Annotated in this window: 56 protein-coding genes, 2 tRNA genes and 2 other annotated features (1 of these 60 running past the window's edge); of the genes, 9 read left to right on the top strand and 49 right to left on the bottom strand. The window is 43.8% G+C overall.

Annotated elements, in window-relative coordinates:
* The 43 genes from J2Z20_RS15945 to J2Z20_RS15735 all read right to left on the bottom strand — a co-directional run.
* Positions 1-340: the start of a homoserine dehydrogenase gene (locus J2Z20_RS15945; protein ID WP_209852643.1), read on the bottom strand. Its footprint begins 947 nt before the window's first position; only the first 340 of its 1,287 coding nucleotides appear in the window; the start codon lies at positions 338-340; its stop codon lies beyond the left edge, outside the window.
* Between the two features lie 36 nt (positions 341-376).
* Positions 377-814, bottom strand: a complete 438-nt coding sequence (locus tag J2Z20_RS15940) for an ACT domain-containing protein (protein WP_209852640.1) — start codon at positions 812-814, stop codon at positions 377-379.
* Positions 815-963: 149 nt separating this feature from the next.
* Positions 964-2,274, bottom strand: a complete 1,311-nt coding sequence (gene obgE / locus J2Z20_RS15935; RefSeq protein ID WP_209852638.1) for a GTPase ObgE — start codon at positions 2,272-2,274, stop codon at positions 964-966.
* Between the two features lie 14 nt (positions 2,275-2,288).
* A complete protein-coding gene (locus tag J2Z20_RS15930; protein WP_209852634.1) occupies positions 2,289-3,029 on the bottom strand; it encodes a Spo0B domain-containing protein in 741 nt (246 codons plus the stop codon).
* A 144-nt stretch (positions 3,030-3,173) separates the two neighbouring features.
* Positions 3,174-3,485 carry a 50S ribosomal protein L27 gene (rpmA, locus tag J2Z20_RS15925; protein WP_209852632.1) on the bottom strand — a complete coding sequence of 104 codons (312 nt, stop codon included), beginning with the start codon at positions 3,483-3,485 and terminating at the stop codon, positions 3,174-3,176.
* 17 nt (positions 3,486-3,502) lie between these two features.
* Positions 3,503-3,835 (bottom strand): ribosomal-processing cysteine protease Prp, encoded by a 333-nt coding sequence (locus J2Z20_RS15920; protein WP_209852629.1) that lies wholly within the window; start codon positions 3,833-3,835, stop codon positions 3,503-3,505.
* Positions 3,836-3,846: 11 nt separating this feature from the next.
* Positions 3,847-4,158: a 50S ribosomal protein L21 gene (rplU, locus tag J2Z20_RS15915; RefSeq protein WP_209852626.1), complete on the bottom strand. Its 312-nt coding sequence runs from the start codon at positions 4,156-4,158 to the stop codon at positions 3,847-3,849.
* Between the two features lie 13 nt (positions 4,159-4,171).
* Positions 4,172-4,255: a sequence feature (ribosomal protein L21 leader region), on the bottom strand.
* An 88-nt stretch (positions 4,256-4,343) separates the two neighbouring features.
* Positions 4,344-5,540, bottom strand: a complete 1,197-nt coding sequence (locus J2Z20_RS15910) for an Rne/Rng family ribonuclease (RefSeq protein WP_209852624.1) — start codon at positions 5,538-5,540, stop codon at positions 4,344-4,346.
* Between the two features lie 109 nt (positions 5,541-5,649).
* On the bottom strand, positions 5,650-6,507 hold the full coding sequence (locus J2Z20_RS15905; RefSeq protein ID WP_209852621.1) for a M50 family metallopeptidase: 858 nt from the start codon (positions 6,505-6,507) through the stop codon (positions 5,650-5,652).
* Positions 6,500-7,375 (bottom strand): M23 family metallopeptidase, encoded by an 876-nt coding sequence (locus J2Z20_RS15900; RefSeq protein ID WP_209852618.1) that lies wholly within the window; start codon positions 7,373-7,375, stop codon positions 6,500-6,502. Before J2Z20_RS15900 ends, J2Z20_RS15905 begins: the two co-directional genes overlap by 8 nt.
* A 111-nt stretch (positions 7,376-7,486) precedes the next feature.
* The gene (locus tag J2Z20_RS15895; protein ID WP_209852615.1) at positions 7,487-8,638 is read right to left on the bottom strand and encodes an FtsW/RodA/SpoVE family cell cycle protein; all 1,152 of its coding nucleotides are present in this window, start codon (positions 8,636-8,638) and stop codon (positions 7,487-7,489) included.
* A gap of 6 nt (positions 8,639-8,644) precedes the next feature.
* Entirely contained in the window at positions 8,645-9,439 is a 795-nt protein-coding gene (gene minD, locus J2Z20_RS15890; RefSeq protein ID WP_209852612.1) for a septum site-determining protein MinD, read from the bottom strand.
* A 3-nt stretch (positions 9,440-9,442) separates the two neighbouring features.
* The gene (locus J2Z20_RS15885) at positions 9,443-10,102 is read right to left on the bottom strand and encodes a septum site-determining protein MinC (protein ID WP_209852609.1); all 660 of its coding nucleotides are present in this window, start codon (positions 10,100-10,102) and stop codon (positions 9,443-9,445) included.
* An 80-nt stretch (positions 10,103-10,182) separates the two neighbouring features.
* Positions 10,183-10,719 (bottom strand): rod shape-determining protein MreD, encoded by a 537-nt coding sequence (gene mreD / locus J2Z20_RS15880; RefSeq protein WP_209852606.1) that lies wholly within the window; start codon positions 10,717-10,719, stop codon positions 10,183-10,185.
* Positions 10,719-11,594 (bottom strand): rod shape-determining protein MreC, encoded by an 876-nt coding sequence (gene mreC / locus J2Z20_RS15875; protein WP_209852603.1) that lies wholly within the window; start codon positions 11,592-11,594, stop codon positions 10,719-10,721. The genes mreD and mreC overlap by 1 nt, the downstream gene beginning before the upstream one ends.
* A gap of 34 nt (positions 11,595-11,628) precedes the next feature.
* A complete protein-coding gene (locus J2Z20_RS15870; protein ID WP_209852600.1) occupies positions 11,629-12,663 on the bottom strand; it encodes a rod shape-determining protein in 1,035 nt (344 codons plus the stop codon).
* 42 nt (positions 12,664-12,705) lie between these two features.
* A complete protein-coding gene (gene radC, locus J2Z20_RS15865; protein WP_209852597.1) occupies positions 12,706-13,395 on the bottom strand; it encodes a RadC family protein in 690 nt (229 codons plus the stop codon).
* 27 nt (positions 13,396-13,422) lie between these two features.
* A complete protein-coding gene (locus tag J2Z20_RS15860) occupies positions 13,423-14,019 on the bottom strand; it encodes a Maf family protein (RefSeq protein ID WP_209852594.1) in 597 nt (198 codons plus the stop codon).
* A 28-nt stretch (positions 14,020-14,047) separates the two neighbouring features.
* Entirely contained in the window at positions 14,048-14,290 is a 243-nt protein-coding gene (locus J2Z20_RS15855) for a DUF4321 domain-containing protein (RefSeq protein WP_209852591.1), read from the bottom strand.
* Positions 14,291-14,423: 133 nt separating this feature from the next.
* Entirely contained in the window at positions 14,424-15,614 is a 1,191-nt protein-coding gene (locus J2Z20_RS18290; protein ID WP_209852588.1) for an SPOR domain-containing protein, read from the bottom strand.
* Positions 15,615-15,766: 152 nt separating this feature from the next.
* On the bottom strand, positions 15,767-17,152 hold the full coding sequence (gene murC / locus J2Z20_RS15845; RefSeq protein ID WP_209852585.1) for a UDP-N-acetylmuramate--L-alanine ligase: 1,386 nt from the start codon (positions 17,150-17,152) through the stop codon (positions 15,767-15,769).
* A gap of 6 nt (positions 17,153-17,158) precedes the next feature.
* Entirely contained in the window at positions 17,159-18,535 is a 1,377-nt protein-coding gene (locus tag J2Z20_RS15840) for a bifunctional folylpolyglutamate synthase/dihydrofolate synthase (protein ID WP_209852583.1), read from the bottom strand.
* Between the two features lie 92 nt (positions 18,536-18,627).
* Positions 18,628-21,294: a valine--tRNA ligase gene (locus J2Z20_RS15835; RefSeq protein WP_209852580.1), complete on the bottom strand. Its 2,667-nt coding sequence runs from the start codon at positions 21,292-21,294 to the stop codon at positions 18,628-18,630.
* A 61-nt stretch (positions 21,295-21,355) separates the two neighbouring features.
* Positions 21,356-21,615, bottom strand: a binding site (T-box leader).
* A gap of 62 nt (positions 21,616-21,677) precedes the next feature.
* Positions 21,678-22,907, bottom strand: a complete 1,230-nt coding sequence (locus tag J2Z20_RS15830; RefSeq protein WP_209852568.1) for a LysM peptidoglycan-binding domain-containing protein — start codon at positions 22,905-22,907, stop codon at positions 21,678-21,680.
* A gap of 134 nt (positions 22,908-23,041) precedes the next feature.
* A complete protein-coding gene (locus tag J2Z20_RS15825; protein ID WP_209852565.1) occupies positions 23,042-23,947 on the bottom strand; it encodes an RluA family pseudouridine synthase in 906 nt (301 codons plus the stop codon).
* Complete coding sequence (gene hemL, locus J2Z20_RS15820) at positions 23,944-25,245, bottom strand: glutamate-1-semialdehyde 2,1-aminomutase (RefSeq protein WP_209852563.1); 1,302 nt, start codon at positions 25,243-25,245, stop codon at positions 23,944-23,946. Before hemL ends, J2Z20_RS15825 begins: the two co-directional genes overlap by 4 nt.
* 33 nt (positions 25,246-25,278) lie before the next feature.
* Positions 25,279-26,283 carry a porphobilinogen synthase gene (hemB, locus tag J2Z20_RS15815; protein WP_209852560.1) on the bottom strand — a complete coding sequence of 335 codons (1,005 nt, stop codon included), beginning with the start codon at positions 26,281-26,283 and terminating at the stop codon, positions 25,279-25,281.
* Between the two features lie 27 nt (positions 26,284-26,310).
* Positions 26,311-27,864 carry a uroporphyrinogen-III C-methyltransferase gene (gene cobA, locus J2Z20_RS15810; RefSeq protein ID WP_209852557.1) on the bottom strand — a complete coding sequence of 518 codons (1,554 nt, stop codon included), beginning with the start codon at positions 27,862-27,864 and terminating at the stop codon, positions 26,311-26,313.
* A 4-nt stretch (positions 27,865-27,868) separates the two neighbouring features.
* Positions 27,869-28,825 (bottom strand): hydroxymethylbilane synthase, encoded by a 957-nt coding sequence (gene hemC / locus J2Z20_RS15805; protein WP_209852554.1) that lies wholly within the window; start codon positions 28,823-28,825, stop codon positions 27,869-27,871.
* Between the two features lie 6 nt (positions 28,826-28,831).
* The gene (locus J2Z20_RS15800) at positions 28,832-29,491 is read right to left on the bottom strand and encodes a precorrin-2 dehydrogenase/sirohydrochlorin ferrochelatase family protein (RefSeq protein WP_342454327.1); all 660 of its coding nucleotides are present in this window, start codon (positions 29,489-29,491) and stop codon (positions 28,832-28,834) included.
* On the bottom strand, positions 29,488-30,315 hold the full coding sequence (gene ccsA, locus J2Z20_RS15795) for a cytochrome c biogenesis protein CcsA (RefSeq protein ID WP_245252459.1): 828 nt from the start codon (positions 30,313-30,315) through the stop codon (positions 29,488-29,490). Before ccsA ends, J2Z20_RS15800 begins: the two co-directional genes overlap by 4 nt.
* Before the next feature lie 15 nt (positions 30,316-30,330).
* Positions 30,331-31,734 (bottom strand): glutamyl-tRNA reductase, encoded by a 1,404-nt coding sequence (gene hemA, locus J2Z20_RS15790; protein WP_209852537.1) that lies wholly within the window; start codon positions 31,732-31,734, stop codon positions 30,331-30,333.
* 194 nt (positions 31,735-31,928) lie between these two features.
* A complete protein-coding gene (locus J2Z20_RS15785; RefSeq protein ID WP_209852534.1) occupies positions 31,929-32,450 on the bottom strand; it encodes a hypothetical protein in 522 nt (173 codons plus the stop codon).
* Positions 32,451-32,556: 106 nt separating this feature from the next.
* The gene (gene speD, locus J2Z20_RS15780; RefSeq protein ID WP_209852531.1) at positions 32,557-32,955 is read right to left on the bottom strand and encodes an adenosylmethionine decarboxylase; all 399 of its coding nucleotides are present in this window, start codon (positions 32,953-32,955) and stop codon (positions 32,557-32,559) included.
* Between the two features lie 349 nt (positions 32,956-33,304).
* A complete protein-coding gene (locus J2Z20_RS15775; protein WP_209852530.1) occupies positions 33,305-33,892 on the bottom strand; it encodes a non-ribosomal peptide synthetase module in 588 nt (195 codons plus the stop codon).
* A 202-nt stretch (positions 33,893-34,094) separates the two neighbouring features.
* Positions 34,095-34,682: a ribosome biogenesis GTP-binding protein YihA/YsxC gene (yihA, locus tag J2Z20_RS15770; RefSeq protein WP_209852528.1), complete on the bottom strand. Its 588-nt coding sequence runs from the start codon at positions 34,680-34,682 to the stop codon at positions 34,095-34,097.
* 17 nt (positions 34,683-34,699) lie between these two features.
* The gene (gene lon / locus J2Z20_RS15765; RefSeq protein WP_209852526.1) at positions 34,700-37,036 is read right to left on the bottom strand and encodes an endopeptidase La; all 2,337 of its coding nucleotides are present in this window, start codon (positions 37,034-37,036) and stop codon (positions 34,700-34,702) included.
* Between the two features lie 92 nt (positions 37,037-37,128).
* On the bottom strand, positions 37,129-38,859 hold the full coding sequence (gene lonB, locus J2Z20_RS15760) for an ATP-dependent protease LonB (protein WP_209852524.1): 1,731 nt from the start codon (positions 38,857-38,859) through the stop codon (positions 37,129-37,131).
* A 197-nt stretch (positions 38,860-39,056) separates the two neighbouring features.
* On the bottom strand, positions 39,057-40,169 hold the full coding sequence (gene ispG, locus J2Z20_RS15755; RefSeq protein ID WP_209852522.1) for a flavodoxin-dependent (E)-4-hydroxy-3-methylbut-2-enyl-diphosphate synthase: 1,113 nt from the start codon (positions 40,167-40,169) through the stop codon (positions 39,057-39,059).
* A gap of 120 nt (positions 40,170-40,289) precedes the next feature.
* Positions 40,290-41,546: an ATP-dependent protease ATP-binding subunit ClpX gene (gene clpX / locus J2Z20_RS15750; RefSeq protein ID WP_209852519.1), complete on the bottom strand. Its 1,257-nt coding sequence runs from the start codon at positions 41,544-41,546 to the stop codon at positions 40,290-40,292.
* Between the two features lie 2 nt (positions 41,547-41,548).
* The gene (clpP, locus tag J2Z20_RS15745; protein WP_209852516.1) at positions 41,549-42,148 is read right to left on the bottom strand and encodes an ATP-dependent Clp endopeptidase proteolytic subunit ClpP; all 600 of its coding nucleotides are present in this window, start codon (positions 42,146-42,148) and stop codon (positions 41,549-41,551) included.
* A gap of 245 nt (positions 42,149-42,393) precedes the next feature.
* Positions 42,394-43,698: a trigger factor gene (gene tig / locus J2Z20_RS15740; protein ID WP_209852513.1), complete on the bottom strand. Its 1,305-nt coding sequence runs from the start codon at positions 43,696-43,698 to the stop codon at positions 42,394-42,396.
* A gap of 142 nt (positions 43,699-43,840) precedes the next feature.
* Positions 43,841-44,674 carry a hypothetical protein gene (locus tag J2Z20_RS15735; protein ID WP_245252465.1) on the bottom strand — a complete coding sequence of 278 codons (834 nt, stop codon included), beginning with the start codon at positions 44,672-44,674 and terminating at the stop codon, positions 43,841-43,843.
* Positions 44,675-44,906: 232 nt separating this feature from the next.
* On the opposite strand from J2Z20_RS15735, the gene J2Z20_RS15730 reads away from it, so the two are divergent.
* From J2Z20_RS15730 to nikC, 7 genes are all read left to right on the top strand, one after another.
* Positions 44,907-44,983 (top strand) — tRNA-Arg (locus J2Z20_RS15730).
* Between the two features lie 138 nt (positions 44,984-45,121).
* A tRNA-Arg gene (locus tag J2Z20_RS15725) sits at positions 45,122-45,198 on the top strand.
* Between the two features lie 346 nt (positions 45,199-45,544).
* The gene (locus J2Z20_RS15720) at positions 45,545-46,534 is read left to right on the top strand and encodes an ABC transporter ATP-binding protein (RefSeq protein WP_209852508.1); all 990 of its coding nucleotides are present in this window, start codon (positions 45,545-45,547) and stop codon (positions 46,532-46,534) included.
* Positions 46,531-47,499 carry an ABC transporter ATP-binding protein gene (locus J2Z20_RS15715; protein ID WP_209852505.1) on the top strand — a complete coding sequence of 323 codons (969 nt, stop codon included), beginning with the start codon at positions 46,531-46,533 and terminating at the stop codon, positions 47,497-47,499. Before J2Z20_RS15720 ends, J2Z20_RS15715 begins: the two co-directional genes overlap by 4 nt.
* A 57-nt stretch (positions 47,500-47,556) precedes the next feature.
* Positions 47,557-49,224, top strand: a complete 1,668-nt coding sequence (locus J2Z20_RS15710) for an ABC transporter substrate-binding protein (RefSeq protein WP_209852502.1) — start codon at positions 47,557-47,559, stop codon at positions 49,222-49,224.
* Positions 49,225-49,266: 42 nt separating this feature from the next.
* Positions 49,267-50,271, top strand: a complete 1,005-nt coding sequence (locus J2Z20_RS15705; protein WP_209852499.1) for an ABC transporter permease — start codon at positions 49,267-49,269, stop codon at positions 50,269-50,271.
* A gap of 11 nt (positions 50,272-50,282) precedes the next feature.
* Positions 50,283-51,173 (top strand): nickel transporter permease, encoded by an 891-nt coding sequence (nikC, locus tag J2Z20_RS15700; protein ID WP_209852497.1) that lies wholly within the window; start codon positions 50,283-50,285, stop codon positions 51,171-51,173.
* A gap of 60 nt (positions 51,174-51,233) precedes the next feature.
* Here the strand turns inward: nikC and J2Z20_RS18175 are convergent, their stop codons facing one another.
* The 3 genes from J2Z20_RS18175 to J2Z20_RS15690 form a co-directional block, all read right to left on the bottom strand.
* Positions 51,234-51,362 (bottom strand): hypothetical protein, encoded by a 129-nt coding sequence (locus J2Z20_RS18175; protein ID WP_280921777.1) that lies wholly within the window; start codon positions 51,360-51,362, stop codon positions 51,234-51,236.
* Between the two features lie 88 nt (positions 51,363-51,450).
* Positions 51,451-51,798 carry a hypothetical protein gene (locus J2Z20_RS15695; protein ID WP_209852494.1) on the bottom strand — a complete coding sequence of 116 codons (348 nt, stop codon included), beginning with the start codon at positions 51,796-51,798 and terminating at the stop codon, positions 51,451-51,453.
* 43 nt (positions 51,799-51,841) lie between these two features.
* Entirely contained in the window at positions 51,842-52,156 is a 315-nt protein-coding gene (locus tag J2Z20_RS15690) for a hypothetical protein (RefSeq protein WP_209852491.1), read from the bottom strand.
* A 165-nt stretch (positions 52,157-52,321) separates the two neighbouring features.
* Between J2Z20_RS15690 and asnB the strand changes: the two genes are divergently transcribed.
* The gene (gene asnB, locus J2Z20_RS15685) at positions 52,322-54,166 is read left to right on the top strand and encodes an asparagine synthase (glutamine-hydrolyzing) (protein ID WP_209852488.1); all 1,845 of its coding nucleotides are present in this window, start codon (positions 52,322-52,324) and stop codon (positions 54,164-54,166) included.
* Between the two features lie 76 nt (positions 54,167-54,242).
* Here asnB and J2Z20_RS15680 read toward each other — a convergent pair whose 3' ends face one another.
* The 3 genes from J2Z20_RS15680 to J2Z20_RS15670 form a co-directional block, all read right to left on the bottom strand.
* Complete coding sequence (locus J2Z20_RS15680) at positions 54,243-54,872, bottom strand: XTP/dITP diphosphatase (RefSeq protein ID WP_209852485.1); 630 nt, start codon at positions 54,870-54,872, stop codon at positions 54,243-54,245.
* Entirely contained in the window at positions 54,873-55,634 is a 762-nt protein-coding gene (gene rph, locus J2Z20_RS15675) for a ribonuclease PH (protein ID WP_209852482.1), read from the bottom strand.
* Between the two features lie 100 nt (positions 55,635-55,734).
* Positions 55,735-56,793, bottom strand: a complete 1,059-nt coding sequence (locus J2Z20_RS15670) for a GerMN domain-containing protein (protein ID WP_209852479.1) — start codon at positions 56,791-56,793, stop codon at positions 55,735-55,737.
* A 145-nt stretch (positions 56,794-56,938) separates the two neighbouring features.
* Here J2Z20_RS15670 and J2Z20_RS15665 point away from each other — a divergent pair, with 145 nt between their 5' ends.
* On the top strand, positions 56,939-57,526 hold the full coding sequence (locus J2Z20_RS15665; RefSeq protein WP_415640041.1) for a phosphatidylglycerophosphatase A family protein: 588 nt from the start codon (positions 56,939-56,941) through the stop codon (positions 57,524-57,526).
* Positions 57,527-57,671: the final 145 nt, after the last annotated feature.

Genomic DNA, 57,671 nt, shown 5'->3' with positions numbered 1-57,671 from the left:
CGGCGCCATGTAAAGCCATTAAATCTTTATTCGCAGTGACGATATGTTTGCCGCGGTCCAAAGCTTCCAGTAAGTATTCTTTGGTTGAATCAATTCCGCCCATCACTTCAACGATGACATCGATCTCTGGATCACGAATCACATCCCAAGGATCGTCTGTTAATTTACTATGGTCCACAGCGATATTTCGTAATTTATCTATATTTCGAACTGCGATTTTCTCAATGACGATCGGTGAACCTACTTGGCTGCTCAAATCCTCTTGATGACCTTCTACAATACGGACTACCCCAGTTCCCACAGTTCCGAGTCCCAATAATCCAACTTTTACCGGCTTCATTTCCGTCCCCCTCCTATGAGTTATGTATAAGCAGCTTTATCCTTGACCCACCATGCTGACCCGTATTACGCCAGCAGCATTTTGGAGTGCGCTTAGCAATTGTCCGAGTTCCTCTGTAAGCCACGATGTCTCTACTGAAATAACAACGTTGGCACGTCCCTGTAAAGGAATGCTCTGATGGATGGTAAGCACATTGCCTCCATAATCAGCTACAAGGGCCAGAACTTTGGACAATATACCAGATCGATGTTCGAGGTCGATAGATATCGTTACGATGCGGTCACGGTCCAGTTGATTTAGAGGATGGATACCGTCCTTATATTTATAAAAAGCACTACGACTTAGACCGACTTGCTCAACAGCCTCATGCACAGTCTTAACATCTCCAGCAGCAAGAAGCTGCTTGACGTACATTGTTTTTACAATGGCTTCTGGCAAAATATCTTCGCGGACCACATAATAGCGTTCCTTCACAATCGTCCTCCTCATAAAGACTTATGTTTTTATATAGTGGACATTATAACTTACACCTGCCACCCAGGGCAATAGATTTTCATCTAATAAAAAATGAATATACAAAAAAACCGCAGAAGGTCTGTAATTGACCTATCCACGGTTCATTCTTAATAATAACTGCTTCCTTCAACAAATTCGAACTCAAAATCACCGATGCGCACAATTGTGCCATCCTCAGCACCGCGTTTCCGAAGTTCTTCATCAACGCCCATACGGCGAAGCGTACGTGCTAGACGTAAAATGGCATCATGAGAATTAAGCTGCATCCGTTTCATCATCCGTTCGATATACGGACTTTCAACGACATACACTTCATTATCACGGACGATTCTGAATCCTTCGTCTTCTTTTTTATCAAGCTTATAAACTTTACGTTCAGACACTTCTGTCACTTCATCCACAAGCGGCGCTTCTGGAATTTGATCGAGCAAATCCGCCGCGCGATATATAAGTTCTTGTACACCTTGACGAGTTAAAGAGGAAATCGGCATAATCTCGATATCCGGGCGAACTTCTTTCACCTGCTCGCGGAACTTCATCAAATGTTCCTCTGCCTCAGGCATGTCCATCTTGTTCGCTGCAACAATTTGTGGACGCTCCGCTAAAGTCTCATTATACAGCTTGAGCTCATCATTAATTTTGACCCAATCCTCAAAAGGATCGCGCCCTTCAGAACCAGCCATATCTACTACGTGAATAATGATGCGTGTCCGCTCTACATGGCGCAAAAACTCATGTCCGAGTCCTACTCCTTCATGGGCTCCTTCAATAAGTCCTGGAAGGTCAGCCATAACAAAGCTTCGGCCGTCTCCAACCTCAACCACTCCTAAGTTAGGTGTAATCGTGGTGAAATGATAGGCGCCAATTTTCGGCTTAGCTCCGGACACAACAGATAACAGCGTCGATTTACCCACGCTAGGGAAACCAACCAGACCCACATCTGCCATTACCTTAAGCTCAAGAACAATATACCGTTCTTCGCCTTCTTCACCATTCTCAGCGAGCTCAGGAGCTGGGTTATTCGGTGTCGCGAACCGGATGTTGCCTCGTCCTCCTCGGCCCCCTCTAGCTACGACCACCTGTTGACCATGACGAGTCAAATCAGCGAGCACTTCCTGTGTATCATCATCAATGATGACAGTTCCAGGTGGAATGCGTACGATCATATTTTCGGCATTCGCACCGTTCTGGCTTTTATTGCGGCCTTTCTCTCCGCGCTTCGCTTTAAAGTGACGTTGATAGCGGAAATCCATCAGCGTACGCAATCCTTCATCTACTTGAAAAATAACGTCGCCGCCCTTTCCTCCATCGCCGCCTGCTGGTCCCCCTTCGGGAACATATTTTTCACGTCGGAACGCAACGAGACCATCGCCTCCATCGCCGCCCTTTACATATATTTTAGCTTTATCTACAAACATGGCTTCACCTCTATTCAAATTTTCACCGGTACGCGCAATTGAAACGAGGCGCTATGTGGATGAAGCTGCTCCGCTTTTATTCTTTTGCCCTGCACCACTTGATCAATTTGCTTACTTAGAACGCCCGAATCTTCACCAGAAGCATTGCAATCAAACTTGATAATAACCTCATTATTTAATGCGGTAAAGGTCATCGTAAGCCGAAGATCCTCTTCCCACGATTGTCTTGCGGTGAATTGATACGCCCTAATCATATCTATAATTGCCTGAGTCAATTGTTCTTCACGCTCAGCCGTTAGTTTATCTCTTAAATCCAAATCATCGTCCATCCGTATATCTAATTGCAGTGTGCTGCCCGATGCACGAAACGATTGCAAATAAAAAACAAGAGAAGGAATGCCGAGCTTGGAAATTTTACTTTCCACAGTCATCTGTTCTTTTATTCTTTCCACACAGCCCGCAAGTTTATCAACCTTACCAAGTTTTATATATCCGTATAATATTTGAAGTTCATTCATCCAATCATGACGATGATGGCCCAGTGTCTTAATCGATGTGCGTTGTATCGCTGCGATGTTCCGTTTGTTCTCTCGTTCATAGTATCTACGCATGAATGACAAACAAAAAGCAAATACGCCTGTCATCCAAATGAATAAGATTACGTACGCAAGAGTCGATCTTACAGCAAATGCGAAAAGCAAAGGAATTAATACCGATACGATTGCTATTCCCGGTATCCTGTTCCAAAAACTCATAGCTTCTCCCCGTTCCCTATTCTCAAATTGGATATTTTAACCACCAATCAGTATAACACAGGAAGTCTCTTTCGTTCACTATAGAACTACAGAAAAGCCCTCGGCATGAATGCCGAGGGCTTCAATACTTTTAATGAAAAGCCATTACGCTTCTACTGTTGCTGCTACTGGAGCAGCATCAACCGGGTAGACGCTCACTTTTTTGCGATCGCGACCCCAACGTTCGAATTTCACAACACCGTCCACTTTCGCGAACAAAGTGTCGTCTTTACCGATGCCTACGTTAGTGCCCGGATGAATTTTCGTTCCGCGTTGACGAACCAAGATGCTTCCGCCAGTTACGACTTGACCGTCAGCACGTTTAACGCCAAGACGTTTAGCGATACTGTCGCGTCCGTTCTTTGTGGAACCAACACCTTTTTTCGATGCGAACAATTGAAGATTCAATTTTAACATGTTGTCTACCTCCTTCTTTAAGTAGTTTGTTCTTTTATTTGTATATACTTACCGTACGATTCTTCAATACTGCGAAGCATGACTACCATCGATTCCAGCAGCAGTTGAACTTGATCAGAAGTGTGAGCATCTTGAATTCGCGGCACAGAACCGCTCAAGAAACCGTTCTTCATCTTCGCGTTCAATACAGTCCCCGTTAATGCCTCGATGGAATTAACCGTTCCGACCGTCACTGCTGATATACCAGCACAGACGATATCTTCTCCGGCAATCGCATAACCAGCATGCCCTTCGATCTGAAAGCTGCGAATCTTGCCATCCTGATTGCGTAAAATGTGTACGACGATCATATCGCACCTGCTTACGCTTGGATTTTCTCAATAGTCACTTTAGTGTAAGGTTGACGATGACCTTGTTTTACATGGTAGTTCTTTTTAGGTTTGTATTTGTATACAACAACCTTCTGACCTTTGCCATGTTTTTCAACTTTAGCAGTTACGGATGCACCAGAAACTAGTGGTGTACCAGCTACCAAAGCGCCGTCTTTAGAAACTGCCAATACACGGTCGAACGTTACGCTTTCGCCGTCACCTGCATTTAGTTTCTCGATGTACAATACATCGCCCTCTTGAACTTTGTATTGTTTGCCGCCTGTCTCAATAATTGCGTACATTTGCTTGCACCTCCTCATGTCTCAGACTCGCCTAATTCAGGTGACAGACTATTTAAGTCTGCACTTTCATACCCGATCGGAGCGGTTACAGCATGTGCAGCAGTTAAAACAAAACTAAAACACATACTTTAGGATAATAACATACTTGTGTTTAAAAATCAATAATTGTGCCGAAATATGCTTAGTTATCGTTGTGAGAGGAAGGATCCGGTTTCTTCGCGCACTTTTTTACGAGTCATTTCAAGAAGTCCAAGCTTCGTCCAACCGACCACATGACTTTTCGTACGATCCTTCTTCATCATTTGCTCAAGCAATTCGACAATTTCATTTCTGTGCTTCTCCAGCTCCATATCAATAAAATCAACGATAATAATCCCGCCGACATCGCGTAGTCTAATGAGTCTCGCAATTTCTGCAGCAGCTTGAAGATTAGTCTGGAATACCGTCTCCTCCAAATTATCTCCACCTGTGAACTTCCCTGTATTCACATCGATGACAGTAAGTGCTTCTGTCTGATCCCATACAATATATCCGCCGCTTGGGAGCCAAACTTTCCGCTGCAAATCTTTTTCAAGCGCGGCTTGAACCCCGTATGTTATAAAAATAGGCTCATCTTGTTGATAGACCGCAATTTTAGGGTTCGCTTCAGGTATCATCGCTTGCAAGAAAGCTGCTGCTTCTTCAGCCTGTACCTTATTATCGAGTATCAGCTCATCAGTATAAGGAGTATACGCATCTCTGATCAGCCTTTGCAGCATACTCAAATCTTGATGAAGCCTGGCAGGGGATATGCTGGACTCGGCCAGCTGCAAAATATTGAACCATTGCTTGCGAAGCAAATCTAGATCCGCGGCTATCAAATGGCTATGTACGTCTTCCGTTAACGTTCGGAATATGAGACCTTCTCCATCATGCCGGAGTTCCTCACCCAATTGCTTCAGACGATACCGTTCACTCTCTCGTTCGATTTTTTTGGATACGGCGACGTAATCAGCGTAAGGCATATAGACGATCCATCTGCCTGGCAAAGAATAATGGGTCGTTACACGGGCCCCCTTCGTACCAAGCGGCTCCTTGGCAATTTGAACAATAATGTCTTGTCCGACATGGAGCAACTGTGTAATTGACGGTTTCACTTTAGGCTGCTTCTCCAAATGAGGAGGAAGCACATCATCGATGTACAGAAAAGCATTTTTCTTCTGTCCAATATCGACAAAAGCAGCTTGCATGCCGGGCAACACATTAACAACACGAGCTTTAAAAAAACTGCCCACAAGCCCGCCTCCCTGTGAGCGCTCAGTAGCAAACTCCACAAGTTTCCCATTCTCCATCAGCGCCATTTGAGTCACATCCGGCTGACAGTGAACAATCATCTGCTTCATGGCTTCACCTCTGTAGAAGTCATTTTATCGATTTTACCATGAACTCCTTTATCTACGAACTTCGCATTTATCCGTTACGCTTAATCGGGCAGCCGCACTTCAAGTGAAGCTAAGGTTTGCGATTAGCAGCAAAAAAGGAATCAATAATTTTCTGCTCTGGTAAAACGGTCAATATTTGGCCACGATTGTTCATGATATAAATGAGATGGTACTTCTCTCTCATAAATAAACGCATAATCCCTTCTAAAGGTTTCGCCGCGTCCGCAATAATTGGCTGAGCTAATGCCCCCTCTTGCAAATGTCTTGCAAATACCGTATCTCTATTCATAAGAAAACGAAAAAATCGATATGGAACGTTCCGATAATCGATCACATTCGAATAAAGTAGAAATATACCAATCATTAATAAATTAAGCTGCACCATCCCTTGCTCAAATAGAAGAGGCCTCACCGCATTAAGTATAACCAGCGTACTAAACAAGACGCTTATCCTTCCATTCCAAAGTAACGTCTTATGGTAAGGTAAAACGGTGCTGATTAGCGCTTGAATCACTTTACCTCCGTCAAGCGGCAAAATTGGCAGCAGATTAAAGAGCGCAATCATCATATTACCTTGGATAATGTAATCTAAAAATGCAGCATCGCCCACACCAAATGAACGAAGTACAAGAGCCGAAGCAATCATAACTGCATTTTGAAACGGACCCGCCAGCGCAATGACAATCTCACGAAGCACCGTCAACTTCGATGTATCATCCATGATGGCAACACCGCCGAAAGGCAGCATTTGAATCGAAATGACCCGAATACCAAACAAGTAGGCAGCAGCCACGTGACCAAGCTCATGAATAAATACGATCACGAATAAGGTGATCAGTTCTATAAAGTGACCTGTAAAAACAGAAAAGATCATGACTATAACAAAAAGCGGATGAAGTGAGATTGAGATGCCTAACCATCTAGTCAAAAGGAATCACTTCCGCTGGATCAATATACTGCTCGTCTTTTAAGATGGCCAAAAAAAGCGTCGTTTGTTTGTCAGGAGAGGATACTTCTGCAAGCTCTCCGATGATGTCGCCTCCCTCCACCCAATCGTTGACCTGTACAACAGACTTGCTTAGATTACTATATATAGAAACATATCCATCCGGATGTTGAATTCTCACCGTTTCGCCAGCTTGAGCCGCATGAGAAACTTCAAGAACTCGGCCCGTTTCTATACTTTTCACTCTTGTAACGGCGCTTTGCTGCGTTGGAGCGATTTCAATTCCTCTTAAATTTTCGTCAAAAGATTGCACAATCGTTCCAGACAATGGCGACACAAAGGAACTCGTGCCGTTCACCTTGGTTGCATTTCTATCGTCGCCGTTAAAAATAGAAATGAATGTAGGTGCTCCCCCAAAATGCTCTTCGTACCATACCTCAATTTGCTCAAAATTCATTTCTTGCGTCAACGCTTGTAAAACAAAGGCTTTTACGCGGACCGACCATGGTGAGTTGATATCGTTCATTGACCATAGCAAACCGAAAATAATCGCACTAATGAGCGTTCGAAGCAAAAATGATTTTATGAACGAGGGCGGTTGATGTGCATCTGAACCGCCTTGTTCATTCCACTTGCCTCTTTCACGTTTCCAAAGCACCTCTGGGTCCAGTTCCTCATAATCGTTATGAAGCACCCCTCTGCTAACCGTCGGTAACATTTTAGTGTTCATACTTTCTTGGTTAAGGCGGGGTTGGTCAAATCGGGCGAATCTCGAATTAGACTGCTCTTCGGTGAGCAGCTGCTCAATTCTTCGTTCTCTGCGCTGCTTAATATTTGATTTAATATCCATCAGCTTCATTCCCCTTTGCGAGGCTTGTTCTACTTACATGTTATGAAGGGAATAAGCAGAATATGAACAAGCTCTAGGCAACAAAAAAAACCAGGCTGTAATAGCACCGGTTCAATCTGTTTTAACCTCATATTTCTCTTGATGCACTTTAATACTGAGTACAATGCCTATACTGAGCATATTTAAAAGCAAGGAAGTTCCGCCATAGCTGATGAAAGGAAGTGTAATGCCTGTAATCGGCATCAGACCGATCATCATTCCTACGTTTTGGAAAATTTGAAATACGAACATCGTAATAATTCCGACAATGATATAAGCTCCTCGCCTGTCATAGCAATCGAGCGCAATGATAATCATACGATAAATGAGTAAAAAATAGAGCAGCAATAGCACCGATCCGCCGATAAAACCAAACTCTTCACCAACAACGACAAAAATGGAATCTGAATAAGGATACGGCACGAACTTTTTATTTTTCAGTGCTCCGTTCATATATCCATCGCCTGTCATACCGCCTGAACCTATAGCAATACGCGCATATTCTGATTGGTGTTTATCGTCTTTAGACGCATTACCAGGATCAACAAATGTATTTATACGTTGATACCAATGGAGCTTATTATGTGATGTTAAATACTCCTTAATAGGTTCATTAAATGCCGTAAACAAGGCGACGACGGCGATAAGCAGAGCGACAATAACAGTCATACCAATCATGACGTGACGGTATTTCATATTGCCAATCCACAGCATCCCTACTAGAATGACCAAATAAATAATGGCATTACCGAGGTCGGGCTCAATGAGCACGAGCAAGAATGGCAATAGAACCTGGCTTGCAATCGGAAGAACGTCTTTGCGAAATTGCAATGGAGCTCCGAACCGCTTCCCTAATTGACAAGCTGTAGTTAAGATAATCACGATTTTAACCATTTCCGCTGGCTGAAATTGAATTCCGCCTGGAAGAACAAACCATCCTCTGGCACCATTGATTTTAGCACCTGCGACAAAAACGAGCACAAGCAAAATGACACCAATCGCATATAAATACCAACTTTTTTTAAGCAGCGCACGATAATCAGTATATGCCATAGCAAACATGACAATAAAGCCGATGACAAAAAACAAGATTGTCTTGATGTCATAACCGGTAAACTTCGGAGTCGGAGCGATGGCACTACGAACAAAAAGGGTACTCAGCACCATGAAAACAGCCATGATGCTGATCACCCCTAGATCCATACGTTTTAATTTGTTAAGCACTTCATATCAACTCATTCCAAAAAACTTCTTCATACGTGTAAGTACACTCTTCTTCTGATCGAGCAACATTAAAGGCACCGTATCACCTAGAATACGTCTTGCAATGTTACGATAAGCCATAGCCGCCTTCGAATCAGGATTCATTACCGTAGGCTCGCCTAAATTAGCTGCTCTGATGACAAGCTCATCATCAGGCACGATACCAATTAAGTCGATATTAAGTACTTGTAAAATATCATCAATGTCAAGCATATCACCAGAACGAACCATATTCGCGCGAATTCGGTTAACGATGAGTTTCGGTGATTGAATGTGCGAACTTTCAAGCAATCCTACAATTCGGTCAGCGTCCCTGACAGCAGCATTTTCTGGTGTCGTAACGACAATAGCTTGATCCGCACCTGCAATTGCATTTTTGAATCCTTGCTCAATGCCGGCAGGGCAATCAATAATGACGTATTCAAAATCCTTTTTAAGCTCCAAAATAATGTCTTTCATTTGCTCCGGCGTTACGGCATTTTTGTCCTTCGTCTGTGCCGCAGGAAGCATATACAGCTCATCAAAACGTTTGTCTTTGACAAGCGCTTGATTAAGTCTGCACCGTCCATCTGTAACATCAACTAAATCATAAATAATGCGGTTTTCAAGTCCCATGACTACATCCAAGTTGCGCAGCCCGATATCCGTATCGACTAAGCATACCTTTTTCCCTTGCAGCGCAAGCGCGGTACCGATGTTGGCAGACGTAGTAGTCTTGCCGACGCCGCCTTTACCTGAAGTGATGACGATAGCCTCTCCCATGTGCTACACCCCTTTAAACACTTTAAAATCCCGGCCCAAACGAACGATATTCGTTATTTTATCAATTTGCATGACACCATCCAATAAATAAGCATATTCCATGCCGGATTCCCTAGTCTCCCATTCATCGGGCGGTCTGCTAATAATATCAGCAATCCTTAGCTGAGTTGGTGAAAAGTAAGAGGCTGCAATAATTGCTCCTTCATTCCCATCTACCCCTGCATGTGCCATTCCCCTTAACGAACCTAGCACATAGATATCACCGGTGCATATAATTGTTCCGCCAGGATTAACGTCGCCTAAAAAAAGTAAATTTCCCTCATGATGCAGAACTTGACCTGAACGAACCATGCCAATGATTGTAGAAATTTGATCTTTGGAGGAATCCTCTTCTGAGGAAAGCGACTCAACTGATCGGATCAGCAAGTTCCCCTTCTGCTTCAAAACGTCTACAATCAATTGTTTCTCATCTTCGGTCACTAGACGTGATCCGAGTTTCACATCGACATGTATAATTGGACCCGTCAAAATATTTTGGTGACTGTGTTCAAGTTTGTAACGAAGCTCGCTTAGCAGTTCTGTAATATCACACTGATCATCAAGCAGGAAAACCAGGCCATCTTTGATGCCCTTAATCGTCACGTAATTTGATTTTACGGTCATAAGCCTGTCCCTCCCTACTATTCATTTCGTGCCAAGTAAGCAAAGTTCCTGCTTGTACAGGCAAAAAATGAACAGCTGAACTACGCTTTATCCTCTCTTGAAGCTCTCCGTCTTCGATACAGCATCTCTAATTGACGCCGCAATGGAACATAGATCACGAGAGCGAACACAAAATGAATCACTAGGTTTGGAAGCATATGGTCGACAAATGCAAAATCAAAAGACTCGTCTGTTAAATGAAACAAAGTATAAAGTGCATGAAGAATACCGTCGAACAATAAGCTTCCTAATAGCACCACAGTCATCATAACCGGCAACGGCGCTCTTGGTGCCTGAAAAATCAATCCCATCAAATAACTGGACAACCCCATAGCAAACGAATAGGTACCGATAATTTGACCATAGAAAACAACATCATGGATCATACCAAAAATGAGACCAAGAACTAACGCGGTGTGCCTGTGACCATACACAGCAACAAAAAGTATAACGATATAAACTAGATGAGGAACAATTCTCGTCTGCCATGCGTCAGGAACGAGCCAAGGAATAATAGTCCCTTCTATAATAAATAGAATAAATAGCAAAGCCACCAAAATATTTCGACGCATAGCCATTACTCTTTAACCTCCGGTGTGAACACCACAAACAGTTCCTTCCAATCGGAGAAATCAGCAGCTGGCTTAATTTGCGCCGTATTCGTTAGACCAAAGTCGCCAACCTGTCTGCTCACGACCGTTCCTATAACCATCCCTCTTGGGAAAACTCCGCCAATACCTGATGATACGATCGTGTCTCCTTTTTGAAGAGGATCGGTCTCTTTTATTTTGGTCATAATGAATGTTCCGCTTGCCTGATCATAGCTTTCGATCATTCCAAAGCTATCATTTTCTTTTCCTAAAGCTGTTGCAGCAATGGCTTTGGAATTCGGATCTTTAGCATCCATCGAGGTTAACAGTTTTACAGTGGAAGTAAAATTACTCACTTGACTAACAATACCTACCAAACCTTCAGCAGACGTAACAGACATATTCTGCTTCACGCCATCTCGCGCGCCAAGATCAATGACGAGTGTACGGTTGTTCGGATCATTATTAACACTGACAACTTGAGCTATACGATATTCATAATTATATTTATTACGCTGTTCTTCTGTAAAATGAAGATCATTCTTGAGCCGTTCATTCTCTTGCTCAATGTAATTGTATTTAGCTTTGTCACGAGTATAGTGAGCCAAAGCCGTTTTTAATTGTTCATTCTCTTCATATAATGAGCGCAAGGTGCTTATGTCTTCAAAGAAGCCCGCTATATAGCCAGCGGGCCTGTAAAAGACATATTGCACGAAACCGATCGTGTCCCGGGTGAACTTTTCCGGCCAACTCAAAGTCGTTCTAGGACCAATCGTAAAACCCATTAATCCGATGAACAACACGAGTCCCATCAGCAAAATAAATAATCTTTTATTGCCAAGCAGCTTAAACAGTTCCAACACCCTCTAACCTTAACTTTTGTATCCGAATGTAAAATTAACGTTTAGAGCGCATAGCTGAACTGCTTCTGTTTTTAAACAGGTGAATATTTTCGAGAGCTCTGCCTGTTCCAATAGCTACGCAATCTAGCGGATTTTCAGCAACGACAACTGGCATACCAGTTTCATTCGCAAGCAGCTTGTCTAAGTTACGAAGCAGGGCTCCGCCTCCTGTAAGCACAATGCCGCGGTCCATGATGTCAGCTGCAAGTTCTGGCGGACATTTCTCAAGCGTTACTTTCACTGCTTCAACAATTGCATTAACCGTATCTGTCAAAGCTTCAGTAATTTCATCAGAAGTAATCGTAATTGTCTTAGGCAATCCTGTCACTAGATCCCGTCCACGAATTTCCATGGTTTGTACTTGATCAAGGGGCATTGCCGAACCAATTTCCATTTTAAGAAGCTCTGCAGTTCTTTCACCGACCATCAAGTTATATTGACGCTTAATATATTGAATGATGGATTCATCCATTTCATCTCCGGCAACGCGAACAGAACGACTAGTTACAATACCGCCAAGCGAGATAACCGCAACCTCTGTTGTACCTCCACCGATATCTACAACCATGCTTCCTGTCGGTTCCCAAACCGGCAAATCAGCACCGATCGCCGCAGCGAATGGTTCTTCAATCGTATAAGCTTCACGAGCACCTGCTTGTCTTGTTGCATCTTCGACAGCACGCTGTTCTACCGCTGTAATCCCAGATGGTACGCATACCATAACATTCGGATGGCGCGGGAACATAGAACGTTGTTTTTGCGCTTGGCGAATAAAATATTTTAACATTGTTGCAGTCGTATCAAAATCGGCAATAACACCATCTTTCATCGGGCGAATAGCCTGAATATTGCCTGGCGTACGGCCGATCATTTTTTTAGCGGACTCACCAACGGCTTCAATCGTTTTTGTATCTGTGCGCAAAGCAACCACGGATGGTTCTCTGACGACAATTCCTTTTCCGCGAACGAAAACTAACGTATTCGCTGTTCCAAGATCAATCCCTAAGTCTTTTGTAAAGCCACCTAACATGCTGAAATCTCCCTTTCTTTCTCCTCAATCTAGCTTATTATATTATAGATAACCTTGCTCCTTCAAACTGACGAATCCCCCATCACCAATAATAATATGATCCAGTATATCAATTCCGACAATATTCCCTGCTTCCGCTAATCTGCGGGTCAATTGAATATCTTCCGGACTCGGCGCTGGATCTCCACTGGGATGGTTATGAGCACAGACAACAGATGCGCTGCTGCACTTAATAGCTGCTCTGAACACCTCGCGAGGGTGAACAATTGAAGCGTTCAGACTGCCAATGGAAAGCGTCTCTTGAGCAATGATATGGTTTTTCGTGTTCAAAAATAAACAGACGAAATGTTCCTTTTTCAAATAACGAAGCTGCTCCATCAGCACTTCAGCGGCATCATGCGGACTCCTTATCGTCTTCGCCTCTTCGCGTCTTGTCCGAGCAAGACGTTGTCCAAGTTCAATGCCAGCCTTAAGCTGCACAGCTTTAGCAGTACCTATTCCTTTGATTTGAATTAATTCTTCAATGCTTAAATCAACAAGGCCTCGAATGCTGCCTATTTGATTCAAAATTCGGTGGGCTACATGAACTGCTGATTCCTGATGCGTGCCTGTCCGCAGTAAAATGGCTAACAATTCGGCATGGCTGAGCGCACTCGCCCCATACTGCATCATCCGCTCTCTAGGTCGTTCTTCATGGGGGATATCGCGTATTAAATAATTAGGCGACTCCATAAATTACCCTCTTTCCCCTGAAATACGTTACAGGACCTGTACCCCAAACTTTTCAAGCATATCCGTTAGCAGTGAAATTGGCAAGCCGACAACATTGAAGTAACAACCCTCAATCGATTCAACGATTGTCGCGCCAAGTCCCTGAATGGCATATGCACCCGCTTTATCACGCGGTTCTCCGCTTTTCACATAAGAAACAATTTTTGAATGTGACAATGGCTTCATTGTCACGGAAGTTACACGGTGCTCTACTAACGTGTCACCTGTCACACCGTGAATGCAAGCAACTCCTGTAAACACCCTATGTGTTCGTCCTTGTAATGAAGTCAGCATGGAAACAGCTTCATTGTCATCCTTGGGTTTGCCCAATATTCGGCCGTCAAGTTCGACGATCGTATCACTGCCGACAATAACCGCTTCAGGTCTATCTCCCTTGAGCTGATCAAATACCGCTTGTGCCTTGCGCAAGGCAAGCCCTCGCACGACCTGTTCAGGCGTCCAGTCTGAAGGCGTGTCTTCATCGACATGACTCGGCACAATGGTAAAAGGTATTTGCAGAGAAGCAATAAGCTCCTGTCTTCGAGGTGAAGTAGATGCTAATATGAGCTGGTTTAATGGTTTCATTTCCAAGAGGACGTCTCCTTTTGTCTAGTTACAGCCTGCGGTATAGCCAGATGGATGTAATCATCCCGATAATACTTAGCAAGCTCATCTTGAATTGAATGACAATATCATAGTTGATGATGTCTAATTTTGCTGCCGGTGACCATTCGATCATCGTTGATGCAGTAAGAAAAGACAAGGCTGATACAGGCTCAAGCAGCTTTGCAATCCAAGCGCCTAACAGCCAACCAATCAACAAAAATAATACGAGAATACCAGCGTTTTTCTTCATCCTTCTCTTCCCTCGCCATTTTTTGACACCCTAATTATTATACGGGTATTTTGCTGTCAACACAAACAAAAATCCGACAAGGGCAACTATTCCCAGTTTCTTGTCGGATTTTCTCAATATATCCCTATATTGTTTATTCAAACGCCTTTTTTTCTTGCAATATATACTGCATCATAGCATTTTGCACTTCCCACAGATGCGCCTTGGAACTGTTTTTATTAAATTCAGTGATCGATGTTACCGCACTGTTCATCGCTTTCTCCATGAGTTTTCCTGCTTCCCTTTGCTGCTGTGAAAGTCCTTGCTGCCACAAATTAACCGTTTCTGTCCATTTCTGATGCTTATTCACAATTTCATTCATCATACTGCTGGCCAAAGGTTTGGGTGTATTTTCAGCAAGTAATGAAGCGGAAGTACGGCTCAGTACATTTACAAGATCAGCACTTTCTGTGAAAAATGAATTAAACGTATCAGCTTCGCCGCTAAACTGAGCTTCTTTTATTTCAGGGATTTGAATTTCGCGTACATATAAACTTACTCCTTGGGTTTGCAATTGACTGCTAAGCAGCTTTGCCTGTTCACGGTCCGGCGCGACACCTGCATAAACTCTGTTTTCATTATTCAGGTCATTCTGGGCCGCAACTCCCTCATTGGCAAGATCTTCCTTCGCTTGACTAACGCCCTTCTCATTGCTAAACACACCATACTGCAGCATATAGAATGACTGTGCCTGCACATCAACTGGAATTTTCGCAGCAACCCCTGTGCTTGCCTCTAATGCTGAACCTTGCTTATCTGCTGACGTTACAGCAGAATTGTTGCTTTCACCGTTTGGAGTTACTGAAGACACTGGCTTAGGTGCAGGTACCTGCACCTCTCCATTAAAGAGCGAGAGCACGACAAATCCAAACAGAGCTCCAGTGAAAATCGCGCCTATTACTGAGCCAAATACTTTCCACCAAGATGGAGGGCGAGAGGAGCGATAAGAGATCGACACATCGTCTGCATGATGTGTCAGATCAACCATGTCAGGGCGATCGCTTTCACTATCCCAGTCATACTGCTGTGGAGAACGTACCGTCTCAGTGCATATTTCATCAGAATGATTAACATCTTTATCGGAAGAAGGTTCACTGTAGTACTGATATTCGCTATGCTGTTCAAAAGGATCGCTCCAGCCTTCATATAGATCAATCGATCTAGAATGTAATAATGCTGGAGAGGAAGGATCACTTAATGACTGATTTTTTTCCTGAGACATCTCTTCTGCTTGGACTGGGCCTGATTCATTACCAAACCTAAAGGTCATTCTCGCTTTATTCACTGCTTACACGCTCCTTGTCCTTTCTTCTATATTTACGTATATGATAGATTTGAAATAGATATGTTAATCAGATTCCGCCCGGTAAAATAAAAACACGCTTCTCTCAGCCTACCATTAAGGCTTTGAAAAGCGTGTTTTGTATGGTCAGCGTGTTATACGTTCTCCGCAGCGCGCAGACGATTCGCAAGTTGATAGCCAACCTTATAAATATCTCCTGCACCCATTGTTAATACCAAGTCACCCGGTTTTACGCGTTCAATTAAGTCTTCGAAAACCTCTTCTTTCGTTGGTATATAACGAGCGTGTGCATTGCTGTTCTGAACAATCAATTGGGCAAGCCTGGAAGAGTGAACACCCTCAATTTGCTTTTCACCAGCTGGTGAGTAGATGTCCGTGATGATCACTTCATCCGCTTCACCGAAAGCTCGGCTGAAAGCATCAAGCAAGAAAAAGGTACGAGTATAACGCTGAGGCTGGAACACCGCAATAATACGTTTGCCCGTTGCCTTAGCAGCGCTTATAGTTGCTTGAATTTCCGTAGGATGATGTGCGTAATCATCAATGACCAATATATCGTTGATCTCTCCAAGTACTTGAAAACGGCGCTTAGCACCACTAAAGTGCTTAATAGCACCAGCAATTTCTTGGAACGGAATGCCTGCTTCTAGGCAAACAATGACAGTAGCCATTGCATTATATACATTGTGTTTGCCTGGAACGGACAATTCAATCGTTCCCAATTGTTCATTGTGATGGTGCATTGTAAACGATACTTTACGATCGCCCAGTTCAATATTTGAAGCTCTGTAATCTGCGTTAGCCTGAAGCCCATAAGTAATGACATGGCTTTGCACTTGCGGCAATATTGCTTGGACATTATCGTCATCAGCACATACAACCGCTTTACCGTCAGACTTCACTTGATTTAAAAATTGCACGTAGGCTTGCTTCAGTTGATTGAAGTCGCCGCCATAATTTTCAAGATGGTCAGCCTCAATATTCGTAACTACCGCTAAGGAAGGATGATATTGCAGGAACGAACCGTCACTTTCGTCGGCCTCCGCTACAACATATTTCCCTTTCCCTGCTTTTGCGTTAGTACCGATGTTCATAATTTCCCCACCGATAATATAGGTAGGATCGATGCCGCATTCTTCCATAACTAAGGCGATCATCGATGATGTTGTCGTTTTCCCGTGGGCACCTGCTACTGCTACGCCCAATCGTTCATTAAGTAATCGTGCTAACATTTGAGAACGATGAAGAATTGGAATGTTCAGTTGTTCCGCTACAACTCGTTCTACATTATCTTTAGGCAGCGCAGTCGAGTATACAACAAGATCTGCGCCGTGCACATGCTCGGCTGTATGACCGATATAAATTTTGGCTCCTTTTGCAGCCAGCTTCTCTGTAAGCTCTTGGGCAGCAACATCTGATCCAGTTACTGTATATCCCATTTCTAACATAACTCTAGCGATGGCGCTCATCCCATAGCCACCGATACCGATAAAATGTACATGTTGTTTTGATGTATTCAAAAATCCTCACCAACCTTTTTCAGAATCGGTCTGATACAGAAGGGTCGAACGTACGTCTGCAATTAAATAAAGCGTACCGGAAACGACCCCAAGATCCTCCGCTTCCGTCCGTGACTTCAGCACTTCAAGTGCCGCTCTCCAGTCCGGTTCAACGATTATTTCTAAATTTGGTTTCGCATATTTCTGCCGAAGTTGCTCTACGATGTCTAGTAAATGCCCTGCGTCCATTTTTTTACGAAAATCGGGCTCGGTAAGGATAAGCGTATCCACTATTGGTAGTATATGCTGCAAATATGACTCATGATGCTTGTTAGAGAGCATCCCCATCATTAAATTCAACTTGCGGTAGCTGTATATTTCCTGGATGCTTTTAGCGAGCGTCTCGGCACCCTCTGGATTATGCGCACCATCAATAAGAATTCGCGGATTCTCCGACACTCGCTCAAGGCGACCTGCCCAGAACGTTCGGCGAAATCCTTCTAGAACATCTTCGGGATCAAGCAAGAAAGCCATATACTGTCTTAAAACTTCGAGAGCCATCATTGCCCCTGCAGCATTTTTACATTGATGTTCACCTTGAAGTGATATTTCTAAATCACGCTCGCCAAACGGTCCCGAGAATCGAAACGATTGACCCTCCATGTTGACTGTACGCCGTTCTATTTTGAACTGTTCACCAAGTAAATAAAGGCTAGAATTTCTGCGCTTCGCAGTCTCTTTAATAACCGCGATCGCTTCCGGTTGTTCAACACAGCTTACTACTGGCACGCCTGGCTTAATGATTCCTGCTTTTTCAGTCGCGATTTGTGTAAGTGTATCTCCTAAAATATCGGTATGATCATAGCCTACATTTGTAATGATGGAGACGATAGGCGTCACAACATTGGTAACATCAAGCCTTCCCCCAAGTCCAGTCTCCCATACTACGACATCGGGATAACATACTTCTGCATAATAAAGAATTGCTAGTGCTGTAGACACTTCGAACATCGTTGGAGAACCAAGCTCCGTAGCTGCCAGTTCCTCCACAAGCGGGTATAGTCTATTAGACAGCTCTAACAGTGTTTCTTCAGGAATATCTTGCCCATTATATTGAAATCGGTTTGTAAACTTCGTTATGTACGGAGAAGTAAACGTACCTACTGAATAGCCTGACCTAATAAGAACCTCTGTTAAAAAGGCGCATGTTGAACCTTTCCCGTTCGTTCCAGCAACATGAATAAATTTGAGCCGACGATGCGGCTTGCCGAGCTTTTCGAGCATCAATTGAATGCGGTCCAATCCAGGTCTAATTCCAAAAGGAATAAGTCCGTTAATCCACTGCACGGCTTCTTGATAACTGTGAAAGGGAGCCGTGGCTGCAGTTCCTTCCTCTTCCAACATGATTCTTCACCCTTTGTCTGTTTTCTACCGAATTCATAAAGTTACATGTTTATCCTCCTAAGGATAACACCTTAGGAGGATAAAAGTCACACTTAACCTTTTAATTCTTCAATTCGCGCGAGCACTTTACTCCGTTTTTCCGAGTAATCGGCATGTTTAGCACGTTCTTCTTCGATCACTTTCGCAGGTGCTTTTGAAACAAATCCTTCGTTGCTTAGCTTTTTATCAATGCGTTCAACTTCAGCGTTCAAATGCTGAAGCTCTTTTTCAAGCCGCGCAATTTCCTGGGTAATATCGATTAAACCCGATAATGGTAAATAAAGCTCAGCTCCTGTAACAACAGCCGTCATCGCTTTATCAGGTATTTCGACATTAAGCGCCGCTTTGAACTCCGACGTATTGCAGAAACGGCGAATATAGTTCTCGTTGCGAGTAATAATTTCAAGCGTAGCTTGATCGCCAGGTTTCACAAGCAGTTCGATTTTCTTGCTCATCGGTACATTCACTTCTGCACGAATATTTCGAACAGCACGGATTGTATCCATCAACAAATTCATTTCTGCTACCGCATCCGCTGCTTCAAATGCAGCATCGTATTTCGGCCATTCTGCAAGTGTAATCGTATCGCCTTTATGCGGCAAATGCTGCCAAATTTCCTCCGAAATAAAAGGCATGAACGGATGAATCATACGCAGTGTACGATCAAGCACATAAGCAAGAACCGACTGCGTTTTCTTCTTCGCTTCCGCATTTTCGCTATAAAGAGACAATTTTGCAAACTCGATATACCAATCGCAAAGATCGTCCCAAATAAAGTTATATAGAAGACGACCTGTCTCCCCAAATTCATAGGAGTCGATCAGACGAGTAATATCGCGTGCAGTCTCATTGAGACGGTGTAAAATCCAGCGGTCAGCTGTTCCTAAATCACCGCTGATGTCGATGTCATCATAAGTAAATCCTTCAAGGTTCATGAGCGCAAAACGCGATGCATTCCATATCTTGTTTGCGAAGTTACGCGCTTGCTCAACACGTTCCCACCGGAAACGCAAATCTTGACCAGGTGTGCTGCTTGTCGAAATCATATAACGGAGTGCATCTGCACCGTATTGTTCGATTACATCGATCGGATCGACACCATTGCCGAGCGACTTCGACATTTTGCGTCCTTCACTATCGCGTACTAGTCCGTGAATGAGTACATCTTTAAACGGTATTTCACCCGTAAATTCGAGCGCCGTAAAGATCATACGAGCAACCCAGAAATAAATAATGTCGTAACCTGTTACGAGTACATCTGTCGGATAGAAGCGTTTGAGGTCCTCTGTCTCTTCAGGCCAGCCGAGTGTAGAGAACGGCCAAAGAGCGGAGCTGAACCATGTATCAAGAACATCTTCATCCTGTTTCAAATCGTGGCTGCCGCATTTGGAGCATACTTCTACTGCTTCGTGTGCAACATGAAGTTCACCGCAAGACTCACAGTACCAAGCAGGAATACGGTGACCCCACCAAAGCTGTCTAGAAATACACCAGTCGCGTACATTTTCAATCCAATGTAAATAGATTTTCTCAAAGCGGTCCGGTACGAAGTTAACACCTTTACCCGATTTTTGCGCTTCAATTGCTCTTTCAGCAAGCGGCTTCATGCGTACAAACCATTGTGTGGATAGATAAGGCTCAACAACCGCACCTGTACGTTCACTGTGGCCTACTTGATGCAAGTGGTCCTCAATTTTGATGAGTACACCGATCTCTTGCAAGTCTTTAACGATTTGTTTGCGGCATTCGAAGCGATCAAGCCCTTGGTATTTACCAGCGGCTGCATTCATCGTACCGTTCTCATCCATCACCGTAATTTGCGGCAAGTTATGGCGCAGACCTACTTCGAAGTCGTTCGGATCATGCGCCGGTGTAATTTTCACAGCGCCGCTGCCGAATTCCTTCTCAACGTACTCGTCAGCGATAATCGGAATTTCGCGATTAACAAACGGCAGAACGAGTGTTTTGCCGATAAGGTGTTTATACCGTTCATCCTCAGGATGGACAGCAACAGCTGTATCGCCAAGCATCGTTTCCGGGCGAGTAGTTGCAACCGTAATATGGCCGCTTCCGTCTTTTAGCGGATACTGCAAATGATAAAGGTGGCCTTGTACTTCCTTGTACTCCACTTCAATGTCCGACAAAGCTGTCCGAGCTGCTGGGTCCCAGTTAATAATATATTTACCGCGGTAAATAAGACCCTTCTCATACAGTTTAACAAACACTTCACGTACTGCACGTGATAACCCTTCATCCAGGGTAAAGCGTTCGCGAGAATAATCGAGTGAGAAGCCCATTTTAGCCCACTGTTCATGGATGTTCGCCGCATATTTTTCCTTCCATTCCCAGACTTTGTCCAGAAATTTCTCACGGCCTAAATCATAGCGAGACAATCCTTCCTCGCGCAGTTTCTGCTCTACTTTTGTTTGCGTTGCAATACCCGCGTGATCAGATCCTGGGAGCCAAAGCGCATCATAACCCTGCATACGTTTGGTGCGGATCAAAATATCTTGCAGCGTAAAATCAAGCGCATGCCCAATATGGAGCATCCCTGTTACGTTAGGAGGGGGGATAACAATGGTGAAAGGTTCAGCTTCCGGAATCCGGCCTGCTTTAAAAAATCCGCCATCCATCCAATATTTATACCATTTCTGCTCCGCTGCTTTCGGATCATACGTGGTAGGCATTTCTGATGTCGGTTGGTTTACATTCTCTGACATGGCTACATACCTCCGTTAATATTTCAGCATATCCTCTTTAAAACACAAAAAAACCTTCGTCTCAAAGGACGAAAGGTTTACTTTCGCGGTACCACCTTTGTTTCAAGCTTATCCGCCATTCTTATATAAGACAGCAATATCTTAAAGCTTGACTCTCTAAACAGATAACGGCTGCGCGCCGGTCTGTCCTGACCGCTAAATGGGCTTCAAACAGACGACTCCCGGGCGACTTCGGCAAGCTGGATCCTGCGGAATCTCACAGCGCTACAATTCCACTCTCTGAAGGGCATACTTCCTACTATTCCCATTCCAAGTCTTTAATGAATGTTCATTTCTCTCATCATAACTTGGATAGGAGCGCGAGTCAACATTTCTGCCATAGATTAGGGTATATATAATATCTGTCCTTCAGTTACACTTTGCTCAGACAAGCGATTATATAGCAGCAGCTCACGCGGGGTTAACTGATAACGAGTAGCAATTGTGTCAATCGTCTCTTCACGCTGAACTATGCAAAGGCGCAATTTACGAAATGGCGACTGCTCTTCTAACGTATTTACAAAAAGATTTTTCCACCGAATCTCTTCTCCAGGTGCGCTTGCAGCTTGCGCATTCTCGTCTTCTCGTTCTTGTAAAGATTGTTGCTCTTTGGCAATCCGGTTCGTGTGGAGAAGTGTACTTAATCCAACATTTTCAGCAGGCTTCTGCTCTGCCTGCTTTTTACTGCCCAACGCAACTTTAAGCTCTGGCTTCTCTTCAGGAATACGCTCTGTAGTTTGCTCCCATAACGTATCGTTTGGCTCTTCGTAGTAAGATTGCTGCTCTACTGCTGCATCGACAGCTATTGTCTGATCATCTATTAAAGAGACATACTCTTCAGCCTGAGTTAAATCAGCAGCATCCTCGTGCTGATCGTTCCAAGTATTGAAAACATCGGTATTTTCTTGTTGATCCCGTTGATTTTCTAAATATTGCTCAGGAAGTGGCTGTCCAAACTCAGAGTTCACCTGCGGTTCTGCATTATATTCCTTGTCCGCATAAAGCGCTGAAGTTTGGATTTGCGGCAGGCTCCCAAGCCAAGAAATATCGTGATTTGCTTGATTTGGTACACCCGAGAACGAATCTCCTGAATAAGGAACCGCTTCTTGTTCGTCCCTAACTTCATGATCCACAGATGAACCAAAGCTGTTCGAATCATGAACTACTGTAAACTCATCAACATCCCACTGTCGTTCAGGCTCTGAATGTACCACGCCTACACCCCTAAGAGATAGTACACCCGTAATGTTAAGACTGCGTTTTGAAAGCAGATCAATATCAAAATTTTCGATCTCAACAGCAATATCTTCAAGCCTGCTTACCCGATTCAGAGGGATTGTTATTTCAACAGGTATGAAGTGCTGAAGCTCCTGTTCGAAGGCTTCCGGCCCCTCGCCTCGGTATACTCCAGTCAGGATCAACTGACCCCGTAATATTGCCTGTTCTCCCGTAGGGATAACCTGAATGTTCGGCACTAATTCAATCTCTTCCAGTTCCTCAATACCCACTAGATCTTCTGATAGATGCACACGTTCATAAATATCAAATCGCAGACCGTAAGATTGATCAGACAACGATAATGCCCTCCTTCCAACATATACAAAACGGTATTTTGGCAATCAAGAACATCTCTTGGTCAAAATGTTCACTCGTTCTATCTATATGCTGTAATAAGGAGTGCATGCTATTTGTTTTTTCAATCTATCATCTACTCTTCGGCCATTAGGGATGAGCGCAGCTCATGAAAGGAATCCGGCCATGGGTCTTCAACGACTTCTCTCTCTGCAGTCAATGGATGCGGAAATGAAAGCCGCTCTCCATGAAGTGCTTGATAAGGAAAAAGGGATGACTGCCCGCCGTAAAGTGTATCTCCGATTAACGGATGCCCCATATGACTCATATGCACCCTGATTTGATGCGTACGCCCCGTATCTAAATCAAGCCGTACAAGACTCGCATTTGAATAAGTCTCCACAACTTTCACATGCGTTACAGCATGCTGACCCGTGGGTGATACACGTCTTCGCTGTTTATGATGACGGTCTTTGCCAATCGGCAAATCAATCACTTGCAGTTCGGGCGACACTATTCCTTGAACAAAAGCGACATATGTGCGATCGATTTCCTTAACACGCATCGCCTCATCCAGCTTTAAATGAGCAAAATCATTTTTGGCATACAAGACAGGTCCTGAAGTATGCTCATCAAGTCTGTGAATATGACGTACACGTAATCGTTGTCCTGTGCTTTCATAATACGCAGCGACAGCATGGGCTAATGTAAGATGCTGTTCTTTCACTGTAGGGTGTACGAGCATGCCAGCGGGCTTATGAACGACAAGGCAGAAATCATCCTCATACAATATATTCAGTTCTCGGTAATAAGGCTCGTATTCAGGTTCTTCAGCTCGAAATAGACGAACGCGGAGTCGGTCTCCAGCTAACTGAATACCGTTCTCCGCCATCCATCCTCGAATGATTTTATCGGATAGACCGAAATGACGCGCAAGCCACTGATGTGCAGCCATCATTCGATCTTCACTTGCCATTACCTCGCGCCCCGGAGTCACTTCGAGCCATTCTCCGCGACGCTTCCAATTCCCGTGCCAACTCACAGGCTCTTCAAGGCGTTATAATTTGCCTCAATCGTTGCCTCAATGTCCTCATCACTGTGAACACCGGATACGAACATTCCTTCAAATTGAGAAGGAGCCACACTCACACCCTCATTAATTAATGCTGCAAAATAACGTGTAAACAGCTTCAGATCGCTGCTCTTAGCTGTTTCATAGTTAATGACTTTGGATGAGGTAAAGAACGGGCATACCATTGAACCGACACGATTGATCGTGCACGGAATACCAAGTTCACGAGCGTTCTTCTCGAAGCCTGCCTGCAGTTTAGCAGCTTGCTTCTCTAAGTGATCATACACTTCAGGTGTAAGCAGTTTAAGCGTTGTGTAGCCTGCTACCATCGCGAGCGGATTACCGCTTAGCGTACCCGCCTGATAAATAGGACCTGACGGGGCAATTCGCTCCATAATTTCGCGTTTACCGCCGTAAGCGCCTACTGGAAGTCCGCCGCCGATCACTTTACCAAGACAAGTCAAGTCTGGAGTAACATTAAACCGTCCCTGCGCACTGTTAAGGTGAACACGAAATCCAGTCATCACTTCATCGAAAATAAGCACGCTGCCGTAATCCGTTGTTAATTTCCGCAGTCCTTCCAAGAAACCAGGGAGCGGAGGAACAACGCCCATATTGCCCGCCACAGGCTCAACAATAACACCTGCAATTTCTTCGCCGAATCGTTCAAATGCAAGCTTAACGGACTCCAGATCGTTATATGGAACCGTAATTGTATTTGCTGCTACGCCTTCAGGAACACCAGGGCTGTCAGGCAGGCCGAGTGTCGCTACTCCTGAACCTGCTTTAATAAGCAAGCTGTCAGCATGTCCGTGATATGAACCTTCGAACTTAAGGATTTTACTCCGGCCAGTATATCCGCGCGCTAAACGAATCGCACTCATCGTCGCTTCTGTACCGGAGTTAACCATACGTACGATATCGATGGAAGGGACGCGTTCAACGACGAGTTTTGCCATTTGCGTCTCAATCTCTGTCGGCATACCGAAACTTGTCCCTTTTGCCGCTGTTTCCTGAATCGCCCCAATGACTTCAGGATGAGCATGCCCCATAATGAGGGGACCCCAGGAGCAGACATAATCGATAAAAGAATTGCCGTCTATATCGTATACTTTCGAGCCTTGTGCGTGGTCTGCATAAATTGGAGTGAGTCCAACAGATTTAAACGCGCGTACAGGACTGTTAACGCCTCCGGGAAGATATTTTTTAGCCTCCTCAAAAGCTGCTTTGGAACGTTCATCATTACGAACTTTAGAATTTCCACTCATCGAAAGACACTCCGTTTCTTATTTATTAAAAAGTTATTTCGATTCCTTCAACCAGCGCGCTACATCCTTGGAGAAATAGGTGATAATAATATCCGCGCCCGCACGTTTCATACCTGTCAGCATCTCCATCACAATGGCCTTCTCGTCGATCCAGCCCTGCATTGCAGCAGCTTTCACCATTGAGTATTCTCCACTTACGTTGTAAGCTACAAGCGGCAGATCGAACTGATCTTTAATGATGCGAATGACGTCCATGTAAGCGAGAGCAGGCTTCACCATTAGCATATCGGCACCTTCAAGGACATCTGTTTCTGCTTCACGAAGTGCTTCTCTTACGTTGGCAGAATCCATTTGATATGCTTTGCGGTCACCGAACTGCGGCGCTGAATCAGCAGCATCGCGGAAAGGTCCGTAGAATGCAGATGAATATTTCACCGAATAAGACATGATCGGAACATTTTGGAAACCGGCTTCATCAAGTCCTGCGCGAATCGCTTGCACGAAGCCGTCCATCATATTGGAAGGAGCGATAATATCTGCACCCGCCTTCGCTTGGGAGACAGCAGTTTTCACGAGCAGTTCTAATGATTCATCATTTAAAACTTCACCATGAATATGACCGTCGCGTTCGAACGTATGCACCATGCCGCAATGTCCATGGTCTGTAAATTCACATAAGCATGTATCTGCCACAACAAGCAGGTCAGGATACATCGCCTTAATGCGGCGTGTTGCTTCCTGAACGATACCGTCTTCTGCAAATGCAGATGAACCGACGCTGTCTTTTGTTTCGGGAATACCGAATAGAAGTACAGCTTTAATGCCTAAATCTACAATTTCCTTCACTTCTGCTTCAAGCATATCTAACGAGAGATTATAAATGCCAGGCATCGAGGTAATTTCATTCTTCACACCAGTGCCATAAGTGACAAAAATCGGTTGAATGAGATCGTCTACGGTTAACACCGTTTCCCGAACTAGACTGCGAATTGCTGCGGTTTGACGCAAACGGCGATGCCGTACTATTGGAAATGTCATTAGAGTAACCTCCTAAAAATGTTTCAATTATAAGCCGATATTTAAATTGTGATTATTCCATTTACATAAAGTATCTAATAAACTATCTATCGATGCTTCCTTAGCGAGCATCGTAACGTTTAGGCCCGCTTCGCTTGCCGTCTTAGCTGTAAGCGGTCCAATACAAGCAATATCTATTCCTTCGAGCGCAGCCACTGGATCCTCTATGCCCATGCGCCTTAAAATAGCCATAAAATTTGTTACTGTCGATGAGCTGGTGAAGGTCACGGCGTCAATCGCCTTTTCTTCGATCCATTTGAGCAGCTCGATATCGTCCTCGCCTGTCATTACCGTTTCATATATTGTTACTTCGGTTACATTTAGACCTAGCCCTCGAAGCTTCTCGGGAAGCCATGACCTCGCCAGATCACCGCGCGGCAGCAGAACTTTCTGGCCGGGAATGAATTCGGAGCCGAACGCCTCGACCAATCCTTCAGCCTGAAAACGTTCTGGCAGCTTCTCACTCACGATCCCTTTCTTTCTTAACGCTTCGGCAGTCGCAGGTCCTACTGCAGCGATACGCGCTTTATGAAGGGACCGAATATCTCCGCCTAATTCCTCTAAATGTTGAAAGAAAAATTCAACGCCGTTAACACTCGTAAAAAAGACCCAATCGTACTGCTCCATGTTAGACAGCGATTGTTTAATCTGAGAGAGTGTAATCTCGTCCTTAGGCGCGACGGTTTCAATAACAGGAAACTCATAAGGCTCGCCGCCCAATTCCTCAATCCGATTCACGAGTTCACTCGCTTGACTGCGCGAACGAGTAACGACGATTCTTTTCCCGAATAAAGGAAGCAGTTCAGCCCATTTCAGCTTCTCTCTTTGTTTGACAACATCACCAACGACAATCACAGCGGGAGGTTTAAAATCAGCCTGTTTCACTTTCTCCTCTATATCCGCTAAAGTGCCCGTAATCGTTGCCTGTTCCGCCCTAGTACCCCAGCGAATTAATGCAATAGGCGTTTCAGGTGATCGACCGTATTTCATAAGTTGGTTGCTAATATATCCAATCTTCGATACACCCATCATAAAAACCAGTGTGCCCGTTGCATTCGTTACTTTATCCCAATGAATGGACTGATCAAGCTTATCTGGACTTTCATGACCTGTAATAATGGATAGGGAGGATGCCAAATCTCGGTGTGTTACAGGTATGCCCGCATAGGCAGGTACAGCGATCGCTGAAGTTACACCAGGTACAATTTCAAATGGTATTCCATTCTTCTTAAGCAGTTCAGCCTCTTCGCCCACACGTCCAAAGATCGTAGGATCCCCGCCCTTTAACCGAACGACAATCTTATCTTGCAGAGCAAGATCGACGAGCAATTGATTAATTTCCTCTTGCTTCATCGTGTGACGATCCGGCAATTTGCCGACATATATTTTTTGCGCTCCCGGTTTGATTTGCTTGAGTAGACGCGGACTTGCCAGACGATCATATACAATGACATCCGCCTTTTGGATGCATTCTAACCCTTTTACCGTTATTAATTTTGCTTCCCCAGGACCTGCCCCAACCAAGAATACCTTCCCCGCCACATGATCATCCCCTAACTTCTGACAGTATACGATCCGCTCCTTGAGCAATGAGTTTGTGCGCAACCTCTTCGCCTAATTGCTCAGGGTCAGTACCGGATGCTATTTCTTTCAAAAGAACCGTTCCATCCGGCAACCCGACCATTCCCGTTAATTGAATAACCTTTTGATCTTGATTTGAATGCGAGCCTTCATTTTGGGCAAGGGTTGCGTAAGCTCCAATTGGAACTTGGCATCCGCCATTTAGTACAGCTAGAAAACGCCGCTCAGCACGTACGGTTAATTCCGTCTCCTGATCATTGTAAAGAGATAGAAGATGCAGCACTTCTTGATCGTCAGCACGGCATTCAATGCCTAGTGCTCCTTGTCCCACGGCGGGAAGACATACATCAACAGGCACATACGATGAAATCTTATCTTCCCATCCCATACGGTACAGCCCTGCTGCAGCCAGAATAATCGCATCAAACCCTTCGGTTTCCAGTTTCCGCAAACGGGAATCAATATTCCCCCTTATGGATTCGAGCTGTAAATCTGGACGGTAAGCTTTGAGCTGACTTGCACGCCGAAGACTGCTCGTGCCGACTTTCGCACCACGAGGCAAATTTTCCAGTGAGAGTCCTTCTTTAGAGATAAGGGCATCCCTAGGGTCAACACGGCGCGGGACCGATCCATTCACAAGTCCCTCCGGCAGTTCCGACGGCATATCCTTCATACTATGAACAGCAATATCAATTTCTCCATTCAGCATCGCCTGCTCTATTTCTTTAACGAACAGACCTTTACCTCCGACCTTAGACAACGTTACATCTAAGATTTGATCGCCTTTGGTCACAATTTTTTTAATTTCAAATTGAAAAGGCAGGTTATGGGCAGAACAAATTTTTGTTAACGCCTCAATAACCTGTCCTGTTTGTGTTAAAGCAAGTGCGCTCTGTCTAGTCCCTACCACAATCGTACGCATCTCTCGTCATTCCCCCTGGGTTTGTATAATCCATGATTCTATCTCTTCATCGCTCCACCAATCAAAGGAGCCTGCTCGAATGGAATTCAGTATATCCATAGTAGCCGCCGCCTTAAGGAGCGTATGCCGCCGAACAGGATCACTTACCTTGGACTGGACCACCGATCTAATGCGATACAAAAATTCGGTATACTTTTCGTACTCATCACCAAACTCATGCTCTAGCTGATGACGAATCTCTTTTGCCGCTGCCGGCCCGGCTCCTGTTGTAGACACTGCAATAATGAGTTTGCCGCGTCTCATGACGCTTGGGCTCATAAAAGTCCCTTCCTCTTGCGAAGTAACAATGTTCACAGGGATTCTCAGCTCAGCAGCTTCTTTAGCGACTTGCCTATTTATCTCAACGGAATTCGTTGCTGCATAGATAAGGAGAGCTTCTTGTAAATCTCCATATTCATAGGGACGTGCAATCCATTTGATTAGACCAGCTTCTTGCCACTGTGCCATGGATGTGGTAAGAGTTGGACTTATAACAACCACATCAGCCTTCGCTTCTACGAGGGAAGCCGCTTTACGTTCAGCTACCTTTCCTCCACCAACAACTACACAGCGTTTGCCCTCACAATCCAGCATTATCGGTATATAGCCTGCCAATAGTCCTCTCACGCTCCTGTCCATCTATGAAATTCGGACCATGAATTCAGCACAAAATTTAAAATCGTAAAGGCATACCCAAGAAGTGTCCACCTCGCCATCATAGCCCCCGAATGTTGAGAAGATCTCTTTCTTACAAAATACCAACCATATATCGCTAACGCCATTAGCGTAGAGGATACTTTTAAATCGAGCAACAGCTCCCACCGTTTCTCCTCATATAGAGACAACATCGCAAGAATCAAAGATGCGATGAGCAGCGGTACGCCGATTAACATCGCAGAATAGGTATACTTGTCAATCATCTCTAGGCTTGGTAAGCGGCGAACCGTATCATCCCATTTCTTTACTTTCAACTTGCGATGCAAGTATAAATACATACATGCGAACACGGATGCAACAGTTAAAGCTGCAAAGCTTAAACTCGCCAGCGTGATATGTAAAACAAGTAAGCCTCGAACACCATCCCAGTTGCCAGCGACATGATCGCTCACCGGCATCCAAAACCGATTGAGCACAATAATGCAGAAACTAATAACACCAAGCAGTAATATCGCATATTCGGATTTTTGAAAAAAGGACATGATTAGCGAAATCAATACCAAACTAACCGTAAGCCAATTCAAAAAATCGAATCGTGTAAAAATCGGCAATCCGTTTGCTTGCAGCCAGCGTATCGCAATAACAGTAATCTGCAATATACTAGCTAAAGCAAGAAGCCCTGTGCCCATCCGCTTCGCACTCCGATTGCGGCGAATGCAATCCGAGAAATAAAACAGAAGGCTCAGGGCATAAATAGATATTAAAACGTCATACGCTCCACTGAGAAATTTCAAGCCATTCACCTGCTTTTAAAGCGTAGCCGGCGCCAAAGTCATTTTGATTTGTTCTTTCACTGAACCGTCAGACTTCACTTTAGGTCTGCGTTCCATAGCATCCGCCTCAGCCGCCACGCTGTTCAATTCATCTTGCTCTTTCATCCCTTTAAGCTGGTCTTCCAAGGCAAAAATATGAGTGAACAGTTCTAAAGCTTCTCTTCCTTGCTTTTCTCCAGCCATTTCTTTAATCCGGTTAATAGGATCATGCATCATTTGGTTTACGATGCTTTTCGTTAGCCTTTGAATCACTTTACGTTGACGTTCATTCAGTTCAGGAAGCTTGTTAAATAGACTTTCGAGTGTCTCCTCATGAATTTCCGAAGCTTTATCCTGCAGTGCACGGATAACAGGTCTAACACCAAGTGTTCTAATCCATTTATTATAAACATCGATTTCTTCAGCAATCATCGTTTCAATCTTAGCTGCTTCCGAGCGCCGCATTTCCAGATTGGTCTCAACGATTCCTTCTAAATCATCAATATCATATAAGAAAACATTTTGCAGCTGACCAATAGAAGGATCGATATCCCTTGGCACAGCAATATCAATCATGAAGAGTGGTCTAGATTGACGCTTCTTCATACTTGTAGCGACCATTTCAGAAGTCAGCACATATTGCTTGGCTCCTGTTGAGCTAATAACAATATCCACTTCATGAAGCCGCGCTATTCCTTCTTCAATCGTACAAGACGTACCATCAAATTTACGGGCTAACTCTTCTGCTCGCGAAAGCGTTCGATTCGCAACAATGACTTCTTCAGCACCGTTCGCGTATAAGTGTTTCACAGTCAGTTCACTCATTTTACCAGCGCCGAGTATAAGCACCTTCTTATCCGTAAACGTGCCGAAAATACGTTTGCCTAGTTCCACAGCTGCATAGCTTACCGAAACAGCACTTTCGCCAATCGAAGTCTCAGAATGAGCTCGTTTACCAAGGGTAACAGCTTGTTTAAACAACGTATTGAACCATGTACCTGTGCCATGTTCATCTTGCGAGAGTAGAAAGCTGCTGCGCACTTGTCCCAATATCTGTGTTTCACCAATAACCATCGAATCAAGCCCGCAAGTCACACGGAACAGATGACGAACAGCTTGTTCGTCCTCATATATATATAAGTGTCGAGTAAATTCTTCACGAGGTATGCCGAACCAATTCTCCATAAAACTACGAATATAATGTCCGCACATATGAAGCCGATCGACAACAACATAAATTTCCGTACGGTTACACGTTGCAACGATGACGCCTTCCAATACACTCTTTGTCTGCTTCAACTCGCTAAGCGCTCTTGGCAATTCGTCTTCTTCAATTGTAAACCGCTCTCTCACTTCCACAGGCGCCGTGCGATAGTTTAATCCAACAACGACGATGTGCATTGCAAGTTCACCTGCCTACGATTTAAATTCACATTAAATCAAATATTATGAAACAATTATTATTATATCATAGTTTTAAAAGGGGCCTTAGTTTATTTATGAAATGTTTATGAAATCCCCATTTTCTTAACATTGTATTTCTACGTATCATCATTACCTTTTACGACAATTTTCATCCAAATTCTCTTCCTAGTTTATTCCTTTGGGACAATTGTATCAAGTTCTTTCGCAAATATTGCTAGCTCTTCCTCCTTGGAGGAAATAATATGGTCATTGCTGCTGAGCAGATCCGTATATACAGGCAACATTTTCGAGAAAACAGAAGCCGCCTCATGAATAACATTTTGCTCTTCGCTGGTCATAGAGCGTTCTCCTCCAATTTGCAACGAGGTAATATAGGCAACCAGCTTGCTTAGCCCAGAAAGTTCATCCAGTTGTCCTTCTGCAAACGTGCGCGCAAAACGATCATGGGTATATTTTGCCGTATACGCAGCAAGCTTAAGCTCATTTAATTCATCGGTATGTTCTGCTTTAACCGCCTCGTTAAGAGATGAATTCAATATATTCATCTGTAAGAGAGTAACCTCAAATAACATCTGTTTAGGATCTTCGCCATCATGTGAATTATGTTTAATGAGTGCAATCAATTGTAAGAATACAACACAAACTAAGGCAGTGATTAAAATCACAGGCAGCAATCTTCGTCTTCTTCTCATTCTTCATCCCCCCGTACTAGCCTTGTAACCATTGTATGGAGGGGAGAAAAAACAAATAACCATGGAAATTCCATGGTTATTGCGTATTACGATTATTATTTATCCGTTAAACCAGTTCAGCTTGTTTCATCGCAGGTGTTTCTACTTGAAGTTCTCCCAACCCGCGAACCAGTTTTTTAGCATATGTTTTTTCTGGTTTCAATACGGATACCAGGTAGTCAATAGCGACTTGCGGATCAACCGTTTCACCACAAGTGTAGCAGTCAATCGCTGCAAAACCTCTCTCAGGATACGTATGAATTGAGAGATGGCTCTCCGACAACAACACAAGCACTGTAGCTCCTTGTGGTTCGAATTGCTTGGATTGCACGGATAGTACCGTTGCGCCACATGCTTCAGCGGCTTCCACCATTTGAGCTTCTAAAAATTCAGCATTGTTCAACAGTTCAAAATCGGCTCCCCAAGTATCAACAGCAACGTGTCTTCCGAAAGTTGAATATTCCATCTTTCGGTTCCCCCTTCCTAGGAATAAAATGTTTGAAAAAATTTCATCCGCTAGGACCTACGTCATTCACTTCCCGAGGGAATAATCTCTCTCAACATTCAATGTCCTGAGTGATATTGAGTGAATCCTGGTTCCTATATTCTTTTCAACGAGATTTAAAATAACATCTATTGGCCCGAAATGCAACATTTTTTTTGAAAACTTAGATGCGAAATAATTACAGCCACAGCCTATGATTATTTTATGAACTTGGTGAGGGTTATACGATTATTTTCCGCATTCATCTTTAATGAAAGTTTATACAATACAAAAAAAAGACCTATCTTAAGATAGGCCCTTTATATAAGATTTAAGCTTCTAGTACGAATAATCGTTGTACATAGGATCGCAGAGATTCATCAATCGCTTGAATTTGGTATGAACTGTCAGCCGAAATCCGTTGATCCAACAAATCATTTATAGACCGCTGGATTTTACTAATTTCTAATTCCACATCTTTAGCTTCATACAACCGCTCGAGTTCTTCTACCGTATTTTTATATTCAAAGACCAGCTTTTCCGATTCACGAGAGCATTCAACAATTTTACGAACTGAACCTTCTTTATAAAAATACACCATAATGAATCCATCATAAATGCGGTTAACAAGTCCTGTTCCTTTATAAGTGACGAATAATTTTCGCATCGCATTTGTAAGACGAGGATTCACCAAGCGGACAGATAACTCACAGACATAAAATCCATCCCTCTTGTCAAAAGGCAAATGTATTTCTTCACCATTCTGATCTTCAAGCACAATTTCTTGACTTCCATTTTCCAAAACTTTTACTTTTTGATGGACTAATGGATCTAGGGCTTCATGAACAAACCGATACATTTGAGCTTCCGACATTTCCAAACGGGCATTTACATATTCTGTGGCTAACCGCTTAGCCATCATAAAAATCTCCTCAATTCTTTTAACTATCCTTATGGATATTATACACCACAATGCAAAATCATTGCTTGAAGACGAAATCACGAATTTCCACCGAATTTCATAAAAAAATGGATTAATGCGTTATATCTGCGAAAAATCCCCCATCATACTCGCTTTCCTGCATCAACTTTCCGTGCTAGCTATGTTGTCCGCCAATATTTTATGATTGGATGGCTGCAGAAATCATGCTCCACAGCTCGTCTTTACCCATACCTATTTCTGATGAAAATAAAATAAACGGATCGGATGAGTTCAGAGCAAGCGCTTCTCTGATTATTTTTGAATGTTTTGCCCATTTACTTTTAGGAACTTTATCCGCTTTCGTCGCAACGACACATACTGGAATTTCATAATGTTTAAGCCAATCATACATCAGTTCATCGTCTTTGGACGGCGGGTGTCTGAGATCGATCATCAGAAGAACGAGTTTTAACGTCTCACGGTTCAGTAAATAATTTTCGATCATTCTGCCCCAAGCTTCACGCTGAGACTTGGATACTTTCGCAAATCCGTAACCAGGTAAATCAACGAAATAAAGCTGATCATTGATAAGATAATAATTTAAATGCTGCGTCTTACCCGGCGTAGAGCTTGTGCGTGCAAGGTTTTTACGGTTAATCATTCGGTTAATCAGCGAGGACTTACCGACATTGGAACGCCCTGCCAGAGCAATCTCTGGCAAGGCGTCCTGAGGATATTGATCAGGGCGTACAGCACTGATCACAAATTGTGCATCTGTAACTTTCATATAACGAATATCCCTCTCTAGTGAACTCCCGCATGCTTAACAAGTGCATGTTCCAAAACTTGATCCATATGGGATACCGGAACAAACTCAATGTCATTTTTAACACTGTCTGGAATCTCGCGCAGATCCGACTCGTTATCTTTAGGGAGCAATATTTTTTTGTAGCCAGCACGGTGTGCTGCTAACGATTTTTCTTTTAAGCCACCGATTGGGAGAACACGTCCGCGAAGTGTAATTTCTCCTGTCATCGCCACATCCTTAGACACATACCTATTGGTAAGTGCAGAAATGAGCGCGGTCGCAATCGTTATACCTGCAGAAGGTCCATCCTTCGGTATTGCTCCTTCTGGAATATGAATGTGAATATCATTCTTCTCATGAAAATCAGGCGCAATCCCTAGTTCCTCTGCTTTAGAACGAGTATAACTAAACGCAGCCTGCGCTGACTCTTTCATAACGTCGCCTAGTTTGCCCGTAAGCGTCAGCTTCCCGCTTCCTGGTACGACAGTGACTTCAATTATGAGTGTATCACCGCCGACTTCTGTCCAAGCAAGTCCTGTAACCGCACCAATTTGATCTTCTTGTTCTACCATGCCGTAACGATATTTAGCAATGCCTAAATAATCTTTAATATCATCAGGTTCGATCTGTATTGACTCTTTACCTTCAGAGACGATTTTTTTAGCCGCTTTCCGGCATAAAGCAGCAACCTGTTGCTCCAAATTGCGTACTCCGGATTCCCGGGTATATTCACGTATGACCTTAAGCAGCGCATCTTCACTAATCTGTAGTTGCTCGTCTTGGAGTCCATGTTCTTTCTTCTGCTTAGGCAGCAGATAACGGGTAGCAATTTGCAGCTTTTCAAGCTCCGTATATCCAGGAATAAACAACGTCTCCATCCGGTCAAGAAGCGGTCTAGGAATATTGTGCACTGCATTAGCGGTTGTAACAAACATCACATTGGATAGATCAAAAGGAATCTCTATAAAATGATCACTAAATGTATTGTTTTGCGCCGGATCCAGTACTTCGAGCAGCGCGGAAGCTGGGTCTCCTCGAAAATCAGAAGCCATCTTATCAATCTCATCAAGCAGAAATACAGGATTAAGTGTCCCCGCAGTCTTAAGCCCTTGAATGATACGTCCTGGCATTGCCCCCACATATGTTCTGCGGTGACCGCGAATCTCGGCTTCATCCCTTACGCCACCCAAGGAAATACGCACAAACTCACGGCCTAATGATCTGGCAATCGATCGAGCTAATGATGTTTTACCCACTCCTGGCGGACCAACGAGACAGAGAATCGGACCTTTAAGCTTCTTGACGAGTTTCTGAACTGCCAAATATTCGAGCACACGTTCTTTCGGCTTCTCGAGGCCATAGTGATCTTCATCTAAAATTTGCTCTGCTTTATGCAGGTCTAGATCATCCTCAGTTTTGTTTGTCCAAGGGAGACTGAGCAGCCAATCGACATAGTTGCGAATGACGCCGCCTTCTGCTGAGCTTGCAGGCATTTTCTCCAGTCTGTCAATTTCCTTCTCAACCTTCTCTTTAACCTTCTCAGGCAATGTAAGGCTTTCAAGTTGAGCTCTTAGTTCCTCAACTTCTCCAGCGCGGCCCTCTTTCTCACCCAGTTCTTTCTGAATAGCCTTCATTTGCTCTCGCAAATAATATTCCTTCTGGGTTTTCTCCATTTGCTTTTTCACACGCTGACTAATTTTCCGTTCTAATTCTAAAACTTCACGTTCATTATTTAAAATATCTAACAGCTTCTCAAGCCGATTACGGACATCAACGGTCTCGAGAATTTCCTGTTTGTCTTTAATTTTAAGCGCCAAGTGACTCGTGATGACATCGGCCAGTCTGCCTGGTTCTTCAATATCTGAAACGGCCGCAAGAGTCTCTGGCGTCACTTTTTTAGACAAATTAATATAGTGCTCAAATTGATTCAGCACCGTCCGCATGAGCGCGTCAACTTCCGGATCAGTTATCTCCTGTTCGGGTAACTCCTTAGCCAACACTTCATAAAATTCGTCATTGTCCATATATTGAATGATTTCCGCACGTTCCATGCCTTCGACAAGAACGCGAATCGTTCCGTTTGGAAGCTTTAACATCTGTCTAACCTTCGCCACAGTACCTACACGAAAAATATCTTCTTGCGTCGGTTCTTCGATGTTCACTTCCGATTGAGAACAGAGGAGAATCAAGTTATCTTCAACCATCGCTTTTTCTAATGCTTTGACGGATTTCTCCCGGCCTACATCGAGATGAAGTACCATACTCGGATAAACAAGGAGTCCTCTCAAAGGCAGTAAAGGAAAACGACGACCTTTCGATTTATGGGGTCCCATCGCTTTCGCACCTCCAGTGGCTCTCAGTTAAAAGTCATTTCATATTTTATCAAATGTTCACATAAAACACCAATGAGCGGGCGCCGCTCAAATTAACAGCTACCCGCATCAGAAATTTGTCCTGAACTTTGAGATTCTGCATGGAAGAACGAAGCTGCTCTGGTAGGGAAAGGGTCCACCCCAGAAGCTGGAAGACCCATTTGTTCTTGAATCTCTTCACCAAACACATGTCCAAGCACTTCTTCAATAGACTCCACGGGTATGACCTGAACACCTTCTAAACTCGTAAATACTTCTTGCCAATTTTCTTTCGGAATAATAACCTTTGTTACCCCTGCTTGGATAGCAGCTTCTACCTTTGCAAATACGCCCCCAATGGCTTTTACCTTACCATGAATGCTTACTTCGCCAGTCATCGCAATGTGATTGTCTATAGGGACACCTTTCATCGCAGATACAATCGCCGTCGCCATTGAAATTCCGGCAGAAGGACCGTCGATAGGTGTGCCGCCTGGGAAATTGATGTGCAAATCATAGCTCGCCGGGTCAAAGCCAATATATTTAAGAACCGTCAGCACATTTTCAACAGATCCTTTGGCCATACTTTTCCGTCTTAACGTGCGAGATCCTCCGCCTATTTCTTCCTCATCGACTACACCCGTAATGTTAAAACTCCCTTGTCCCTTTGCTGCCCGCACGGCTGTCACTTCGATTTCAAGCAACGTTCCCATATTCGGACCGTATACCGCTAGCCCATTAACAGCGCCAATTTGAGGCTTATCAGGTATTTTCTGATTCGGACGAGGCTGAATTTGACTGCTGTTTGCGACCCATTCTAAATCTGCAGCAATTAATATGTCTCGTTTCTCCGTTAGAGCCAGCCCTGCAGCCAGTTGAATCATATTGACGGCTTCACGGCCATTTGTCGCATATTTCTTCACCACATCTACAACTTCAGCAGATGGATGAAAACCGATCTTTTGAATAGCATCCTCGGCTATTTTGCCAATTTCATCAGGAAGCAGCGGCCTAAAAAAGATTTCCATACAGCGTGAACGAATGGCAGCCGGTATTTCTTGAGGTGATCTCGTTGTCGCACCCACTAAACGGAAATCTGCCGGGAGCCCATTTTGAAAAATATCATGAATATAGGCGGGAGTGTTGTTGTCTTCGGAATTGTAGTACGCACTTTCCAAAAATACTTTGCGATCCTCCAGCACTTTTAATAATTTATTCATTTGAATGGAATGCAATTCACCAATTTCATCGATAAACAGTAGTCCCCCATGCGCCTTCGTCACCGCACCCGGCTTAGGCTGAGGGATACCTGCTACCCCCATAGCACCTGCTCCCTGATATATTGGATCGTGCACTGAGCCGATCAGTGGATCGGCAATCCCACGTTCATCAAATCGTGCTGTTGTTGCATCAATTTCTGTAAACTTGGCATCTATTTTAAATGGAGACGAAGGGTTTTTCTTGGCTTCTTCCAGAACAACTCTAGCTGCTGCTGTTTTCCCCACTCCTGGAGGACCGTAAATGATAACATGCTGCGGGTTGCTGCTGCATAGTGCTGCTTTCAGCGCACGCAGTCCATCCTTTTGACCTACGATATCCTCTAACGAGGAAGGGCGCGTCTTCTCCGCAAGCGGCTTCGTTAACGAAATAGAGCGCAGTTTCCTTAGTTTTTCCAGTTCTTTACGAGATTCACGGTCGACCGCTGTACGGTTCGTCTTCTGACTCCGCAGCAAATTCCAAAAGTACATGCCGATAACAATGCCAAAAAATAAATTAATCAACATAATAACAATGCTGATTTCCATTTGTGTTCATCCTCCCATTTCACCGAAAATAAATATTCACGTTAATACATGGTAGTATAGCCTTTTCACAGAACCATAAACGCGGATATTTTCAGTTTTTAACAGGAACACATTTGTTTGCCTTTATGAACTGTTCCAAATAAAAAACTGCAAGACGAAAGCTTTGCTTTCTGCTTGCAGTTCTAACATACACGATATTAATGAGCACTTTGATGTTTTTTGCGTCCTGGAATTTCGCCAGTTGCTTCATAAACTCTAACAATCTCGTCAATTTCTTTCTTCAATTCGTCAACCATTTCAGCCTCAGGCACTTTACGGATCATTTCTCCATAACGGAACAGGAGACCTTCACCACGAGCACCCGCAATCCCGATGTCGGCTTCGCGCGCTTCACCAGGACCGTTAACAGCACAGCCAAGTACCGATACTTTAATCGGAACTTTGAGCTTGGAAATATAGTCTTCCACTTCATTCGCAATGGAGAACAGGTCAATATCAAGTCGTCCGCATGTCGGACACGATACAAGCGTCGCCGCATTCGTAATCAGACCGAAAGTTTTGAGCAGTTCTCTAGCAACCTTCACTTCTTCAACTGGGTCTGCACTGAGCGAGATCCGAAGCGTGTTGCCGATACCCATAGACAGCAAAGCTCCGATCCCTGCAGCGCTTTTGATCGTACCTGAATGCAGTGTACCTGCTTCCGTAATCCCTAAGTGAAGCGGATAAGGAATCACTTCAGCAGCTTTGGTGTAAGCAGCAATAGCCATAGGTACATCAGAAGCTTTAAGAGATACGATAATATCGTGGAAATCTAATTCTTCCAATATGCCGATATGATAAAGCGCACTTTCAACCATCGCTTCCGGTGTTGGATAACCGTATTTCTCAAGCAAATGATTTTCGAGCGAACCTGCATTAACACCGATTCGAATCGGAATACCGTGTGCTTTACATGCTTTAACGACCTCTTCCACTTTCTCACGGCGGCCAATGTTGCCTGGATTGATGCGAACTTTATCAATACCGTTCTCGATAGCTAGAAGCGCAAGCTTATAGTTGAAGTGAATATCAGCAACGAGCGGAATGTGAATTCGTTTCTTAATTTCTTTGATCGCAGCTGCCGCTTCTTCATTGTTAACCGTGACACGGACAATTTGACAGCCTGCTTCTTCGAGTCTTAGAATTTCAGCAACCGTCGCTTCTACATCCGCTGTTTTTGTCGTACACATACTTTGGATAATGACTTCGTTATTTCCGCCAATCGTTAAATTACCTACTTTAACAGGTCGTGTATCTTTTCTATGGTACATAGTCTCTTTTCTCCCCCATAAAGCCAAAGCTCCACCCTTTGCTGCCTGTTCTTTCTCTACAGAAAGACGTTCATCAACGAGTGGAGAATTGACCATTCATTTCAAGGGACGCGTAAGATGTTACGCGCTCTCTTCTTGCTTTTTACCCTTTTTAGGCTGTAGTTCAGGAATGATTTTATCTTCAACGACCTTCTCCGTAATGACACATTTCGTAATATCATCACGAGACGGTACCTCATACATGACTTCCAACATAATTCCTTCAATAATTGCACGAAGTCCGCGAGCACCCGTATTCCGCTTAATGGCTTCGCGAGCGATGGCTTCAAGCGCTTTCGGTTCGAATTCCAAGCTCACATTATCAAGCTCTAGCAGTTTTTGGTACTGCTTCACAAGTGCATTTCTTGGCTCCGTCAAAATACGTACAAGCGTCTTCTCATCAAGCGGTTCTAGAGTCGATATGACTGGAAGACGACCTACAAACTCTGGGATAAGTCCAAATTTCAGCAAATCTTCTGGAAGCGCCATGGACAAATATTCGCCTGCTTTAAGCTCTTTTTGTCCTTCGTTTGCTGCGTTAAAGCCGATTACTTTTTTACCAATACGACGTTTAATGATTTGCTCAAGGCCGTCGAAAGCACCGCCGACAATAAACAAAATGTTCGTCGTATCAATTTGAATGAATTCTTGATGCGGATGTTTACGGCCGCCTTGCGGTGGAACAGAAGCGACTGTACCTTCTAAAATTTTCAGAAGTGCTTGTTGAACACCTTCACCAGACACATCGCGTGTGATCGATGGATTCTCAGATTTACGCGCTACTTTATCGATTTCATCGATATAAATAATGCCGCGTTCTGCTTTTTCGACATCATAATCCGCCGCTTGAATCAGTTTAAGCAAAATGTTCTCAACGTCTTCACCAACGTAACCAGCTTCAGTCAAAGATGTAGCATCCGCAATCGCAAATGGCACGTTAAGAATTTTGGCCATCGTTTGCGCAAGAAGTGTTTTACCGGAACCGGTAGGTCCGATCAACATAATGTTACTCTTTTGCAACTCTACATCTTCAATTTTGCTCTGACTGTTAATCCGTTTGTAGTGGTTATATACGGCAACAGAGAGAGATTTCTTCGCTTGTTCTTGACCAATAACATATTGATCTAGAATGTCTCTAATCTCTTTTGGCTTCGGAATATCTTTGAGATCTAGCTCTTCTTCATGACCGAGCTCTTCTTCGACGATTTCCGTGCATAATTCGATACATTCATCACATATATAAACACCAGGTCCTGCAACAAGTTTGCGAACCTGTTCTTGAGATTTACCGCAGAAAGAGCATTTGAGCTGCCCTTTTTCATCGCTAAATTTAAACATATTTACACCCCTTTAAGATTAATGGGCCTTGTAAGAACTTTGTCAATTAAACCATACTCTTTGGCTTCTTCAGCACTCATAAAGTAGTCGCGGTCCGTATCGCGCTCAATTTTTTCAAGAGGCTGTCCAGTCCGTTCTACATATATTTGATTGAGTTTTTGTTTCGTTTTAATGATCCAGTCTGCATGAATTTTAATGTCCGCCGCCTGACCTTGCACGCCGCCAAGCGGTTGGTGAATCATCACTTCACTATTAGGCAGTGCATAGCGTTTACCAGGTGCCCCCGCAGTTAACAGCAGCGATCCCATGCTTGCAGCCATCCCTACACAAATAGTGGAAACATCCGGCTTAATATATTGCATCGTATCGTATATACCCATCCCTGCTGTTACAGAGCCGCCCGGTGAATTGATATATAAATGAATATCCTTCTCCGGATCTTCTGCAGCCAGAAATAATAGTTGTGCAATAACGAGATTGGCTACTTCATCATCAATGGCATTACTAAGAAAAATAATTCGATCTTTGAGCAATCTCGAATAGATATCGTAAGATCTTTCGCCTCTGCTGGTTTGTTCTACAACATAAGGTATCAGATTCATGTGACCAACCTCATTTCATAAAGTTCTAAAGGCTACAAGTGTATTCTAACATGTTAAACGGTCAATGTCATTTTTCAAGTGACGATCGCATTACTACAATGTATGACCTGAAGTTAGAAATATTAAGGCGATTTATGTACCTTCTATTTAGGTAAAAATAAGGCACGCAATAAATATACGTGCCTTATCCTTTGTCAGTTGCATTGGGAGCAACAAAATTGTTAATTTTAGTATGTCGTGATGAATTATTTGCTTTCTGCAGCTACTTCTTTACTGTTTTCAATCAAGAATGCAACTGTTTTGCGAAGCATTGTTTCTTCACGAAGGCTGTCCAAAGATCCATTGGCAGCCAGGATGCTGCGGATTTCATCTTTAGAACGTCTGTATTGTTCAGCCATTTTTTCGAGCTCTTGTTCCACTTCTTCATCAGTAACTTGAATGTTCTCTTCTTTAGCAATTTGTTCAAGAACAAGGTTGTTACGAACGCGTTTTTCAGCGTCATCTTTCATTTGTTCTTCCAAATCAGCCTCTGTTTGACCAGAGAATCCGAGGAACATTTCAAGGTTCATACCTTGCGTGCGAAGACGGTTGTTGAAATCACGCATCATGTTTTTAACTTCGCTCTTGATCATTGCTTCTGGAATTTCAACTTCTGCATTTTCAGAAGCTTTATCCACGACAATGCCTTCGCGAACTGCTTCGGCTTCTTCTTTTTTGCGTTCAGCAAGTTGTTTTTTCAAATCTGCTTTGAACTCTTCTAAAGTATCGAATTCGCTAACGTCTTTTGCAAATTCGTCATCAAGTGCTGGAAGTTGTTTGCGTTTGATTTCATGCAACTTCACTTTGAATACAGCTTGTCTGCCTGCAAGTTCTTCAGCATGGTAAGTTTCAGGGAATGTTACTTCAATATCTTTAGAGTCGCCTGTTGACATACCAACAACTTGTTCTTCAAAACCTGGGATGAAGCTTCCAGAACCAAGTTCTAATGAATGACGCTCAGCTTTACCACCTTCAAAAGCGACGCCGTCAACATAGCCGTCAAAATCGATTACAGCAATGTCGCCGTTTTTAGCTGGCTCATCATCTACAACAACCAATTCTGCGTGACGTTGTTGCAGACGTTCAAGCTCTGCGTTCAACTCTTCTTCCGTTACTTCTGTGCTTTGTGCAGGTACTTCAAGGCCTTTGTATTGACCAAGTTTTACTTCAGGCTTCACAGTAACTTTTGCTTTGAATTTAAGCGGTTCACCTTTCGCGAACTGTTCAACATCTACTTCAGGGCTGTCTACAGGGAAAATGCCTGTTTGGTCAACAGCTTCTGTGTATGCTTCTGGCAACAAGATGTCTAGGGCATCTTGGTACAGACTTTCTACACCAAATTTTGCTTCAAAAATAGCACGTGGAACTTTACCTTTACGGAATCCAGGTACATTTACATTTTTAATGACTTTGTTAAAAGCCTTATCAAGTGCTGCAGATACACGATCCGCATCCACTTCAACTTCAAGAACACCAAGGTTCTTCTCTATTTTTTCCCAGCTTGCTTTCATTTTATGCCTTCCCCTCCAAAATATTTCACATAGCTAATTATCATGTATCGTTCAGAATAACCACTACATTATATACAACTTCCAATCATTTTTGCAAGGGTAAAGCCCTGCCATCAGGACAGGGAAAACGTTTCCTATTTTTTTACCCTTTTGGACTTCCAGAAATAAATATTTTCATCGCACGATATGCATGTTCAAACTGAAAACGAAGCGAGTCAGTTATCCCATACAAACTGCGAATTTCTTCGCTTTGAATGTCTCCGCTTACAGATTCCGACACAGTTTGATGCAGAGCCGCTGCCCATATATCAATCATATAATCTTCTTCACTTAACATAGAGCGATAGTTGGCAGTTCCATAAGAAGCCATTACAAACTGCATCCACATTTCCTGCGCAAAATAAAACAGTGCTGGCTCATGAATCTCAGTCTGATCTGCAACCCTCTCAAGAATACGCACAATTCCCATCGGGAACTCACCCGGCTCAAGAGGGACACTCTCAACTTCAACTTCAACTTGCTCCTGACCACGAAAGAAGGTTACGACCCCATTCATTCCCCGTCTCTTCAATGTTTGCAAAATACGAAATTGAATAAGCGGATGTACACTTCTGTTATCTAACCACTTTATAAGAGCATCATCAACTTCAGGTTGATCAATATAGGCGAGCTGTTCCAAAGCAAGCAACGCTTGATCGGAGAACGGCTCTTCCATAACTGCGCGAAGCAGTTTATCCGCATACTCCCCATCTTGAGCGAGCTTTGATTGAACATGCCGACGAGTAAGCTCTTGCTCACTCCAGTCATCCTCGTCTTCTTCACGATTGGAGGCGTGTCCTTCTTCCTGCGGAAAACTCGTTTTGAGCCAATCACGCAGTGCTGCCCACTCTTCATAATGGCGCTCATCTTGTCCTTGAAACTTAAGCAACAATTCAAGGAGCGATATTGCCTCTCCATAACGTTCCGTTTCCAGCATTCGTGTCAACTGAATTTGATAATAATCCAGCGTCTTTGGAAAAAGGACTACGTTGTCTCCTATAGAATTAGAGTCTTTGATGAGGGCACCTCCTTTCTTCCGTTGCCTCAATTAATTGTTGATTATAGCATACCTGTCATAAAAGATAAAAATCTGCTCGATCCAAATCAGAAAAAATAGTTGATTTGTGTTTTGTGCTGTGATAAAATCATTTTTGCTTCGATTTTTTCATGTCCCGGTAGCTCAGCTGGATAGAGCATGCGCCTTCTAAGCGCACGGTCGGGGGTTCGAATCCCTCCCGGGACGCCATTTAGCATACATATCACCTCGCTATAGGCGGGGGTTTTTTATCACAAAACGCGGACTTATATTTTTCTCATCACCCTTTGAAAAATAATAAGCAAGGCGTTATAATAATTGATGTATCTTTTTATACATATATAATATGTCCCGGTAGCTCAGCTGGATAGAGCATGCGCCTTCTAAGCGCACGGTCAGGGGTTCGAATCCCTTCCGGGACGCCATTTAACGTACATAAAAAGCCTCGCGGTTAGCGAGGTTTTTTTGTTGCACGATAGAAATTGGAAGAAACATCTTGTCTATAGTAAAACATTAATGTAAAGTAATATATTAATATAAAAGACATATTATAGTAATTAAACAATTTGCCATAAACTCCTTTCACTTCTTAAGTTCTTACATACCGCACTTCTAGTTCTTTTTCACACATCTACTGCACAGATCAGCACCAACGCTGCACCATGTCTTACCTTTAAATTGACCGAGGTTCAATTTCATCCTTTACCTGGCTACATACTACCATTCTAATTATTCTTAGCCACTCATATTATCGCCGAAAGAGGTGTTTACATGAGCCGTCCCCTATTAGAAATAAAGGAGCTACACACGCATTTTTTCACAGATCGAGGTGAAATTCCAGCTGTTGACGGAGTTGATCTGTACATTAACAAGGGTGAAGTGCTCGGTGTTGTAGGTGAGTCTGGATGCGGTAAGAGTGTTACCTCCCTATCCATTCTAAAACTGATCCCGCAGCCTCCAGGTAAAATTGTTCATGGTTCGATTTCTTTTAAAGGGCAAGATATTGTCTCTTTAAATGAAAGAGATATGCGTAAAATACGCGGAAATGCCATTTCTATGATCTTTCAGGAACCTATGACCTCTTTAAATCCACTGTTCACGATTGGCGATCAAATTATGGAGACGATTCGTCTTCACCGAGGATTCACTAAAAAAGAAGCAAAAGCTCATGCCATTGAGATGCTAATAAAAGTAGGAATTCCTCGTCCCGAGTCCATTATCCAGGAGTATCCTCACCAGTTGTCTGGAGGAATGCGGCAAAGAGTCATGATTGCGATGGCCATTTCGTGTAATCCCGAGCTGCTGATCGCCGATGAACCTACGACGGCGCTTGATGTAACTATTCAAGCACAAATTTTGGACCTTATACGCCATCTTAATGAAGAGCAAGGAACATCCGTCATGCTAATTACGCACGATCTCGGTGTCGTAGCAGAGATGTGCCACCGTGTCGTCATTATGTATGCTGGTAAAGTTGTCGAAGAAGGGTCCGTTTACGATATTTTCAAAAACCCATTGCACCCTTACACTCAAGGATTAATTCAGTCTGTACCAAGAATGAAAGAATCACGCGATCGTCTCTATGCTATACCAGGCAACGTCCCAGTTCTCGGGACCGAGATGAAAGGTTGCCGTTTTGCACCTCGCTGTCCTTACGCGATGCCGAAATGTGCCGAAGCACTTCCACAATTAGTAGAGCAAGAAGCAAATCATAGCTGTAGATGTTGGCTGCACGAGACGGCAGAGGAGGATGCGGTATGACAGAAACACTGCTTGAGGTCCGTAATTTAAAGAAATATTATCCGATACAAAAAGGATTGCTCGGAAGAACACAAGGCTACGTTAAAGCCGTGGACGACATTTCCTTCTCCATCAAGAAAGGGGAAACCTTCGGTCTCGTAGGTGAAAGCGGTTGCGGCAAATCTACAACGGGACGCTCACTTCTACGTTTAATTGAACCTAGTAGCGGTCAAATTTTATTTGAAGGAGAAGACATTACCAAACTGTCGCAAGCAGAAATGCGCAAAAGACGTAAAGAAATGCAAATCGTCTTTCAAGATCCGTATTCTTCTCTCGATCCAAAACATACGGTTCAGCGCATTTTAGAGGAACCTTTAATCGTTCATGGGGTAAAAAGTTCAGCCGAGCGTCAAAAAACGATTGCTCAGTTAATTGATGTCGTCGGGCTTACGAAGGCTCACTTAAGCCGGTATCCGCACCAATTTTCCGGCGGTCAGCGGCAGCGAATCGGTATTGCAAGGGCTCTTGCACTGAAGCCTAAGCTAATCGTCGCAGACGAACCCGTATCTGCACTTGATGTATCCATCCAATCACAAGTCATCAATTTACTTAAGGATTTACAACGCGAATTTGGATTGACCTACATATTTATCGCACATGACCTAAGCGTTGTTAAACATATCAGCGACCGTGTCGCCGTCATGTATTTAGGAAGAATTGTGGAGATCGCTACCAAGGATAAGCTGTACGCTGAGCCGCAGCATCCATACACACAGGCACTATTGTCCGCTGTCCCCGAGCCAGACCCTGAAGCGAAACGTGAACGGATCCTGCTCAAGGGGGAAGTGCCTAGTCCCGCTAATGCGCCTATCGGATGTGCTTTTCATACGAGATGTCCGGCAGCCATGGATATTTGCAAAACAGAGCGTCCAGTTTTGAAAGAAACGTCAGATGGTCATCTGAACGCTTGCCATTTGTATAGCTAGCGCTCTTTTTTAGCGGAGCTAACTATAAACAAAGTTTAAAGGGGAGGAAAACAAAAGATGAAAAAATGGTTAAATGGGCTTGTTATGTTATCTCTCGCATCTGTGTTAGTTCTAGCAGGCTGCGGAGGGTCCAAAGGACAGAATACGGCAGGCACAACAGAAACAAAGACTGGAGATCAAGGTACTACCACGGAAACAAAAACGGAGCCGCCAGCAACAACTGCTCAAGATACGCTGATTTTTGGTCGCGGCGGCGATTCTGCAGCACTTGATCCTGCTATTGTGACTGACGGCGAGTCGCTCAAAATCGGGCATCAAATATTTGACTCTCTTTTAGAATATAAGGAAGGTACTACTGAAGTTGAGCCTGCTCTTGCTGAGAGCTGGGAAGTTTCGGCTGATGGCTTGAAGTACACTTTCAAACTCCGCCAAGGCGTTAAATTCCATGATGGTACAGACTTTAATGCTGATGCTGTCGTCTTTAACTTCAATCGTTGGAGCGATCCAAAGAGCCCTTACAAGTTTGAAGGTGACTCCTTTGACTATTATGATTCAATGTTCGGTCCTGATGGTGCACGAGTTATAAAAGAAGTGAAAGCTGTGGATGCAAACACAGTAGAATTTACATTGAACCAACCACAGGCACCATTTTTGCAAAATATAGCGATGACATGCTTTGGTATCGCCAGTCCTAAAGCGATTCAAGACAAGAAAGAAAACTTCAAAAATGAACCTGTTGGTACAGGTCCATTCGTATTCAAAGAGTGGAAACGCAATGACTCGATTACACTGGAGAAAAACCCTAACTACTGGAAGCAAGGATTGCCTAAACTTAATAAAGTTATTGTACGTTCGATCCCTGATAACTCAGCTCGTTTCAACGCGCTGCAAAATGGCGAAATTGATGTGATGGAAGATCTAAATCCAGATGATTTGAAAACACTCGAAGGCAACAGCGCGCTCCAAAAAATTACTAGACCTCCGTTCAACGTAGCGTATCTTGGATTTAACTTGAAGAAAAAACCTTTTGACAATGTCAAAGTAAGACAGGCGTTAAATTATGCAGTCAACAAACAAGGAATTATCGATGCATTCTTTGGCGGGCAAGCAACTCCTGCTGTGAATCCAATGCCTCCTTCACTCTGGGGTTATAACGACAGCGTTAAAGACTATGAATACGATCTGGACAAAGCAAAATCTTTGCTCGCTGAAGCAGGATATCCAAACGGCTTTGAGATAACTTTCTATGCAATGCCAGTATCTCGCCCATACATGCCAGACGGCAAAAAAGTAGCTGAAGCCATTCAAGCTGATTTCGAGAAAATTGGGGTAAAAGTAAAAATTGAATCTCCAGACTGGGCAACTTACCTCGATGATACGAAAGTCGGCGACAAAGATGATATTTATATGCTTGGCTGGACGGGTGATAACGGGGATCCAGACAACTTCCTGTACGCATTGCTCGATAAAGATTCCATTCCAGGCAACAACCGCAGCTTCTACGTCAATGAAGATCTTCACAAAATTTTAATTGAAGCGCAAAAAGAGAACGACCAAAATAAACGTTCTGATCTCTATAAACAAGCACAAGAAATTATTAAACAAGACGCACCTTGGATTCCGCTCGTTCACACTACACCGCTGCTTGCAGCGAAAGCGAATCTGAAAGGTTATGTACCATCCCCAACAGGTTCAGAGTCATACGCTAACATTTATTTTGAATAGCAGTTTGCAACATAAATTACACCTATGGCAGGTGAACCTCTATTGAGCTCATATTTAATGAAACGAATAATTATTCTACTACCGGTTCTGCTGGGAATGACGATTATTGTATTTTCAATTATACACGCCATTCCCGGCGACCCTGCCGAAACGATTCTAGGGCAGAAAGCGACAGAACAGTCTAAACAGGCGTTACGCGAACAGCTTGGCTTAGATAAACCTTGGCCTCAGCAATATGTAGCATATTTATCAAAATTATTGCATGGAGATCTGGGTACTTCCATTCGAACAAAGGTACCCATTGCTAAGGAAATTGTCCCTTATTTAGCGGCAACTTTAGAGCTGACGATTGCCAGCATGTTATTCGCCATCATTATTGGGGTAAATGCAGGCATTGTAAGCGCGTGGAAGCAAAATTCTTGGTTTGATTATGTCAGTATGATCATTGCGCTCATTGGGGTATCGATGCCGATCTTTTGGCTAGGCTTGATGGAACAATGGATTTTCTCAATTAAGCTGCACTGGCTTCCTACCATTGGACGTATGAATCAACGCGATCCCGTCGAGGCCGTAACCAATTTATATGTCATCGATGCCATTATTTCAGGAAGATGGGATCAACTATGGACCGTCATTAAGCATCTCATTCTGCCAAGTGTCGCACTGGGTACGATTCCGATGGCGATTATTGCTCGTATGACCCGCTCCAGTATGCTGGAAGTGATGAACTCCGATTTTATTCGGACTGCAAAAGCCAAGGGGCTGTCACAGTTTTGGGTCGTATATAAGCATGCATTAAAGAACGCACTTATTCCAGTACTGACTGTAATTGGACTGCAGACAGGCTCTCTGCTTGGGGGAGCTGTTCTCACGGAAACGATCTTTGCTTGGCCTGGAGTCGGGCGCTATATTTATGAAGCGATTAGCTCGAGGGATTATCCGGTGATTCAATCCGGCATATTGATTATTGCTTTTATATTTGTTCTCATTAATTTAATAGTGGATTTGCTCTATGCACTCATTGATCCACGCATTCATTACAAGTAAGGGGTGAGCTCATGGCACAAGTAACCGTGAATGTCAGTAAACCAGCAGTTCCAGCAGAACAACCCGGACCTTGGCGTGATGCGTGGAGAGCCTTTCGAAAAAATAAAAATGCTGTAATCGGATGCGTTCTTATTATTGTATTTATGATAATTGCAATTATTGCACCGTTCATTGCTCCATTTGATTACAAAGAGCAGGCACTGCTTGAGCGGCTTAAACCGCCTTCAAGCACTCACTGGTTCGGCACAGATGATCTTGGCCGCGACTTGTTCAGCCGAACCATATACGGCGCACGAATCTCGCTGTGGGTCGGTTTCTTCTCGGTCATCGGTTCGATCATCTTCGGAACTATTCTTGGCGTTTTAGCCGGCTATTATGGCAAATGGATAGATATGATCATTTCACGTCTATTCGATATTTTGCTCGCTTTCCCAAGCATATTGCTAGCTATTGCCATCGTTGCCATATTAGGTCCGTCACTGCAAAATGCGCTTTATGCGATTGCAATTGTTAACATTCCAACGTACGGCAGGCTTATACGAGCTAAAGTGCTCAGCCTGAAATCGGAAGAATACATTACGGCGGCTCGCGCGATTGGAATGAAGAACAACCGTATTCTCATTAGCCACATTTTGCCGAACAGCATTACACCGATTATCGTGCAAGGAACGCTCGGCATTGCTACCGCAATTATTGAAGCTGCAGCTCTAGGATTTCTAGGTCTTGGAGCACAGCCCCCTGAGCCGGAATGGGGTAAGATGCTGTCTGACTCCCGTCAGTTTATTCAAACAGCACCATGGACAGTTATCTTTCCCGGGGTGTCCATCATGTTTACTGTCCTCGCCTTTAATCTGCTCGGGGACGGACTTCGGGATATTCTGGACCCGAGGATGAAGAACTAAAATGACAAGCGACTGTTTCCTAATATTTAACGGAAACAGCCGCTTGTTTGTTTTACATCATCACTTATTGCCCGTTTTCCACGGATTTTTCTCTCCGGGATGTTTCGCATTTTTGTTAAGCACTTCTTCTGCAAAGCCATCGTTGTGCAAGTAGCTGTTACCTTTGTTTTTCTTGTACTTGTTCGCCATTGACAAATACACCTCCCTTTATAGTATGGGTGAGATGAGGTTGCCATATGAACGCCAACAAATACCTATGAACCTGCGGTCTAACGGTCTACCCAAGTCTTTTCGCGAGCACAGAGGTCAAGTCACCAAAGGCTAATAAATTTTGTTTAAACAATTCCTCTTCTGCATCCGCCGTCGTTACATTACTCGACTCGAACGCCTCACTTGTCACATCTTCAAAAGCAGTATGGTAGTTGTTATCATACCAATCGGTTACTAAATTGGCATCGCTGCGTACGATCCGCATCAAATCGTATCCTTGGCCAAGGTTAGAGCGTGCAATGTAAACAAGAAGCGGCTTATCCCCTTCATTTCCTGGATGCACTTCAACTTCAGCACAAGGAACTCCATCCACTTCAGCTAACCTGCGAAATTTCACATCTTTAATCTGATACAATCGCAATCTCTCCTCACAAATATATTTGGACTTAACATGGCCATTACTCCAAAATTTTTAACTCCTCAATCTGCCTGCGCGTCTTTAACGTACCCAGCTCATAAATAAGGTGATACACTTGATTCACGGTATCCTGCAGTTTTCCGTTTACAATATGTTCAGGCGAGTTAGGCCAAGGGAATACATAATCTGCAAATCCATCTTCTTCTGTCTCCTGTATCTGACCTAACCAATACCTTAAATCCTCTGCCTGTTCATCTGTTGCTTCTATTTCCCATTCGTATTCTGCACTTTCGGGGTTCTGAAGTATAGAGCGGCCAATGACCGATACAAAGTATAACCTCTTGTCATCACTCATTTAGTCTCCCCCCTTCTCTACGGCATATGTGCGTACAATCTCCTCTGACTATAGTTTTCGTTTAAGGACAGACATTTTATGCCTTAGTTCGGCATATATCTGTTATCACTTTGACGAATCAAATAAAAAGTTGCTCAACAAAGGATATAGAGAGGATGAACAGTCATGTGCGGTATAACCGGTTTTATTCAGTGGAATCGGGATTTAACACAAGATTCTGAACTGCTGCTCGAGATGACGGAAAGTTTGGGACATAGAGGGCCAGACGCTTCGGGAACATGGATTTCAGGTCCGTGCGCTTTTGGTCACCGTCGTCTTAGTGTCATGGATCCCGAGAACGGAGCACAGCCAATGATCACCTATCAAGAGGACTCCGTCTATTCTATTGTGTATAACGGAGAAATATATAATGCGCCAGAACTAAGACGCGAGCTCATACATCGCGGATATCACTTTCGCACCCACTGTGATACAGAAGTGCTGTTACAGTCTTATGTAGAGTGGGGTCCAGATTGCCTTGACCGCTTAAACGGAATTTTTGCATTTGGTATTTGGGATAGTATGAAAGAGCATGTATTTTTTGCTCGTGATCGGCTTGGGGTCAAACCGTTATTTTATAGTCATATAGAGGATACGTTTATTTTCGGTTCGGAGCCGAAGGCGCTATTAGCTCACCCAAAAGTAGAGCCTGTCGTCGGAGCAGAGGGGCTCGCAGAAATTTTCATCGTAGGTCCAGCGAGAACTCCTGGTCATGGTGTGTATGAGTCAATCAAAGAGCTTCGGGCAGGTCATGCGATGATTTACAGTCGCAGCGGATTAAAAACATACGCTTACTGGTCCTTGGAAAGCGCTCCGCACGAAGATGATGCAGAGCATACCGCATCCCGCCTTAGAGAGTTACTGCAAGATACAGCAGAGCGGCAGCTCATATCCGATGTTCCCGTCTGCTCCTTGCTGTCAGGAGGACTTGATTCGAGCGCACTATCTGCGCTTGCCGCCGATTATTACAACCGAACAGGACAAGGACAGATGAGTACGTATTCAGTTGATTACGTAGACAACGACAGACATTTCAAAACTCATTCTTTTCAACCTGACGCGGATACACCTTGGATTAAACGGATGGTAGAGGAACTGAACACCGATCATCACTGGATTCAATTCGACACCCCTGAGCTCGTAGAATCACTATATGCATCGACCCAGGCCAGAGACATGCCAGGCATGGCTGATGTGGATGGCTCTTTGTATTTATTTTGCAAGGAAATCAAAAAAGGGGCGACTGTCGCCATATCGGGTGAAGCTGCTGATGAAATTTTTGGCGGATATCCGTGGTTTCATCGCGAGGAGCTGCTGAATTCTGGTACATTCCCATGGTCCACAGCGCCAGATATGCGAGCTAGCCTGTTATCTCCTGAAATAAGAGAATGGATTTCTCCTCTAGATTATATTGGAGACCGTTATAGTCAAGCCGTAGCAGAGGTACCTAAATTAGATGGAGAAACGAAGCAGCAAGCGAAAATGAGAGTGATGTCATATCTTAATATTACCCGCTTCATGCCCACTTTACTGGACCGTAAAGATCGAATGAGTATGGCTGTTGGTCTCGAAGTACGCGTTCCATACTGCGATCATCGGCTTGTTCAATATGTGTGGAACATTCCATGGGAAATTAAAACGTTTGGTGGACGAGAAAAAGGCATTTTACGTAAAGCATTAGAAGGTGTACTTCCAGAAGACGTTTTATATCGCAAAAAGAGCCCCTATCCGAAAACACACAATCCTTCCTATCTTGCAGCGGTTAAACAGCAATTACTCGACATTCTAGATGATCCAACATCCCCGCTGCTTCCGCTCATTGATGCTTCCAAAATTCGTGAAATTGCGTCATCAGAAGGTGCTTCTTCTCATCTGCCTTGGTTTGGTCAGTTGATGTCAGGACCTCAACTCTTTGCTTATTTGTCACAAGTAAATGCTTGGCTGAAAAATTATCACGTCACCATTCGGTAATTAACTAGAACGGCCATCAAATTAAATATAAAGACGGTTATTCTGCTAATATTAGTCAAGAATAACCGTCTTATACTTATTGCTTATTATTAGATAATTTGACTACGAGTTCTCTTAATGCGGCGCCCCGGTGGCTGATTGCTTGTTTCTCCTCGAGGGTTAATTGTGCCATCGTTTTCTCAAACTGAGGCAAATAAAACAGCGGGTCATATCCAAAACCTCCATCGCCTGCAGGTTCGGATGTAATCCATCCCTCTACGGAGCCAAAGGCTTCGATACTTTGTTTCGTATTCGGATCGTATACAACTAACGAACAGACGAAACTCGCTGTACTGAGTAAAGGCTGCTCTGTATCTTCCCCTTCGCTCAGTCGTTTAAGCTCTGATAGCAGCTTAGCATTGTTATCAGCATCCGATGCACCTTCCCCGGCATATCTCGCAGAATATACGCCAGGTGCACCGTCTAGCTTATCGACACATAGACCCGAATCATCGGCTAGAACCGGCAGACCGAGCGCGTCACCAACCGTTTTTGCTTTTTTCAAGGCATTCTCTGCAAAGGTTGTACCATCTTCCACTACCTCTGGCAGGCCTTGATAATCGTACATACTGCGAACCTCTTTGCCAAGCGGTGCTAACGCATGCGCAAACTCCTTAACTTTCCCTTTATTTCTCGTCGCAACAATAACTACGGAATCCAGTTTCATTTACACACTCGCTCCCGCCTGTCCTGAAGAGATTTTCAGCGCAATCTCACCAAGGGCATCTTTTTGTATTTGGATGATTTCCGCAATTCCTTGCTCCGCAAGTTTAAGAAGCTCGTTCATTTCTTCACGTGAAAATGGGCTCTCTTCGCCTGTTCCTTGAACTTCTACGAATTTACCGTTTCCGGTCATTACGACGTTCATATCAACCTTAGCTTTGGAATCTTCATCATAATTCAAATCCAGCATAGGTTTCTCACTTACTACACCTACACTCACTGATGCTAGAAAATCGCTAATTGGAAAACGTGCCAAATTGTGCTGCTGCACAATTTTATTAATCGCGATCGCCATCGCAACGAATGCACCGGAGATTGAAGTCGTTCTCGTGCCGCCGTCCGCTTGAATTACGTCACAGTCAATCGTGATCGTACGTTCACCGAGTGCTTGTAAATCAACGACAGAACGAAGCGCTCTACCGATGAGACGCTGAATTTCCATGGTCCGTCCGCTTAGTTTACCTCTTGCTGATTCACGCTGATTGCGGCTTTGCGTTGCACGCGGCAGCATGGAATATTCCGCAGTGACCCAGCCCTTTCCTTGACCCTTCATAAATGCCGGAACCTTCTCATCGACGGTTGCTGTACAAATAACCTTTGTATCACCGACCTCGATGAATACAGAACCTTCCGCATATTTATTCGTGTTTGTCGTAATTTTAATAGGTCTGAGCTGATCCGCCGCATTGCGTCCATTTGATCTCATCTGTTTTGCCTCCTACATTTGTAAAGCTGACATTGTTGTAAACCCTATTCTATCAAAGAATTGGTACAAAATCACTTATTTAGCATTCGAATCATATTCATTACAGTGGTATTTCATTAATAAGTTCGGGTCTTGATACCGGCTTACTGTACTTTGCATCATCTGTACCCACAATATTCGTCTGTCCATTGAACTCAATCTGCACCTTCTGTGAAGAGGAATTTTCAGTAACGGTTAGAACAACGGATTGCAGCATTTCAGCCGGAATTTTATCGCCCTTGTCAAACATATCATCGTTTAATGCGACCGTGACAGTTCCATTCTCTTCTTTGACAAAATCAAGTGAGGTGCCCGAAGTCATGACTTGATTTAGTTTATACTGATCATCTGGTCCATGAATAAGCTCTTCGATCGCCGCAGTGACTTTATCACTTCCCGATTGTACGAGGCGGGTCACAGGAACGTAATACTGGATACCCCCAGACGTTGCTGCTGAGAAATATACCGTTACTGGACTCGTTTGCGTGAAATTAACCCCTTGTTTCACTTCAAGATTGATACCCATAGCGCGAGTGAGCGGTCTTGTGAGCGGCGTCCCATCCACAGGCATCTCGTTTAACTTCTGTCCATCTACCCAAATTTGCACCTTCTCAATGTCGGAGTAACTTGTTAGAGTATAGGTGAGTGCCTCTAATATTTTGCGCTCATCGCTCTTCTTGTAATTGGTAAAAGCCTTATTAAATTCGACAATCGCCAGCTTATCATCCTTCTTCGTGCTAATCCCTTTTACTTCGGTTCCTTTCGGAAATACACCGGAAAAACCTTCAGGCAATAATTTGCTGTAAGGCCCATCAATGACAAGCGTCTCAAGAGCTTTCTTCGCAATTTGATTGTCTTCATCAAGCGGAAGTTTCAGAGTAATAGGAGCTAAATATCCTTCGTCGCTCCTCAAATATACCGTCGTTCTTTTTACCCGGTCCATACTTATATCCGCGTCCGTTCCATTCCCAGCTTCTTGCATCATTTGAGACTCAACTCCAGGCGGGGGCGGATCAATCTGCTTCGATTGTTGTGAACCTGGGCTGCAAGCAGAAAGCAGTAATGGGATAATGATCAGACCACCTGCAATTCTATTCCGAACTTTCATCAGTTTCGTCATTCCTCCCTACAATTTTGTGCAGTTTGTACTACTATGTATACGAGCCCTTCTTTAAAAAATAACTATTTTTTAAGGCAGCTGGACAAACTGGAGTTATCCGTTGTTCATAGCGTACTTATCATTAGAAATATGAGGTGAGGATAAAATGGACCGCAATAACATGGATCAAACAAAAGAGTTAGGAAATACACCGTACAGTTTAAACAGTGAAAAAGTGGCTCAGGCGACAAAAGAGTGGCTACATAAACGCGGAGTTAAAATTGAGGAAATTGCAGAACTTGTCATGTTTTTACAGAAGCAATACTTCCCTGAACTGAAGATGGAGGAGTGCATTCACAATGTTGAAATGGTACTTAGTAAAAGGGAAGTGCAAAACGCTGTACTCACGGGTATACAGTTAGACCTTCTTGCAGAGGAAGGAAAGTTGCTGTCTCCCCTGCAGGAGATGGTAGAGAACGACGAAGGGCTCTATGGCGTAGATGAAATACTCGCCTTCTCCATTGTCAACGTATACGGGAGCATCGGATTTACGAACTATGGATATATCGACAAATTAAAACCTGGTGTATTAAAAAGGCTGAATGATAAGAACGATGATCCGATTCATACGTTTCTCGATGATATCGTGGGAGCAGTGGCCGCCGCTGCCAGCAGCCGGATCGCACATCGCAAACAGGCGCAGCGAGAAGCGGAGCTTCATCATCGGGCAGCGGTTGACCATGTTGAAGAATAAGTGTATATGAATGCAAAGAAGGAAGAAGCATGACGCTTTGAACTGCACCTTATAAAGTAGACAGTTTAATAAAAAGAGATGCTGCTATCTACGCAGCGATGAGATGACTTCGGTAAGCTGCCGGAGTCATCTTTTTTAAGTTCCA

It is taken from the genome of Paenibacillus sediminis (assembly GCF_017873765.1).
In the GTDB taxonomy this organism is placed as follows: Bacteria; Bacillota; Bacilli; order Paenibacillales; family Paenibacillaceae; genus Paenibacillus_AG; species Paenibacillus_AG sediminis.
The sequence above is the reverse complement of the archived record's forward strand: the minus strand, read 5'-3'. Positions and strand labels throughout refer to the sequence as shown.

What these genes read in the sequence shown, in the direction of transcription:
- J2Z20_RS15920 (WP_209852629.1), bottom strand. Translation starts at nt 3,835, where the DNA reads ATGATCGTCGTACACATTTTACGCAATCAGGATGGCAAGATTCGCAGC.
- rplU (WP_209852626.1), bottom strand. Translation starts at nt 4,158, where the DNA reads ATGTACGCAATTATTGAGACAGGCGGCAAACAATACAAAGTTCAAGAG.
- J2Z20_RS15775 (WP_209852530.1), bottom strand. Translation starts at nt 33,892, where the DNA reads ATGGCTAAGCGGTTAGCCACAGAATATGTAAATGCCCGTTTGGAAATG.
- ispG (WP_209852522.1), bottom strand. Translation starts at nt 40,169, where the DNA reads ATGTACCATAGAAAAGATACACGACCTGTTAAAGTAGGTAATTTAACG.
- minD (WP_209852612.1), bottom strand. Translation starts at nt 9,439, where the DNA reads ATGGGAGAGGCTATCGTCATCACTTCAGGTAAAGGCGGCGTCGGCAAG.
- J2Z20_RS15930 (WP_209852634.1), bottom strand. Translation starts at nt 3,029, where the DNA reads ATGAGTTTTTGGAACAGGATACCGGGAATAGCAATCGTATCGGTATTA.
- J2Z20_RS15910 (WP_209852624.1), bottom strand. Translation starts at nt 5,540, where the DNA reads ATGAAGCAGATGATTGTTCACTGTCAGCCGGATGTGACTCAAATGGCG.
- rpmA (WP_209852632.1), bottom strand. Translation starts at nt 3,485, where the DNA reads ATGTTAAAATTGAATCTTCAATTGTTCGCATCGAAAAAAGGTGTTGGT.
- nikC (WP_209852497.1), top strand. Translation starts at nt 50,283, where the DNA reads ATGGCACAAGTAACCGTGAATGTCAGTAAACCAGCAGTTCCAGCAGAA.
- speD (WP_209852531.1), bottom strand. Translation starts at nt 32,955, where the DNA reads ATGGAATATTCAACTTTCGGAAGACACGTTGCTGTTGATACTTGGGGA.
- asnB (WP_209852488.1), top strand. Translation starts at nt 52,322, where the DNA reads ATGTGCGGTATAACCGGTTTTATTCAGTGGAATCGGGATTTAACACAA.
- J2Z20_RS15715 (WP_209852505.1), top strand. Translation starts at nt 46,531, where the DNA reads ATGACAGAAACACTGCTTGAGGTCCGTAATTTAAAGAAATATTATCCG.
- hemB (WP_209852560.1), bottom strand. Translation starts at nt 26,283, where the DNA reads ATGACATTTCCAATAGTACGGCATCGCCGTTTGCGTCAAACCGCAGCA.
- J2Z20_RS15835 (WP_209852580.1), bottom strand. Translation starts at nt 21,294, where the DNA reads ATGTCAGAGAATGTAAACCAACCGACATCAGAAATGCCTACCACGTAT.
- hemC (WP_209852554.1), bottom strand. Translation starts at nt 28,825, where the DNA reads ATGCGTACGATTGTGGTAGGGACTAGACAGAGCGCACTTGCTTTAACA.
- radC (WP_209852597.1), bottom strand. Translation starts at nt 13,395, where the DNA reads ATGGAGTCGCCTAATTATTTAATACGCGATATCCCCCATGAAGAACGA.
- lonB (WP_209852524.1), bottom strand. Translation starts at nt 38,859, where the DNA reads ATGGAAATCAGCATTGTTATTATGTTGATTAATTTATTTTTTGGCATT.
- J2Z20_RS15735 (WP_245252465.1), bottom strand. Translation starts at nt 44,674, where the DNA reads ATGCTGGAAACGGAACGTTATGGAGAGGCAATATCGCTCCTTGAATTG.
- J2Z20_RS15785 (WP_209852534.1), bottom strand. Translation starts at nt 32,450, where the DNA reads ATGAGAAGAAGACGAAGATTGCTGCCTGTGATTTTAATCACTGCCTTA.
- obgE (WP_209852638.1), bottom strand. Translation starts at nt 2,274, where the DNA reads ATGTTTGTAGATAAAGCTAAAATATATGTAAAGGGCGGCGATGGAGGC.
- J2Z20_RS18175 (WP_280921777.1), bottom strand. Translation starts at nt 51,362, where the DNA reads ATGGCGAACAAGTACAAGAAAAACAAAGGTAACAGCTACTTGCACAAC.
- hemL (WP_209852563.1), bottom strand. Translation starts at nt 25,245, where the DNA reads ATGAGTGGAAATTCTAAAGTTCGTAATGATGAACGTTCCAAAGCAGCT.
- J2Z20_RS15670 (WP_209852479.1), bottom strand. Translation starts at nt 56,793, where the DNA reads ATGACGAAACTGATGAAAGTTCGGAATAGAATTGCAGGTGGTCTGATC.
- J2Z20_RS15885 (WP_209852609.1), bottom strand. Translation starts at nt 10,102, where the DNA reads ATGACCGTAAAATCAAATTACGTGACGATTAAGGGCATCAAAGATGGC.
- J2Z20_RS15860 (WP_209852594.1), bottom strand. Translation starts at nt 14,019, where the DNA reads ATGAAACCATTAAACCAGCTCATATTAGCATCTACTTCACCTCGAAGA.
- lon (WP_209852526.1), bottom strand. Translation starts at nt 37,036, where the DNA reads ATGGGACCCCATAAATCGAAAGGTCGTCGTTTTCCTTTACTGCCTTTG.
- J2Z20_RS15690 (WP_209852491.1), bottom strand. Translation starts at nt 52,156, where the DNA reads ATGAGTGATGACAAGAGGTTATACTTTGTATCGGTCATTGGCCGCTCT.
- rph (WP_209852482.1), bottom strand. Translation starts at nt 55,634, where the DNA reads ATGAGATCAAATGGACGCAATGCGGCGGATCAGCTCAGACCTATTAAA.
- J2Z20_RS15710 (WP_209852502.1), top strand. Translation starts at nt 47,557, where the DNA reads ATGAAAAAATGGTTAAATGGGCTTGTTATGTTATCTCTCGCATCTGTG.
- tig (WP_209852513.1), bottom strand. Translation starts at nt 43,698, where the DNA reads ATGAAAGCAAGCTGGGAAAAAATAGAGAAGAACCTTGGTGTTCTTGAA.
- J2Z20_RS15720 (WP_209852508.1), top strand. Translation starts at nt 45,545, where the DNA reads ATGAGCCGTCCCCTATTAGAAATAAAGGAGCTACACACGCATTTTTTC.
- J2Z20_RS15680 (WP_209852485.1), bottom strand. Translation starts at nt 54,872, where the DNA reads ATGAAACTGGATTCCGTAGTTATTGTTGCGACGAGAAATAAAGGGAAA.
- clpP (WP_209852516.1), bottom strand. Translation starts at nt 42,148, where the DNA reads ATGAATCTGATACCTTATGTTGTAGAACAAACCAGCAGAGGCGAAAGA.
- J2Z20_RS15900 (WP_209852618.1), bottom strand. Translation starts at nt 7,375, where the DNA reads ATGGATATTAAATCAAATATTAAGCAGCGCAGAGAACGAAGAATTGAG.
- mreD (WP_209852606.1), bottom strand. Translation starts at nt 10,719, where the DNA reads ATGGCTATGCGTCGAAATATTTTGGTGGCTTTGCTATTTATTCTATTT.
- J2Z20_RS15855 (WP_209852591.1), bottom strand. Translation starts at nt 14,290, where the DNA reads ATGAAGAAAAACGCTGGTATTCTCGTATTATTTTTGTTGATTGGTTGG.
- J2Z20_RS15840 (WP_209852583.1), bottom strand. Translation starts at nt 18,535, where the DNA reads ATGTTGGAAGAGGAAGGAACTGCAGCCACGGCTCCCTTTCACAGTTAT.
- yihA (WP_209852528.1), bottom strand. Translation starts at nt 34,682, where the DNA reads ATGAAAGTTACAGATGCACAATTTGTGATCAGTGCTGTACGCCCTGAT.
- J2Z20_RS15665 (WP_415640041.1), top strand. Translation starts at nt 56,939, where the DNA reads ATGGACCGCAATAACATGGATCAAACAAAAGAGTTAGGAAATACACCG.
- hemA (WP_209852537.1), bottom strand. Translation starts at nt 31,734, where the DNA reads ATGCACATCGTCGTTGTTGGATTAAACTATCGCACGGCGCCTGTGGAA.
- clpX (WP_209852519.1), bottom strand. Translation starts at nt 41,546, where the DNA reads ATGTTTAAATTTAGCGATGAAAAAGGGCAGCTCAAATGCTCTTTCTGC.
- J2Z20_RS15870 (WP_209852600.1), bottom strand. Translation starts at nt 12,663, where the DNA reads ATGTTAGGTGGCTTTACAAAAGACTTAGGGATTGATCTTGGAACAGCG.